The sequence below is a fragment of the Synechococcus sp. MU1611 genome (assembly GCF_020514255.1).
Taxonomy (GTDB): Bacteria; Cyanobacteriota; Cyanobacteriia; order PCC-6307; family Cyanobiaceae; genus Parasynechococcus.
In genome coordinates this window covers 1-46,113 of the sequence record NZ_VTLC01000008.1, presented here as the reverse complement: position 1 = coordinate 46,113, position 46,113 = coordinate 1, and the positions used below count along the sequence as shown (strand labels likewise).

At 56.5% G+C, this 46,113-nt stretch carries 43 protein-coding genes and 2 pseudogenes; 15 read left to right on the top strand and 30 right to left on the bottom strand.

Features of this window, described 5'->3' with window-relative positions; translation table 11 throughout:
- Positions 1–156 precede the first annotated feature (156 nt).
- Together FZZ92_RS12715 and FZZ92_RS12710 are read left to right on the top strand one after the other, a co-directional pair.
- A complete protein-coding gene (locus FZZ92_RS12715) occupies positions 157–1,089 on the top strand; it encodes a YihY/virulence factor BrkB family protein (protein WP_226398664.1) in 933 nt (310 codons plus the stop codon).
- 53 nt (positions 1,090–1,142) lie between these two features.
- A complete protein-coding gene (locus tag FZZ92_RS12710) occupies positions 1,143–1,493 on the top strand; it encodes a hypothetical protein (protein WP_166017687.1) in 351 nt (116 codons plus the stop codon).
- On the opposite strand, the gene FZZ92_RS12705 is transcribed toward FZZ92_RS12710, so the two are convergent.
- The 8 genes from FZZ92_RS12705 to FZZ92_RS12670 all read right to left on the bottom strand — a co-directional run bounded on the left by FZZ92_RS12705 (position 1,469) and on the right by FZZ92_RS12670 (position 7,176).
- The gene (locus tag FZZ92_RS12705) at positions 1,469–1,822 is read right to left on the bottom strand and encodes a DUF2834 domain-containing protein (RefSeq protein ID WP_226398660.1); all 354 of its coding nucleotides are present in this window, start codon (positions 1,820–1,822) and stop codon (positions 1,469–1,471) included. The genes FZZ92_RS12710 and FZZ92_RS12705 overlap by 25 nt on opposite strands.
- Positions 1,815–2,084 carry an exodeoxyribonuclease VII small subunit gene (xseB, locus tag FZZ92_RS12700; protein WP_115022588.1) on the bottom strand — a complete coding sequence of 90 codons (270 nt, stop codon included), beginning with the start codon at positions 2,082–2,084 and terminating at the stop codon, positions 1,815–1,817. The genes FZZ92_RS12705 and xseB overlap by 8 nt, the downstream gene beginning before the upstream one ends.
- Positions 2,084–3,247, bottom strand: a complete 1,164-nt coding sequence (gene xseA, locus FZZ92_RS12695; protein ID WP_226423361.1) for an exodeoxyribonuclease VII large subunit — start codon at positions 3,245–3,247, stop codon at positions 2,084–2,086. Before xseA ends, xseB begins: the two co-directional genes overlap by 1 nt.
- On the bottom strand, positions 3,237–3,449 hold the full coding sequence (locus FZZ92_RS12690) for a hypothetical protein (protein WP_226423359.1): 213 nt from the start codon (positions 3,447–3,449) through the stop codon (positions 3,237–3,239). Before FZZ92_RS12690 ends, xseA begins: the two co-directional genes overlap by 11 nt.
- Before the next feature lie 75 nt (positions 3,450–3,524).
- Entirely contained in the window at positions 3,525–3,665 is a 141-nt protein-coding gene (locus FZZ92_RS12685; RefSeq protein ID WP_115022585.1) for a chlorophyll a/b-binding protein, read from the bottom strand.
- 96 nt (positions 3,666–3,761) lie between these two features.
- Complete coding sequence (gene hrpB / locus FZZ92_RS12680) at positions 3,762–6,266, bottom strand: ATP-dependent helicase HrpB (protein ID WP_226423358.1); 2,505 nt, start codon at positions 6,264–6,266, stop codon at positions 3,762–3,764.
- Positions 6,267–6,486: 220 nt separating this feature from the next.
- Entirely contained in the window at positions 6,487–6,870 is a 384-nt protein-coding gene (locus FZZ92_RS12675; protein WP_115022581.1) for a hypothetical protein, read from the bottom strand.
- Positions 6,871–6,903: 33 nt separating this feature from the next.
- Positions 6,904–7,176 (bottom strand): DUF2973 domain-containing protein, encoded by a 273-nt coding sequence (locus FZZ92_RS12670; protein WP_115022579.1) that lies wholly within the window; start codon positions 7,174–7,176, stop codon positions 6,904–6,906.
- Positions 7,177–7,316: 140 nt separating this feature from the next.
- On the opposite strand from FZZ92_RS12670, the gene FZZ92_RS12665 reads away from it, so the two are divergent.
- A complete protein-coding gene (locus FZZ92_RS12665) occupies positions 7,317–8,450 on the top strand; it encodes a trypsin-like peptidase domain-containing protein (protein WP_226423356.1) in 1,134 nt (377 codons plus the stop codon).
- Between the two features lie 24 nt (positions 8,451–8,474).
- On the opposite strand, the gene FZZ92_RS12660 is transcribed toward FZZ92_RS12665, so the two are convergent.
- Both FZZ92_RS12660 and FZZ92_RS12655 read right to left on the bottom strand, forming a co-directional pair.
- Positions 8,475–8,657 carry a hypothetical protein gene (locus FZZ92_RS12660; RefSeq protein ID WP_370630820.1) on the bottom strand — a complete coding sequence of 61 codons (183 nt, stop codon included), beginning with the start codon at positions 8,655–8,657 and terminating at the stop codon, positions 8,475–8,477.
- Between the two features lie 119 nt (positions 8,658–8,776).
- Positions 8,777–10,501 carry an ABC-F family ATP-binding cassette domain-containing protein gene (locus tag FZZ92_RS12655; RefSeq protein ID WP_350223180.1) on the bottom strand — a complete coding sequence of 575 codons (1,725 nt, stop codon included), beginning with the start codon at positions 10,499–10,501 and terminating at the stop codon, positions 8,777–8,779.
- Positions 10,502–10,571: 70 nt separating this feature from the next.
- Here FZZ92_RS12655 and FZZ92_RS12650 point away from each other — a divergent pair, with 70 nt between their 5' ends.
- Positions 10,572–10,748 carry a hypothetical protein gene (locus FZZ92_RS12650; protein WP_226398652.1) on the top strand — a complete coding sequence of 59 codons (177 nt, stop codon included), beginning with the start codon at positions 10,572–10,574 and terminating at the stop codon, positions 10,746–10,748.
- Here the strand turns inward: FZZ92_RS12650 and FZZ92_RS12645 are convergent.
- Positions 10,726–10,956 (bottom strand): hypothetical protein, encoded by a 231-nt coding sequence (locus FZZ92_RS12645; protein WP_226398651.1) that lies wholly within the window; start codon positions 10,954–10,956, stop codon positions 10,726–10,728. The two genes, FZZ92_RS12650 and FZZ92_RS12645, sit on opposite strands and share 23 nt — an antisense overlap.
- Before the next feature lie 47 nt (positions 10,957–11,003).
- Complete coding sequence (locus FZZ92_RS12640) at positions 11,004–11,303, bottom strand: hypothetical protein (protein ID WP_226423355.1); 300 nt, start codon at positions 11,301–11,303, stop codon at positions 11,004–11,006.
- Positions 11,304–11,408: 105 nt separating this feature from the next.
- Between FZZ92_RS12640 and FZZ92_RS12635 the strand changes: the two genes are divergently transcribed.
- A complete protein-coding gene (locus tag FZZ92_RS12635) occupies positions 11,409–11,702 on the top strand; it encodes a hypothetical protein (protein ID WP_115022570.1) in 294 nt (97 codons plus the stop codon).
- Positions 11,703–11,718: 16 nt separating this feature from the next.
- Here FZZ92_RS12635 and FZZ92_RS12630 read toward each other — a convergent pair whose 3' ends face one another.
- From FZZ92_RS12630 to FZZ92_RS12605, 6 genes are read right to left on the bottom strand one after another with little or no spacing between them, the layout of a single operon-like run.
- Complete coding sequence (locus FZZ92_RS12630) at positions 11,719–12,858, bottom strand: anhydro-N-acetylmuramic acid kinase (RefSeq protein WP_226398650.1); 1,140 nt, start codon at positions 12,856–12,858, stop codon at positions 11,719–11,721.
- A gap of 4 nt (positions 12,859–12,862) precedes the next feature.
- A complete protein-coding gene (locus FZZ92_RS12625; protein WP_115022567.1) occupies positions 12,863–13,567 on the bottom strand; it encodes a TrkA family potassium uptake protein in 705 nt (234 codons plus the stop codon).
- A gap of 24 nt (positions 13,568–13,591) precedes the next feature.
- Entirely contained in the window at positions 13,592–15,007 is a 1,416-nt protein-coding gene (locus tag FZZ92_RS12620) for a potassium transporter TrkG (protein WP_226423353.1), read from the bottom strand.
- 29 nt (positions 15,008–15,036) lie between these two features.
- Positions 15,037–16,854 (bottom strand): SLC13 family permease, encoded by a 1,818-nt coding sequence (locus FZZ92_RS12615; RefSeq protein ID WP_226423352.1) that lies wholly within the window; start codon positions 16,852–16,854, stop codon positions 15,037–15,039.
- Positions 16,842–18,518, bottom strand: coding sequence for a GTPase HflX (gene hflX / locus FZZ92_RS12610; RefSeq protein ID WP_226423350.1), 1,677 nt, complete (start codon positions 18,516–18,518; stop codon positions 16,842–16,844). Before hflX ends, FZZ92_RS12615 begins: the two co-directional genes overlap by 13 nt.
- Positions 18,515–19,660 carry an NAD(P)/FAD-dependent oxidoreductase gene (locus FZZ92_RS12605; RefSeq protein WP_226398648.1) on the bottom strand — a complete coding sequence of 382 codons (1,146 nt, stop codon included), beginning with the start codon at positions 19,658–19,660 and terminating at the stop codon, positions 18,515–18,517. Before FZZ92_RS12605 ends, hflX begins: the two co-directional genes overlap by 4 nt.
- A 67-nt stretch (positions 19,661–19,727) precedes the next feature.
- On the opposite strand from FZZ92_RS12605, the gene FZZ92_RS12600 reads away from it, so the two are divergent.
- Positions 19,728–20,495, top strand: coding sequence for a phosphoadenylyl-sulfate reductase (locus FZZ92_RS12600; protein WP_115022657.1), 768 nt, complete (start codon positions 19,728–19,730; stop codon positions 20,493–20,495).
- Positions 20,496–21,221, top strand: a complete 726-nt coding sequence (locus FZZ92_RS12595) for a type III pantothenate kinase (protein ID WP_226423349.1) — start codon at positions 20,496–20,498, stop codon at positions 21,219–21,221.
- Here the strand turns inward: FZZ92_RS12595 and bcp are convergent.
- On the bottom strand, positions 21,199–21,666 hold the full coding sequence (gene bcp, locus FZZ92_RS12590) for a thioredoxin-dependent thiol peroxidase (RefSeq protein WP_226398646.1): 468 nt from the start codon (positions 21,664–21,666) through the stop codon (positions 21,199–21,201). The two genes, FZZ92_RS12595 and bcp, sit on opposite strands and share 23 nt — an antisense overlap.
- 108 nt (positions 21,667–21,774) lie before the next feature.
- On the opposite strand from bcp, the gene FZZ92_RS12585 reads away from it, so the two are divergent.
- Positions 21,775–22,272: a thymidylate synthase gene (locus tag FZZ92_RS12585; protein WP_226423348.1), complete on the top strand. Its 498-nt coding sequence runs from the start codon at positions 21,775–21,777 to the stop codon at positions 22,270–22,272.
- A 186-nt stretch (positions 22,273–22,458) separates the two neighbouring features.
- Positions 22,459–23,100 (top strand): alpha/beta hydrolase, encoded by a 642-nt coding sequence (locus FZZ92_RS12580; protein ID WP_226398644.1) that lies wholly within the window; start codon positions 22,459–22,461, stop codon positions 23,098–23,100.
- A gap of 48 nt (positions 23,101–23,148) precedes the next feature.
- Here FZZ92_RS12580 and FZZ92_RS12575 read toward each other — a convergent pair whose 3' ends face one another.
- On the bottom strand, positions 23,149–25,314 hold the full coding sequence (locus tag FZZ92_RS12575) for an AAA family ATPase (RefSeq protein ID WP_166017710.1): 2,166 nt from the start codon (positions 25,312–25,314) through the stop codon (positions 23,149–23,151).
- A 156-nt stretch (positions 25,315–25,470) separates the two neighbouring features.
- Between FZZ92_RS12575 and FZZ92_RS12570 the strand changes: the two genes are divergently transcribed.
- From FZZ92_RS12570 to FZZ92_RS12560, 3 genes are read left to right on the top strand one after another with little or no spacing between them, the layout of a single operon-like run.
- On the top strand, positions 25,471–26,544 hold the full coding sequence (locus FZZ92_RS12570; RefSeq protein WP_166017711.1) for an efflux RND transporter periplasmic adaptor subunit: 1,074 nt from the start codon (positions 25,471–25,473) through the stop codon (positions 26,542–26,544).
- Between the two features lie 9 nt (positions 26,545–26,553).
- On the top strand, positions 26,554–29,985 hold the full coding sequence (locus FZZ92_RS12565) for an efflux RND transporter permease subunit (RefSeq protein WP_226398642.1): 3,432 nt from the start codon (positions 26,554–26,556) through the stop codon (positions 29,983–29,985).
- A complete protein-coding gene (locus FZZ92_RS12560) occupies positions 29,985–30,278 on the top strand; it encodes a hypothetical protein (protein WP_226398641.1) in 294 nt (97 codons plus the stop codon). Before FZZ92_RS12565 ends, FZZ92_RS12560 begins: the two co-directional genes overlap by 1 nt.
- A 93-nt stretch (positions 30,279–30,371) precedes the next feature.
- Here FZZ92_RS12560 and FZZ92_RS12555 read toward each other — a convergent pair whose 3' ends face one another.
- Positions 30,372–32,030, bottom strand: coding sequence for an alpha-D-glucose phosphate-specific phosphoglucomutase (locus FZZ92_RS12555; protein ID WP_226398640.1), 1,659 nt, complete (start codon positions 32,028–32,030; stop codon positions 30,372–30,374).
- Here FZZ92_RS12555 and FZZ92_RS12550 point away from each other — a divergent pair.
- Entirely contained in the window at positions 32,023–32,493 is a 471-nt protein-coding gene (locus FZZ92_RS12550; protein ID WP_226423347.1) for a hypothetical protein, read from the top strand. The genes FZZ92_RS12555 and FZZ92_RS12550 overlap by 8 nt on opposite strands.
- Positions 32,494–32,763: 270 nt before the next feature.
- On the opposite strand, the gene FZZ92_RS12545 is transcribed toward FZZ92_RS12550, so the two are convergent.
- From FZZ92_RS12545 to FZZ92_RS12515, 7 genes and pseudogenes are all read right to left on the bottom strand, one after another.
- Entirely contained in the window at positions 32,764–33,135 is a 372-nt protein-coding gene (locus tag FZZ92_RS12545; RefSeq protein WP_226398637.1) for a hypothetical protein, read from the bottom strand.
- 225 nt (positions 33,136–33,360) lie between these two features.
- Complete coding sequence (locus FZZ92_RS12540; RefSeq protein WP_226423345.1) at positions 33,361–35,397, bottom strand: class I SAM-dependent methyltransferase; 2,037 nt, start codon at positions 35,395–35,397, stop codon at positions 33,361–33,363.
- Positions 35,398–35,443: 46 nt separating this feature from the next.
- Positions 35,444–35,728, bottom strand: a pseudogene (locus FZZ92_RS12535) (phospholipase D-like domain-containing protein); the annotation flags it as partial.
- Between the two features lie 837 nt (positions 35,729–36,565).
- Positions 36,566–37,015 (bottom strand): hypothetical protein, encoded by a 450-nt coding sequence (locus FZZ92_RS12530; protein WP_226423344.1) that lies wholly within the window; start codon positions 37,013–37,015, stop codon positions 36,566–36,568.
- Between the two features lie 196 nt (positions 37,016–37,211).
- Positions 37,212–38,255, bottom strand: a complete 1,044-nt coding sequence (locus tag FZZ92_RS12525) for a phosphotransferase (protein ID WP_226423343.1) — start codon at positions 38,253–38,255, stop codon at positions 37,212–37,214.
- Positions 38,256–39,047, bottom strand: a complete 792-nt coding sequence (locus FZZ92_RS12520; protein WP_226423342.1) for an SDR family oxidoreductase — start codon at positions 39,045–39,047, stop codon at positions 38,256–38,258.
- 389 nt (positions 39,048–39,436) lie between these two features.
- Positions 39,437–39,724: pseudogene (locus tag FZZ92_RS12515) on the bottom strand (phospholipase D-like domain-containing protein); the annotation flags it as partial.
- Positions 39,725–39,918: 194 nt separating this feature from the next.
- Between FZZ92_RS12515 and FZZ92_RS12510 the strand changes: the two are divergent.
- Both FZZ92_RS12510 and FZZ92_RS12505 read left to right on the top strand, forming a co-directional pair.
- Entirely contained in the window at positions 39,919–40,983 is a 1,065-nt protein-coding gene (locus FZZ92_RS12510; RefSeq protein WP_226423341.1) for a site-specific integrase, read from the top strand.
- Positions 40,984–41,520: 537 nt separating this feature from the next.
- Positions 41,521–41,973 (top strand): hypothetical protein, encoded by a 453-nt coding sequence (locus FZZ92_RS12505; RefSeq protein ID WP_226423340.1) that lies wholly within the window; start codon positions 41,521–41,523, stop codon positions 41,971–41,973.
- A gap of 1,302 nt (positions 41,974–43,275) precedes the next feature.
- Here the strand turns inward: FZZ92_RS12505 and FZZ92_RS12500 are convergent.
- Both FZZ92_RS12500 and FZZ92_RS12495 read right to left on the bottom strand, forming a co-directional pair.
- Positions 43,276–44,520 (bottom strand): class I SAM-dependent methyltransferase, encoded by a 1,245-nt coding sequence (locus FZZ92_RS12500; protein ID WP_226423339.1) that lies wholly within the window; start codon positions 44,518–44,520, stop codon positions 43,276–43,278.
- A gap of 23 nt (positions 44,521–44,543) precedes the next feature.
- Positions 44,544–46,113, bottom strand: a 1,570-nt coding sequence (locus FZZ92_RS12495) for a tetratricopeptide repeat protein (protein WP_226423338.1), incomplete at its 5' end; no start/stop codon positions are given.

Here is a 46,113-nt window from a genome sequence, read left to right as displayed (position 1 = left end):
CCCTGAGAAAATAGCTCGATGCCAGGTAAAACATTCTCTTAATAGGTTGATGATTGGCTGATTGTTGTAGCAATCACCATCACCAACCATGAAAAAGCCACCTCATTCGAGGTGGCTTTTTTGTTGTATGGTTTTAGAAGTCTTCTGAGCGAATCTGTGTCAAGACGTTCGCTTGTTCGACAGTTAGGTGGGCGGATATGGAATGCCTGTCAGCGCTGGAATAACGCTGAATGTGTGGATCTGAGTGCTGCTTTTGCTTATTTTGTCCTTCAGTCTTTTTTCCCGCTGCTGCTCATCGCTTTGTCTGTGGCGGCCAGGGTGTTTGGTGAAACAGATAGTTTGGATAATGTTTTGGCGTCGGTTACCCAGGTCCTCCCTCCTTCCGCAACCAACCTGGTGGATTCCACCCTGCGTGGGTTGGTGAATCAGGGATTTGGTGCAGGAATTCTTGGCGTAATTGTCTTGCTTCTAACTGCAAGTAATGCCTACTTAACATTGCAGCGTGGAGCTGATCGTCTTTGGTCAGACATTCTCCCGGACCCGGCGATTGACTTGCCTTGGTGGCAACAAGTGGTGCAGTTCTGTAAAACGCGTGTTGAAGCTTTTTTGACTGTCTTTGCTATATCGATTCTGATCGTCTTTCAGCAGTTGGTTCTCAGTATCAGACAGCTTCCGGAAGACATCCTTGGCGTTCTGGATGGTTTTATTCCTGGGTTGATGGCTCTTGTGCAATCCAGTCCCATTCTTCCCCTTGGGCGAATTCTCGTTCCAGCATTGATCTTGTCTTTGATGGCCCTGCTGCTTCAGATGGCCTTGCCCAGCCGGCGAGTTCCTAGAGCGCCTTTGATTCCTGGCTCATTGTTGATTGGTTTTGGATTGGCTTTGCTCAACAAAATTCTGAGCTTAAGTATCGTTTCTCTTGGTAATCGCTATCAGGCTTATGGGGTGATCGGGGGTGTTCTGGTGTTAACGCTTTGGGTTTGGTTGGTGGGTGTGATTCTTTATTTTGGTCAGTGTTTGAGTGTGGAATTAGCCGCAGTTCGTCTGGCCAAACCTCGGCTCGGGGAACCGAACAACCTGGCGCCTTGAACTTCGATAAGTCTCTGCGAAGCTGATCCAACGGACCATTTCCGTTGAGGCAAATGAATCGACCGCCAGCAGTGTTGTGGATTGCAGTTGTCTTGCTGTTGCTGGTGCCAACAGCGGCTGGTCGTCTGTTGCTCGATCTCGCAGGCGGTCTGCTGCTCACGCTCTTGGCGCTTCCCTTGATCCTGTCCGGTCTGGGGTGGATTGGCTGGAAGCTGTTGCAGTCGAGAATGATCACCTGCACTGCTTGTGGGGCTACTGGTCTGAAGGGCGCTGGCGTTTGCTCGTTTTGCGGGACGCCTTACCCCACCGCTGCAGACAACACTGGAGTTTCAGCTGCTCAGTCCACACCCGCGAGAGATCTCACGATTGATGTGATCGCTCAGGACGTGGATTCCGATTCCTGACCCTGCAGCTGCCGTTCCCGAAGAAACAGAAAGAACGGTGCCGCACAGGCAAAGGCCACTCCAAAGCTCAGAGGAATGGCCAGCCACCAGCCTTTGATCTTCTGGCGTGGACCCTCTACGCAGATCCACAGGGTGACCGCACTGGCCCCCACCAGTAGGTCAGCGCTCAATGAGCGTGAGGCCGCTGTGCTGTTCGCATCGGCGATGAACCGAGCCAAATCGAAGGCCTGACCGCCACCTTCAGCAATGAACTCCAGATTGGCTTTCCACGGCAGGATGGCTCCCAAAATTGCAAGGAGGAGATAGATCCAGGGCAGTGCCTTACGCATTGTTCGTGGGTTCAAGGGTTGTGGGGTCGAGTTCGACAATCGACTGTTCGACGCTGTCGAGCAGGGTCTGGCAACGGCTGAGGTAAATCTCACCGTGGAGAACCCGTTGCTGCAATTCCGCCAGGGGCACACTGTCGTTCTGCAGCTCAGCGAGCAGCAGATCAAGGGCCTGCATGGCTTCTTCGTAGTTGAGGCCAGCGGCATCGCTGCGCCAGCCTTCCATGCGATCGCGTAACTCTTTGCTGGGTTGGCGCTTGCTCATCAGGAGGTGGTTTTTGGGGAACTGCGTTGGATCTGATCGACCCGGGCGTCAAGCTTTCCGTCGCTCATCCGAATGCTGAGCTGATCTCCGATCTTGACGGATTGAAGGTCCGGGATGGCATCGCCGGAAGCATTGCTGACCAGGGCGAGGCCCCGTTTCAGCCAGCGTTCTGGAGACAGCGCTTTTAGCAACAGTTGTTTCTGCGCCAGCTCCTGGCGATGGCGCCTGATCCGCTCGAGAGGAGATTGTTGCCGTAACACAAAGGCCCGATCCTGGAGCCTTTGACGTTCGCGAAGGATTCGCCCCAGCAATGCGTCCCTCAATCGGCTTTGGCGTTGTACAAGCCCCTGGCGTGCAGCATCGCGGTCGGGCAGGAGCGCCACGATTGCCGCCGTGGGGGTGGCTGCGCGATGGTCTGCAACCAGATCTGCGACGGTCAGATCGTCTTCGTGGCCGAGTCCCGTCACCACAGGTACGGGGTAGCGCGCCAGCATGCGGCAGAGCGCTTCGTCATCGAATACCGCCAGGTCCTCCCGGCTTCCGCCGCCGCGCGCCAGCACCAGGGCTTGAATCCCTAGATCAACCGATCGTTCGGCCAGACCTTCCAGCGTGCGGACAATCTTGGAGGCCACTGCTCCCTGCACTGGAATCGGCACCACGATGAGTTGCGTCAGCGGCCAGCGTTCAGCGGCGGTGCGCAGCATGTCAGCCAGGGCGGAACTGGGCACACTTGTGAGCACCGCAATGGTTGAAGGTTGGCTCGGTAGCCGTCGCTGACGGCTGGGGTCAATCACTCCCTGCTCTTCCAGCAGCTGACGCACCCGTTCAAAGTCCCTCAGCACGGTGCTCAGGCTTGGGCGGATGTCCAGCGCCTGAACGGTGAGGCTGGCCCTCGCTGCCCAGAAATTCAGCTTGCCCACCACAGTGACGCCGTCACCGTCCTCGGGTTGGTAGCTCAGCTGGGCCAGTTTCGAAGCCCACACCACGCCCGAAATGCTGGCGGCGCCGTCGGTGAGGGTCAGCCAGAGGTGGCCTTTCTTGAGTTGAGGCCGCGAGACTGTTGCCTCTAACAAAAAACGCGGCGCAAAGCCGCGTTCAAGCAGGCTTCCGATGGCTGTGTTCAGTTCAGCAACGGAGTAAGTCGGAAGGCGATCAACGCTCAAGGCGGCTGTAGGCGTAACCCCAGTAGATGCAGACAATGGCCGAAATGCTGGTGACAAGAACGCCCCAGTGCTGGTGAATCTGAGTGGCGCCGATCGTGCAGATCACCAAGGCGCTGCTGAGCAGCCTTGATCCATCGCGTCTGTTCTGTACGTAGAGCGGTGCCAACGACTGACTCAGTGGAATGCACCCACTTTGATGCATCAGCGCTGGCCGATACCGAGGCAACAAAAAACCCCCCGGTGAGCCGAGGGGTTTTCTAGTTCCGCGGTGCGGAAATCAGCCGAGGCCGATCTGGGACAGGATGCCCTGGCCGGTCAGGAGCTCGGTGCCGAGACCGATCACGATGCCCATCATGGCCAGACGACCGTTCCAGGTTTCAGCGAAGTTGACGAAGCCGAAGCGTGCGTTGTCAGACATGAGGAAGAACCGATTTGGTTTGGTAACAATGTAACAAAGGTTGGAGTTTTGTTGCGAGTGCTAACGGCTACACGAAGGGGGATCCATTTCCATTGTTTACGCCTGCCCTCCACTTGACCTGCGTTTCGTGCGTGCGGTCGGCAGTGCCTGGCGGGGGTCGTCGGGCCAGGGGTGCTTGGGGTAGCGCCCTCGCATCTCGCGGCGCACGTCCTGATAGCTGCCTTGCCAGAAGCCTTTGAGATCCCGGGTGCGTTGCAGGGGACGTCCTGCCGGTGAGAGCAGTTCCAGGGTGACGGGGATACGACCATCCAGCACGTGGGGCCCGTCGTCACATCCGAACATCTCCTGCAATTTCACGGCAAGGATGACCTCGTCCCCTGTGTAAAGCAGTGTGGCCTGCCGGCCGGCTGGGATCGGGACGCGACGCGGCAAAAGCGCATCCAGCTGTTGTCTGAGGCTCCAGTCCAGATAGCCCCAGAGCGCTTCTTCCAGTGCTGCTGTGCTGATGTCGCCCCAACCCAGGCAGCCCTCCAGGGTTGGACCAAGCCAGATGTCAGCCTGCTCCAGCAGCGTCGTGAGATCCCTGGCCGGCCATGGGCTGCCCACCTGCTGATGCATCCATTCCAGCCGTTGGCGCAGCTGGTGGGTGCTGTCGGTCCAGGGCAGTGCGTCAAGGCTGGAGTTCTTCTGCAGCTGTTCGATGAGCAGGCTCCGGCATAGCGGCGCTGCTGGCGAAGGCTGTGGCGTGCGGCGCACCACCAATTCACCCAGTTTCAGCAGTCGTTCGGCGCGGATCCTCTGGCGTTCAGGATCCCAGCTGACGAAGTCCTGCCAATGGCCGTCTTGCTCAGCGATGGTCAGCAGGGTGCTCTGGCTCAGGGCCACTGCCATCTGGATGCGGGTGTCTCTGTCGCCCACGTCGACCCTGGCGACAGCCAGGGCCGGGCTCCCCTGAAGCGGATCCCAGGGAAGCAGCACGGCGCCGCGTCCCTGGCGCAACTGATAGCGACCGGTCTGGTCCGGTCGCTCTTGCGCTAGCCATTCCGGAAAGGCCGCCAGGATCAGATCGCCGGCGCTGACGGACGATCCCTGGTTCTGGGGTGAAGGGCCAAGTCGCTTCAGTTGGCGGTGGAGCTGCTGGCTGAGCGTTCGCAGTGATGGATGGCGCTGGATGCTGTTGAGCCGGGCCTCGAGATCGCTACCGATTTGGCGGCGATCGAAGGGATCCCTTTCGCTGAGGATTGCTGCCAAATCACACCCCAGCTGGGGGGCGCCCTGCTCATGGGCCTCCAGCAGCAGCATGCCGAGACGGGGGTGAACGCCCAGGCCGCCGATCAACCGTCCCCGCCTGCTGATGCGGCCGTCTTGCTCCAGCAGGCCGAGCTGTTGCAGGCCGTGCTGTCCCTTCTGCATGGCGGCTGCAGGTGGTGGGTCCAGCCATGGCAGTTCTTCGCCCAGTCCAGCGCCCCACTGGGCCAGTTCCATCAATACGGGCTGGGGATCCGCCAGCAGTAGTTCGGGGGGGTGGAAGCGTGGTCGTCGCTGTTGCTCCGCGGGTGACCAGAGGCGGATGCAGCTGCCTGGGCATTGGCGGCCGGCTCGGCCCCTGCGCTGCTCCGCACTGGCCAGGCTGGAGGCTGTCGTCTCCAGGCCTTCCATTTGGGTGTTGGGGTCGTAGCGCAGTTGACGGCTGAGGCCGCTGTCAATCACCAGCCGCACACCATCGATTGTGAGGGAGCTTTCGGCAATGGCACTGGCCAGGATGATGCTGCCGTCCTGGTTCGGATCGCAGCGCTGGAGGGCTGAACTCTGTTGTTGCAGTGGGAGTTGCCCATGCAGCACTTGAATGCGCCAGTTCTGCAGAGCCGCTGCTTCGGTCAGGGTCTGCCTGCAGCGTTCAATCTCCGCCAGTCCAGGCAGGAAGACCAGTACACCGCTTCCCTGAGGTTGCTCGAGGGCATGGTGCTCAATGGCGCGTAACACCTGTCGAGGCAGGGGTTCGTCCGGTCGTGGCGCTTGGTGATGGGTCTCCACCGGGTAACAGCGGCCTGGGCTTTCCAGCACTGTCGCTTCGGGCAGGCGTTCTCTCAGGTCGGACAGATCCAGCGTGGCGGACATCAACATCAACGCCAGGTCTGGATTCAGCAGCGGACGCGCTTCTCGCAGCAGCGCGAGGGCCAGATCCGCATCACGCCCCCTCTCATGAAATTCATCGAAAATTACGCAGCCCACCCCATCCAGTGAGGGGTCGCTCTGCAGGCGCCGCAGGAAGAGGCCGTCGGTGATCACCTCCACCTGGGTGCGGCTGGATCGTTTCTGTTCCCCGCGTACGGCATAGCCGATGCGGCCACCCACGTCTTCTCCGAGGCTCGTGGCGAGGCGGGCGGCGGCGGCCTTGGTGGCCAGCCGCCGCGGCTCAATCATCCAGATTTTTTGCTTCCCTGCGAAGACCCCCGGTCCTTCCGTCAGGGCCCCGATCAGCGCTAAGGGAACCCGTGTGGTCTTACCTGCCCCGGGTGGCGCCTGCAGCAGAACTGTTTGTCCCGGGCGAACTTCAGAGCAGATCCGCGCCAGCAGGGCGTCGATCGGGAACTGGCTCAAACCGGTGCTGCCGCTCGATTCATGGGACGAGATTCATCAGGCCCAACAGAAGCAGGCTGCTGATGGCGCCAACAGCGGCCAGCAACCGCACAAGGGGCCCGATGGAAACAACGAGGGAGGCCATAAAGACTTTCTTAAAGGCCGAATTGATTCCGGTCTAGCCCCTTGGTTTTCGCCTCGCTGCATTCATTCGCACGCCTTTACACACGCTGTGCCTCGATCAACGCACGTGGCGTGTTCCATCAACGGGGTGGTACTCCTCGCCGGTGAGTTCTTCGAACACGATCGCCGGAAGGCCGGTCTCGAACATGGTTTGCAGCGCCTCCTTGAGATAAGGGTTCCAGCCACCGGTGCTCACCTGGCCGTGACGGACGGTCCAGTCCCAGGTGCCCTGAAGGTCGCGGGGGATCCTGCCTTCCCGGTCACGACGGGCCACCAGATCAAGAGATTCGACAAGTCCCACGGTGATGGGGTCCTTTCCGTAAGCGGGAGTCAGGCTCAATTCCAAGCGAACCGGATCTTCTTTCATCAGCCGAAGCCGAAACCGGGGGGGCAGCTTGATGCCCTTGATGACCGCGGCAACGATGCGTGTTCTCTGATCCACTCAGGCGACCCCTGTCGACTCCAAGCGCCCAATTTATTCAGTGCCGGGTCCAGCGGCCGTCGAGGTCTCGTCATCGTCACCGCCGAAGCGCACCGTCAGCAGGTCTTCTTCTGTAATGCGTCCCTCGCTGTCCAGCAGTTCCGGGTGGATGGTGACCTGGCCAGTGCGGTCGATGGGATCGCTGCTGGGGCCACTGCTGATCGGACCACTCGCAGCACGAAAACCCTTGCTCATAACGCGGAAGGCCTGCCAGAGCAGGGCCACAAACAACGCGCCGTAGAGCAGCGGAAACAGTGAACCGAGCATGACCCTCCACCCAACTGAATCTCTTCATTCTCACGCTATCGGGATCCCGGTTGCACGCGGTCACAGCTTTGACATCGCTGGTGGCTTTTTTTGCGTCTGCTCTGCGTAGCGTCCAGTCAGCTGATCGCCCTGCAGCTGTGATGACCTCTCAGTCCCGCTCGCTCGTCGCCTCCGCTCTGGCAGGAGGGTTGTTGTTGGCCGGTGTTGGATCGATCCCGTTCATCGTTGGCCCTCAGGAGGCTGAGGCGCGGCCAGCGATCCGTCGCGACTCGTTTGTGGCCGCCGCTGTCAAGCGCAGTGGTCCAGCAGTGGTCACTCTGGAGACAGCTCGGACCGTGAATCAGTCCGGTGCTGCGGGGGTGCCGCCAGCCCTGATGCGGGACCCCCTGTTTCGCCATTTCTTTGGCATTCCACGCTCCACAGCACCGCGGGCCAAAGTTCAGCGCGGCCAGGGGAGTGGGGTCATTTTCGATGCCAGGGGTCTGCTCCTGACCAATGCCCATGTTGTGGAGGGGGCGGATCAACTCACCGTGGGGCTTTCCGACGGGAGAAGGGTGCCTGCCCGGGTGGTGGGCAAAGACAGCCTTACGGATCTCGCGGTGGTGCGTCTGGAGGGGGCTGGACCCTGGCCAGTCGCTGATTTAGGCGATTCTGATCGGCTCAGCGTTGGCGACTGGGCGATTGCCGTTGGCAACCCCTTTGGCCTGGAGAGCACGGTGACATTAGGAATCATCAGCAACCTCAACCGCAACGTTGCTCAGCTTGGGATTTCGGGCAAGCGTCTGGATCTGATTCAGACCGACGCGGCGATTAATCCCGGTAATTCCGGCGGGCCGCTCCTCAATGCCGATGGGGAGGTGATCGGGATCAACACCCTGGTCCGATCAGGGCCAGGGGCGGGGCTTGGTTTTGCCATTCCCAGCAATCGCGCCCGTGCCATTGCGGAACAGCTGGTGACCCTGGGCAAGGCCCGTCATCCGGTGATCGGCATTCGTCTTTCTCCGGTGCCCCGGCCCACGCCGACATCCCAGGTGCCAGCAGGAGCGGTCATTCGCTCTGTCCAGCCTGGGGGGCCAGCGGACCGCGCCGGGCTCAAGGTGGATGACGTAATCACGAGTTTTGATGGCAAGACTGTTGCTGACCCTGCAGCCGTGGTCAGTGCCATCGATCGCCGCGGTGTGGGAGCCACGGTTGTGTTGGGGGTGCGTCGCGGTGAGGACCAGGTCATGATCGAAGTCAAGCCGGTCGATCTGTCGGCCTTGACCTCAAGCTGAAGTCTCGACGTCAGACGTCAGACGTCAGACGTCGTCGGAGTCCCTTAGTTGTTCCACGCATTGGGTGATGCATTCGCCGTCGTCGAGCGAACAGGTGGTGATGCACTGGAAATAGGTTTCCACTGCGTCCCAGGTCTGCTCGTGGGTTTCCGCGCCTTGGGCTGATGAACCGCCAACGGGTTCGGTGTTGCCTGGGCCGGAAACCATTCTCATCGGTGCTGGGGATCAGTTTTGTCAGCCTATGCAGACGAAAACACCAGGTAAAGAGAAATAAGTCTTCCTGCCTAAGGGTGTGTGAAGTTTTCGGTGGGGTGGCTCGATGCTCGTCAAGCCGCCTTTTTGCGCCGGGCATCTCGAGCTTTCTGCTTTTCCTTATTGGCTTTTCGCTTGGCCTCTCGCTCCATGGCCAGTTCTTTCTCCTTGGCTTCAGCCCTTTCCTCCTCTTTTTTCTCGAGGTAGTAGTTGTAATCCCCCCGGTACATCACCAGTTCACCCTCCCGCAGTTCGACGATCCTGTTGGCCACGCGGGAGATGAAATAGCGGTCGTGGGAGACCAGTAGCGCGGCTCCTTCGTAGGCCATTAAGGCGTCCTCGAGCATCTGCTTGGCCGGGATGTCGAGGTGATTGGTGGGCTCATCCAAGACCAGAAGATTGCAGGGGGTCAGTAGCATTAGCGCCAGTGCCAGACGGGCTTTCTCGCCTCCGCTGAGCTTCCCGACCTCTTTGAACACTGAGTCGTTGCTGAAGCAGAAACTGCCCAGCAGCGAACGAACCTGGGTCTGGGTCCAATCGGGGACCGCTTCGTACATCGTGTCAATCACGGTCTTGGAGAGATCCAGAGCTTCGGCTTGGTTCTGTTCGAAGTAGCCCGCAATGACGTTGTGCTCCCCCAGTCGGGCACTGCCTTCATCGGGAGGTTCCACCCCCATGACCAGGCGCAGCAGGGTGGACTTACCCGCACCGTTGGGACCCACGAAGGCGATGCGGTCGCCCCGCTCCACCTCCAGTTCAGCCCCCAGAAACAGAATCTTGTCTCCATAGCTGTGGGTGACGTTGTCGATCAGGGCAACCTGTGCGCCTGAGCGCGGAGCGGGCGGGAACTGGAAACTCGGCCCTGCCACAGATTCGATCGGTGCCTCCACCCGTTCCACCTTGTCCAGTTGCTTCTCACGGCTTTTGGCCTGGGTGCTGCGGGTAGCGCTGGCGCGAAAACGATCGATATAGGCCTGTTGGGTGGCGATGTCTTTCTGCTGGCGTTCGAAGGCCGCCTGCGTGGCCTCCCGTTCCATTTGTTTCTGCTCCAGGTGGGCGGTGTAGTTCCCCAGATAGCTGCGGGACACCCCCCTTTCGGTGGAGACAATTTGATTGCAGACCCGGTCGAGGAAGGTGCGGTCGTGGCTGATGACGACGAGGGCAGCGCTCTGCTCCAGCAGGTAGGTTTCCAGCCACTGGATGGTCTCGACATCCAGATGGTTGGTCGGTTCATCCAGCAGCAGCAGATCCGGCTCCTGAAGCAAAATTTTCCCCAGGGCGATCCGCATCTGCCAGCCCCCGGAATAGTCCTTCACCTGCAGCTCAGCGCCCTCGGGGGTGAAGCCGATCGTGGGCAGGAGCTTGTCGATCCGGGCGTCGAGTTCGTAGCCATGCAGTGCTTCGAAACGGCTCTGCAGCTGTCCCAGTTGTTGGATCAGCTGATCCAGATGATCGGGATCTTCAGCAGCGCGTTCCGACCCCATCGCCTCTTCCACCTGCTGTTGGCGGTTCATCACTTCGGCGGCTTCACCAAAGGCTTGGAACAGCTCCTGGCGCACTGTGCGCTCCAGATCCACATCGAATTCCTGCTGGAGATAGGCGATGCGGGGTTCTCCCTGACGCACCACCTGGCCGCTGGTCGGTTCCTCGTGTCCGGCGATCAGACGCATCTGGGTGGATTTGCCGGCGCCGTTCACCCCCACCAGTCCGATCCGGTCTCCGGGTTTCACCTCCCAGGTCACCGCGCGAAGCACTTCCCCAGTGGGATAGATCTTGCTGACGTTTTCGAGTCGCAGCACCGGCGGAAGGCGTCCTTCCCCCCATCATCCCTGTCGGCACACTGGGGAAGGTTTCCGGAGGGTGCTCGCCATGCTGAAACTGGAGCAGCTGGCCGCTCTTGTGGTGGCCGCAGGCCTGGCGATCGTGAGTTATGTGCTGTTCTTCAGTTGGGCCGGAGGTGGTGGCTACGAACGCCGGCAGCGCGTCGAGCCCCAGGCTTTATTGAAGTCCGTCTCGCCCAACTTCAAAGACCGCCCCTCGCTTTAACCACCCAGCGGTTGCTGTCTTCATCGTTCAGGCTTGCCAGATGCTCGCGCACCTCTTGGGCTGTGACTGGCAGGCCCAGTTCGTTGCCCAGATTGCAGATGCTGTCCATGGCGCCGTTGGGGTCCTGGAGGGCTTGGCGGAACAGCGCCTGCGTCTGATCAGGATTGCTGCTGATGCGGGCGTACAGCGATGCGGCGTTGGAAGACATCGCGGTTTAAGCAACTGTTCAAACGCTATTCAGGACCGAAGGCCTTGTCAGGCGGCCTGTTCGATGCCGTCATCGAGCTGCCCCAGGGCAGAAGCATCTTCCATGCTGCGGGCATCCATGCAGAGCACCTTGCGCAGTTGGGCGTAGTTAGCTGCCTGGGTGTTACGCCCTTCCTGGGAGGCACCGTATTCAGCCCGCTGCAGCACATGGTGCAGGTGGGTCAAAAGGTAGGTGCTGATCACCGCTGACACCAGGACATCGCTGTTTTCGGCGCTGCGACGGGGGCGTCGCGACCGACTGCGTGATCCGGCAGGGCTGCGACGGGAGCGGGATGCGGCTTGTGTCATGGGGTTCTCCGAGGAGGACCAGTGCCCCCACCATAGTCATGGATACTACCCTTGACCACCTCTGTACACTTTTCACTAACTGAGCCTCTTTCTGGGGATCCGGTCGTGCCCACCCGTCAGACCTCATCCAGTGGGAAGCCCAAGTCCCCAAGAATTCAGGTGGTTCTGCCTGAGGATCTTTGTGAGCGCTTGACCGCCATGGCCGAGCTGGAATCCCGCACGGTGAGCAACATGGCGCGGGTGCTGATCCAGCAGGGGGTGCAGCGCCACGAGAAGGCTCTGGAGGCGTCTGCTCCCGCCCCAACACGCGAGGAGCGCCTCCGGTCGGCACTGGAATCACAGCAGCCACGCCGTCTGCGGGGAGCACCCCGGCGCTTGCGCCTGCACCGGCCTGGCTAGGCCTAGGCCGCTCCGATCAAGCTGGAGGCACCAGTACGCCAAGCACGGTTTCGCGACTAGCCCCTGTGACGGCAGGCACGTTGCCGGGGTGGTTCTGCTGGTGCCACCAGGCCAGCAGCGCGAAGACCAGGGCCTCTCTCGCCTCTGCCGGTACCCCGAGAGTGCTGCTCTCATCCACCTGGGCACCACGGCAGCGCCGGCGCAACTCGTTGATCAACACCGGGTTTTGGCTTCCACCTCCAGCGGTGATCAGTTCGATCGGTGCGATGCCGCGTGTCTGGCGCAGATGCTCCAGATCCTGGGCGACGATGGCTGCGGAGAAGGCCGTCAGGGTCGCGATGGTGTCGGCCGCTGAGGCTCCATCGAGCTGATCCAGCCGTCGGTTGAGATCCTCTCGCCCGAAGCACTCCCGTCCGGTGGATTTCGGCGGTGCCATCTGGAAATAATCCTCCTGGAGCCAGCGCTGGATCCGGGCCTCATCCGCTTGGCCCTGCGCTGCCATCGCTCCTCCCTTGTCGAAGCTTTGGGCCCCAGCGGTGAAGTGGCGCATGCCGAGGTCGATCAGGCTGTTCGCTGGTCCGCAGTCCCATCCCAAGACCGAGGCATGGCGCTCCGCGCCACTGCATGGGGGGATCAGGGTGAGGTTGGCAATTCCGCCCAGGTTCAGCAGCGCCCGCCAGCCCTCGGTGCTCCCCAAAAGCGCCGCATCCGGCCGAGGAACGAGGGGTGCTCCTTGCCCACCGAGGGCCAGATCAGCGGCGCGGAAGTCATGGATCACAGGCCGCTGGAGCAGATGGGCCAGGAGCGGCGCCTGCAGCATCTGCCAGCTCGAACCCCGCCTACCCTGGGCCGGCGGACGATGCCAGACGGTCTGACCATGGCAGCCGATCACTTCGGCTTTCCCTTCGGGATCGCATGCCATGACTGCGTTTGCCTGCGCTTCTGTGATCGTTTCCGCCAGCTCCAGCCAGAGGGATGCGGGCATTGCTGCTCCCTGGCCGGCGGCCACCACCTGCTGCTGCAGCTGGGGCGGGTAGGGCTGATGGTGGTGGCGAATCAAGGACCACTGCGGACGTTGGGCAGGGCCGTCGAAGCGCGCCAGCACGGCATCGACACCATCGGCACTGGTCCCGCTCATCAGCCCGAGGCAGTGCATTGGCTCAGATTTTTGGCAGGCGTTGCAGGTCGTCCACCAGCCCCATTACCACCAGAAGGTGACCCTCCTCGAGCACATGGGATGCCGGTGGGTTCACCATCAAGCTGCTTTGCGGCCCGGCCGCCAGCACATTGACCCGGAAGTTCTTGCGCAGATTCAGATCTCGGAGCGACCGCCCCACAAACGGTTCTGGAACCTTGATCTCCTCGATGCAGTGCTGTTCATCCAGGGCCAAGCGCTCCATCAAGTTGGGGCGAACCAGTTCAAGACCCAGGCGTTCTCCCTGCATCCGCGAGGGGAAGATCACCCGGTCTGCCCCAACCCGTTTCAGCATTTTTTCGTGGAGGTCGCTCGTCGCCCTGGCGATCACCTGGCGCACCCGGCTTCCCTCACTGTCTTTGGCGATCAACGTCGCGGTGATGCTGGCTTCGATCGGTTCACTAATCGCCACCACCACAGTGCCCATCTCAAGCACGCCAGCTTCCCGCAGAGCTTCTTCGTCGGTGCAGTCGACAACGCGGGCTTCCACGCTGGGCTCCACCTGACGCAGTTCATCGACCGCCCGTTCCGAGCGGTCCACGGCCAGAACGTCGGCTCCGTTCTGGAGCAGTTCGCGGCAAACGGCGATGCCGAAACGGCCGACGCCGATGATCGCGAAGCCGAGGCGATCGCTGCCCTGGATCGGGCTCCACTGCCACCACTCCTTCATCGCTCTATCCCCCGCTGATAGTCCTCAGACATACAGATCCTCGCTGGGATAACCGATTCGATTCTGGCGATTCATCTGAATTTGTTCCTGGGTCATCGCTTCCCAGATCGCACTCAATAGAAGCAGGATTCCCAGTCGTCCTACAAACATTCCCACCATCAGAACAGCCTGGCCGAAACGGGGAAGTTCAACGGTTACCCCGAGATCCAGCCCCACCGTGGCAAAGGCGGAGACGCAGGTGAACAGCATTTCCATAAACGTGAACGAATCCTTGCCGTTCAAATTGCTGGCGATGCTGATCAGCAGAGCCATGGTCATCACGAACAGCAGTGAGCCCACCGTGATGCCCACGGCCCGCAACACGACCTTGTCGCTGATGGTTCGGTTGCGGATCACCACGGCCTCACGGCCTCGCAGGGTGGATCGCGTGGCCGCCATCAAGGCAGCCACGGTGGTGGTCTTGATTCCTCCACCGGTGCCGCCGGGACTGGCCCCAATGAACATCAGCACCATCAGCAATAGCAGGCTGGATTCGGTGACGTTCTCGAGTGAGAGCGGAACGGTGGTGAAGCCGGCCGTGCGAGCCGTTACGGATTCAAATAGAGCCGTCAGCCAACGCTCAGGCAAGGGCATGCCCGTGAAGATTTCGCCCTGGTTCAACCATTCCGTAAGGGCTAAACCGCCTGCCCCGAAGGCGATGAGCAGCATGGTGGTGCGGAGCACAAGGCGGGAGTGCAGGCTCAGTCGACGTCGTCCTCGCCGTCTTCGCAGGAGCTGTGTGCTCATATCGCTGGTCACCCGCCAACCCAGGCCACCGGTCACGATCAGCAGCATCACGACGGCATTCACCACACCATTGCTCCGGTAGCGCTCGAGGCTGTCGGACCAGAGCCCAAACCCGGCGTTGTTGTAGGCCGAAATGCTGTGGAACACGGCGGCCCAGAGACGTTCGCTGTTGTTGGGAATGTCATCGAAGCCGAAGTGGTACAGGATCACCGCGCCCATCAGGATCACCAGCGTCGCCGTCAGGGCAATGCCACGAAAGGTGCGTCCCACGCCTCCTACGCCGAATTCGTCGAGGGCCTGGCCCCGGTCCAGGCGACGACGCAATGCTGTTCCCTGCACCACAAATCCCTGCAGAAATGTGGTGATGGCCATCAGGCCAAGGCCCCCGGCCAGGATCATCAAGGCCAGTACCGCCTGGCCGAAGGTCGTCAGGTCCGTGCCGATGTCGATGATCGAGAGCCCCGTCACGGTGATGGCGGACGTGGCTGTGAACAGAGCTTCCCAAAGCCCCACGCTGCTCGAGGAGCACAGCGGAGTGGCCAGAAGCAGCGTGCCGATCAGTACCACCAGCAAACCGGTCACCACGGTGAACTGGGGAACCGTGAGCCGACGATGCCAGCCCTGGCTGCGTTCGATGGCTCTTCCGATCGGCACAGGCGTGTGCGAGATCTGACCAGTGTTGTTCAGGATCCGCCGTAATGCCAGAGGATCAAGGCCGGCACCAGAATGGTCATGATCACGGTTAGGCCAAGTCCGTACCGTGTGACATCAAGAAAGCGATAACGGCCCGGACCGAACACCATCAAATTGGTCTGATATCCAACGGGGGTAAGAAAGGACTGACTGGCTCCAAACAGCACCGTGATTAGCAGTGCAGTGGGAGAGAGCTGCAGGGAGGGAGCCAGTTGCACTGCTACGGGCGCCAATAGGGCCACCGAGGCGGCATTGCTCATCACCTGGGTTAAAAGTGTTGTGCCGATGAAGATCACCATCAGTGCGGAGTAGCTCGGCCAGCCCTCCAGCCCCTGCTGGAGCACCAGAGCCAGGGCGTCGGCCAGTCCCGTGTTCTGCATGGCAACACTGAAACTGGTGAGGGATCCCAGCAGCAGAATCACGTCCAGGCGGATCGAGCGCTGCAGTTCTCCGAGGCGCAGGCAGCCGGTGGCGACCACGCTCACCATGGCCAACAGCACAGCGGCCACCAGGGGGATCGGGGTCAGACTGGGCAGCAGCAGCATCGCGAGGGCAATGCTGACCGCCACGGGCTTGCGTCGAACTGTGGGGAGGTCGTCTTCCAGTCGATCCAGGACCAACAGGTCATTGCTGGCCTGCAGACCACGGATGGAGTCGATCGGTGCTTGCAGCAGCAGCACATCGCCTTCCCGCAGGATGACTTGCCCCAGGCGTTCTTGGACGGTCTCTTGGCCGCGGCGCAGGGCGAGAACAGTGGCGTTGTGGCGCTGCCGGAACCGCAGTTCCCGCAGACTGGCACCGGCCAGGGTGGAGCCAGCAGGCAATAAAACCTCCACGGTTTTCTGTCCACTGGCCTCTTCGGTGTTCAGGCTGAAACCAGCGTTCTGCCCCTGGGTTGTGAGCTGAACCGTGTGATCCTGCTGGAGCCGCAGCAGATCAAGGCGTGTGACCCGCAACAGCAGATGATCGCCGGCCTCAAGACGACGGTCCGCCAGGGGTGGCAGGAGTCGCTCTCCACCGCGCTGCAGTTCCAGCACGTCAACGTCGAAACGACGTTGCAATCGACTGTTCAGGAGAGAGCTGCCCACCAGCTCCGACTCGGGTGGGATGCGCACTTCCGTGCAGTAGCTGCTGGTCTTGGGGCTGCCCTCGAGGTCATCCGTGCTGGCACCTCGGTCCGGCAGCAGCACCCTTGGAGCCAACACCAGATAAATGGCCCCTGCCAGCCAGACCGGCAGGCTGATCAGGGTGAAGCTGAACAGATCAAGGGAGCCGTAGCCCAGTTGTTGGCTGATGTCGCTCACCAGCAGATTCACAGAGCTGCCCAGCAGGGTCAGGGTGCCCCCCAGAACCGTGGAAAACGACAACGGCAGTAGCACCCGGGATGGAGAAATACCGCGCCGCTGGCACCAGCCCTCGACCACGGGAAGCAGGGATGCCACCACTGGAGTATTGGGAACCACTCCCGAAACCGGGGCGATGACAAAGGCCATCAGGGCGATCAGGCGGCGTGAGGAACGGATCCGTTCTGATGCGATCAGGGCCCGCAGTCGATCCAGCGCACCACTTTTGAAGAGTGCTGCGGAGACAGGAAACAGTCCCAACAGGGTGATCAGTGCAGGACTGCCGAACCCCGCCAGGGCCTCCTGTGGGTTGAGCACCCCAGTCGCGATCAACAAGCTCAGGCTCAGCAATCCTGTGAGCTCCGGTGCAATTACCCCGGTGATGAACAACACCACCGCCAGACCCAGCACGGCCAGCGTGATCAACGCCTGAGGGTTCTGAAGAGCGTTGCTCAGCTCTGCCATGGCGGCGAGTCGCCGGTCGTCAATTGCGGGGATTCTGCCCTGGGATCAAAAAATTGCTCGCGCATCCACTGCTGCAGGCCTTGCAGCCCATCCCCCCGCACGGCTGAGAGGAACAGTGCATCGGGCTCCCGCTGATGAATCGCTTCGATGGCGGTTGCCTCGCAACGGTCGATCTGATTGGCGATCACCCTGCGCAGGGCGGTGCTGCCGAGGTCATCGAGCAAGCGATGCACGGTGTCCAGGTGGCCTTGCCAGTCGGGGTCAGCCAGGTCCAGCACTAGCAACAGCACATCCGCGTGCAGTGCCTCCTCCAGAGTTGCGCGGAAGGCTTCTACCAGTGGGGCAGGGAGATCGCGAATGAAGCCCACTGTGTCGGTGAGCAGCAGCCGTTGGGGGCGCGCCCCAGGGCAGGGGAGGTCGAGTTTGCGCGTGGTGGGGTCCAGCGTGGCGAACAATTTGTTCTCTGCCAGCACGCGATCGCTCGCCCGTTTGCCACATAAGGCATTGAGCAGGCTGGATTTGCCGGCGTTTGTGTAACCGACCAGGGCCACCCGCGGCAGACCACGCCGCTGATCTCGCAATCGGCTGCGGTGGGATTGGAGCTGGCGCTGATCCCGCAGCAGCCGTTCGATGCGTCGGCTGATGGCTCGACGGTCTTTTTCCAGTTGTGTTTCCCCTGGCCCGCGCGTGCCGATGCCGCCGCCCTGACGCGACAGGCTGCTGCCCCGTCCCAGTAGGCGTGGCAGCCGGTAGCGCAGTTGGGCTAGTTCCACCTGGAGGCGCCCTGCAGCACTGCCGGCCCGCTGGGCAAAGATGTCGAGGATCAGCTCACTGCGGTCAGAGACCGGGCAGCTCAGCAGTCGTTCCAGATTGCGTGCCTGCACTGGGGTCAGCTCCCGGTCTGTGATCACCAGTGAGGCTTGGCAACGACGGATCTCGAGGGCGGCTTCCTGAAGTTTCCCGGAGCCCCAGACCGTCTGGGGATTGGCTTGGCCCCGACGCTGGCTGGTCAGAGCCACGGGCTGGGCGCCGGCACTGCGCACCAGTCCCTCCAGTTCAGCTAATTCACGCTGGTCGCGCTGCCCATCTCCGCTGGTGAGCGTGAGCAGGAGCACCCGCTCCTCTCCGGTGGCGGCTCGGATGGTTGCGGCTTGGGGTTCGTCTGGTGTGAGGGAGCAAAGGTCACGCAGGTCGCCCTGTTCGAACTCTCTCCACCCATCGGGCTGCAGTGGATCAGGAATGAGTAGTTCTGCCGGGCGCCCGCCATCGGCCGAGGGGCACGGTGCAAAGCGCAGCCAGTGCCTCGGGGCGATGTCGAGAGCGACAACAGCGTCGCGGGGATCCTGGTGAAGCCCTTTGCGGGCGAAGGGGCAGCTGATCAGGCGCCAGCCACCGCTGCTCCGCCGCGGTGTTGCTGGCAGGTGCTGCAGCGGTGAATCGCTGCCGGTGAGGGGGCCCAACCAGAGCAGCCGGCAAAGGCCACGGCCGTCGAGCACCAGATGCAGCGGCATCTCGAGATCCAGAACGAGATCCGCCAGTCGTTCGAGGCTCAGCAGATCGGCTCCGCAGCCCTCGGGATGACGCCGATGACTAAGGCGCTCCAGCTGGCGTTGCTGGCTGGGGCGCAGACCGCGGCAGCGCCCTCCCAGGTGGGATTGCTTCAACGGCTCAGCAACCAGGCGCCGGCGGAGCGCAGTCCCAGGGACAGTCCCGGTAGGCGGGTCAGGTACGTGGCCCGTCGCAACTGAAATGCCAGTGGTCCGGCCAGGGTGAATCCCATGCCAGTCAGTGTGGCGTCGCCGACCCCGAGGCTGAGCATTTCGCCACGATCCTCAAACTGGAAGGGTTGCGGCTCTTCCCCCATCCGCAGGCTTGCGATGGCTGCGGCAGTGGCATCCCCCTGCTGCATGGCCACTTGGGCGCTGGCGGGCCATGGGCTGTCCGCCCGCGCTGAGAGATCCCCCAGGGCAAAAGTATTGGCGCTGCCCACCAAGCGCAGGTCATCGTCGACGGCCAGGCGTCCCCTCTCCAGCACTGGTGTAGGCGAGATGGCTGGGATGGAGGGTCTACTCCCTGCAGTCCAGATCAATCCCGCATGACGTAAAACCACGCCATCTGCCAGAACGGCACTATTGGCCTGCACTTCGCTCACGCTCGTGTTCAGCTGCACCACGACCCCTTTGCGTTCCAGCGCTGCCTGGGCTTTCTCCCGATTGAACGCCGTGCTGCTGGGCAGGATTTCATCGCCCATTTCCACCAAGCGAATGCTGGCGGCTCCTTCGATCAGATCCGCGAGCTTGCAAGCCAGTTCCACTCCGGTGGGTCCAGCTCCAACGATGATTAGCCCTGCGTCTCCATCACGCTGCTTGAGCTGAGTGTTGAGCCATTGCTTCAGCCGGCCTACATCGCTGAGATCACGGAAACCAGAGCTGTGCTCCTGCACGCCGGGGATGCCGAAATCATTGACTTTCGAGCCTGTCGCCAGCACCAGTTGGGCCCAGCCCAATCGGCCTCCCGAATCGAGTTCGATGGTTTGGCTGGTTTGATCGATGCCAACAACGGTGTCTTGGATCCAGCAGATGCTGTTATTCAGCAGCTGGTCATAACGGGGGGCAACCTCCCAGGTTTGAAGTTCATCGCTGAGTAGTTCGTACAGCAGCGGTTGAAACAGAAAATGATCCCGAGGTTCGATCAGAACGATGGGGCAGCCGGGCTGCCGACGCTGAAGTGCAAGAGCTGTGAAAAGTCCCCCGAATCCACCACCAACGATCACCACGGCATCCGACGTGGACGAGGGTGAACGCATGAAAGAAACCGCTGGTTTGAGAACGATAGGAAGCACAGCCGGTCCCACGACAGGGGAGGATGGCGTGATGACGGAGGCCCCCGACGCAATGGTGCCCATGGCGGTGCAAAACGACTTGCGCGATGGGCGCAAGCTGCTTGAGACCATGGAGCCGCAGGAGCGTCTGGCCTGGGGGCTGGATCAATTCGGCGACCGATTTGCTCTGACGACCAGTTTTGGTATTCAGTCGGCTGTGCTCCTGCACATGCTGAGCACACTTCCCGGAGGTGACGCTGTTCCGGTGATCTGGATTGATACCGGTTATTTGCCCCCGGAGACTTACTCCTATGCCCACCAACTCACCGATCAGCTCAAGATTCGTCTGGTAGTTCGTCAGAGCGAGATGTCCCCGGCTCGAATGGAGGCCCTGCATGGTCAGCTCTGGGAGTCTGGCCGTGTCGAAGACCTGGAGACCTATCACCGGATCCGCAAGGTTGAACCTCTGGAGCAAGCGCTTAATGACCTCCATACGCGCTGCTGGGCCAGCGGCGTGCGGCGTGGTCAGACCGATCACCGTCGCTCGATGACGGCCTTGGACCCGATTCGGGAGCGCTGGTCATTGAGACCACTTCTCGAGTGGACCCAGCGTGATGTCTATTACTACATGCAATCAAACAATCTCCCTCAGCATCCATTGTTCGAGCAGGGCTATTCCACAGTGGGGGACTGGCATTCCAGTGGCCCTGATGTAGGAGATCTGAGTGGCCGCGACACCCGCTTTGGGGGGCTAAAGCAAGAGTGTGGAATCCATCTGCCCCAGGACGCTGTTGAAGGGTTGATGGGTGAAGGCATCTGAGTGAAGGCGTTTGAACGGAGTAGCGGCCGCGCTCTGCTGATTGGCAACAGTCGCTGGCATTGGGCCCAGCGGACTGAACAGGGAGTTCGTATTGATCACGGTGATCCAGACCCTGGTCGAATCGGCACAGATCCTCCGATCTGGGCGGCGGTGGGGCCGGTGCCCGAGCAGCTCAGGCCTCACCAGGACCTGCGCATTCGTCTGGAGGATGTTCCATTGCCGAAGGCACCTCCTTGGTTGGGTGTGGATCGAGCGCTCGGGGCATGGATGGCCTGGCGACGTAGTCAGGAGCAACAGCTCGACTGTTCCAGGGGGCTGCTTTTGGTGGATGCAGGCACCGTGTTGAGCTTCACCAAGGTTGGTGCGGATGGCTGTTTTGGTGGAGGGCAGTTGCTACCGGGCTATCGCCTGCAGCTCAGGGCCATGGCGGAAGGAACTGTTGGCCTTCCAGCAACGCTGGAGAGTCCTCAAGAGGCCTTCCCAAAAGACATCTTTCCCCAAGAAACGGCGGCGGCCATGCAGCGGGGTGTGTTGCAAGGGTTGCTGGCCGCCATCGCACTTGCCCAGCAGCATTCGCAAGGGTTGCTTTGGATCTGCGGTGGTGACGCTGAGCTGATCAAGACGCACTGGGCCCATGCAACGGAATTGCTGCAGATGGAGACCGATCTTCAGCTGCAGGCTCTGTTGGATCTGGCCGCAGGCATCAGCTCAGTTCGAGATCGCTGATCAATGTGTCGGCCATGGTGGCCGCTTTGACCTTGAGATAAATCCGTTCGATTTTTCCGGCTTCATCAATCAAATAGGTGTGACGCATCATTCCCATGTATTCGCGCCCCATGAATTTTTTCAGTCCGTAGCTCTCATAGAGGCTGGCTACCGCACAGGGCTCCACATCGGTCAGCAGCGTGAAGGGGAGCTCGTATTTGTTGATAAATTTGCTGTGGGATGTGGCTCCGTCCTTGCTGATGCCCAGAACGGTGATGTTGTTGGCCTTCAGTTGATCCCAGCGATCGCGGAAGTTGCAGGCTTCCTTGGTGCACCCAGGGGTGTCATCTTTCGGATAGAAGTACAAGACAACCTTCTTCCCGCGCAGTGAAGCAAGGCTGACGGGTTCACCGTTCTGATCGGGAAGGCTGAAGTCGGGGGCGGCGTCGCCGATTTGCAGGCTCACAGACTGTGCTTTGGCAGTGGCGGCAGCGTACGGCGTTCAGGACAATCCCGGTTCCGGACAAGACTGTTTGTGCTGCCTACCTTGCAACCAACCTGCAGTTGTTGGGCCATGGTGTCGCGGACTCGGGTGGACCAAATTGGACGTTCCCTGGCTGCTTTAGGTCTGTTGGCCATGGGAGCCAGTGCGCTCGTCGCACCGCGTCATGGTCTCTCTTTGGATCAAGCCGCTCCACGGCTGTATGAGGCGAATTTGAGCCGGCAGCTGTTGCAGCGCGAAATCACCTTGCATCAACGCAGTGAAGCCGAAACGCTGCTGATGGATTTCACGCGTGCGCAGATGACGCGCCATTACTGGGGTGAATTCGCAGGCTCCCTGCAGGATCTCGGCCTGTCTGCCAGACCGCAGCTTGTGGCAAAGGTCGATCGCGATGCCGTTCGGACCCGGCTGTGGATTCAGCCTCATCACGGCACGGAGGCTTACCTCGCCGAAGTTGAGCGCTGGGGCGGTCGCCTTCGGATGCGTCACTGCCGCGGCGACCGGGATGGCGTGCGTCTGGTGCATGAAGACCGCTGCCCGGACGGATGGCAAAGGATTCACTTGAATTGACCCGAGATTTCTGCTTTCTTTTGGCGAGGAGAAGGTACAAATCGACCTGAAATATTGAGTCTCGCGAGTCTGTTCTCGCGAAATTCCTGTTATTCGTGTGGTGCTGGCCTTTTCAGAGGCTTGTTTTTGTTGGCGATTTTTCTTTTGGGAGCTATTTTTTTTATTGACGTGCTCTCTTTGTCGTCCGTGTTTTCTCGTCTCGCCGCTGGCCTTCTGGCCGGTGCCTCCCTCGCCGCTCTGGCAGTTCCTGCTGAAGCAGGAACCAAGCGTCCCGTCCGCTGGAACACCGGTGGTGCTGTGTGGACAACCACCTCTTCTGAGTTCAAGACCTTCCTGACCACCGGTGAAGTCACCGATCGTGCTCTGGATGCCGGCATCAACAACTCCGGTTGGACTGCCGAAGAAATCCAGGAAGGTATGACCAAGACCTACGCCGTTGACATCATCGGCGTGTCCCGCTTCCTGTACTCCGACGACGGCGTCAAGTTCCTGAAGGATCAGACCCGTTCCTACTTCCCTTACTGGAAGATGAAGTCCACCTCCGTGGTGGCCCTGCGTTCCGCGATCATCGCCGACTCCATCGACGGTGAAATCTCCTCCGCCAGCATCATGGCTGAGCTGCCCGTGGACTTCCGCCTGGCTGATACCTGCGGCACCTACGACGGCATCCAGAACGTCTGTGCCCCCGACAAGTGCGAAGGCGACGCCCAGTGCACCTCCCTGCTGTCCTGGTACGTCTTCCTGCCCGCTTGCGTGCAGGCCAACTCCGTGCTGCCCGAGCCCGCTGCTCGTTCCGCTTACGTCGCTCCTGCCCGTCCCCTCTGGTGATCAGGCCCTGAGCCCTGTGTCATCGCCCCGGCCTCGGCCGGGGTTTTTTTATGGCTTGATTTGGTTGCCTTTGATCAGTTGATGGCGCATGGGCAGCCGCAGGCCGCCGTCGCCCAGGCCATTCAACGTCCGGCGCAATTCCGCCAGCACCTCGGTTTTGATTTCTCCCATGGCCTGCCGGTAAGGCGACCCCTCGGCCAGCCATCGGTCGGCCAGCTCTTTTCCCCCCGGCAGGGTTAGGGGTTCCAGCCAATCGTCACAACTGAGCTGCCAGCCCGCGTTTGCCAAGAGCTCTTCAGGGCGCTGTTGGAGCTCGAGCCAGCGTTGTTCCTGGGCCACAACAGGGCCTAAGAGCTCCTCTGCGCCCCCGTTCTGCTGCAGAGCACCGGCGGGACCCAGTTCGGCGCGACTGAGCAGCAGCCGTAAGCCCGTCGTCGGGAGGGAATGCCGGTTGATCGCATCCAGTAGCGCCGTCCAGTTCTGCTTTTGCAGGTCTGCTGCGGCGAGCCGTCCTCCGATCCAGTCGAAGGCTTGGGTCGAAGACAGAGTGTCGAGGTTGTCGGTCAGCAGTTGGGGTCGATGCTCAGGTTCGAGCAGATCCAGCTGCGCTTCCAATCGGTTGCGATCCGCTTCGTTGTCGCAAAGCACGGTCACGCCACCTTCCGGGGTGGCCCGCAAGGGATCGATAGCCCAGATCAGCGAACGCATCCCCAAAAGCAGCACTCGATCCCTGCGGGTCCAGGGGATGTCTCGCCAGAGTCGCTCGCGCAGCCGCTGAAGGCGTTCCCCCTCTTGGCCGAGTTGGCGTTGCACCCAGCGGTCCACACCGGGACGGTCGGGTCCGCTGCTGAGCAGCAAGGGCTGGTCGGCCGCCAGTTCCGCGGCCGCGGCGAGTTGGGCTGCCCGGCGTTCTGCCATCCTTTCTCGCCGTTCCCCTTCCCATCCGAGTTGGCCGGGTTGCCAGAACACTTCCCCTTGCAGTGCAGAGGGGAGGTATTGCTGTTCCACCCAGTGTTCGGCATAGGCGTGGGGGTAGCGGTAGCCCGCGCCGTCGCCAAAGGCGGCTCCGTCTCGGTTGGCATCGCGCAAGTGCCCGGGCACGTCCTGCTGACGGGCGGCGCGGACCGTTTTCAGGGCATCAAAGAAGCCCAGAACGCTGTTGCTCTTTTCGGTACCCGCCAGGTAAAGGGCGGCCTGGGCTAGCGGATACAGCCCTTCCGGCAGTCCCACCCGTTCGAAGGCAGCGGCACAGGCTTCCACCACAACAATGGCCTGCGGGTCGGCTAGGCCGATGTCTTCCCCCGCCGCGATCAGCATCCGGCGGAAAATGAAGCGCGGGTTCTCGCCGGCCTCCACCATGCGCGCCAGCCAGAACATCGCCGCATCGGCATCTGAGCCCCGCAGCGATTTGATGAAGGCGCTGATGGTGTCGTAGTGGGCATCGCCGTGCTTGTCATAGAGGACCGCCCGCTGTTGGATCGATTCCTCGGCGATGGCCAGATTGATCTGAATCACCCCCTCGCCATCGGGCTCCGAACTTTCCACCGCCAGTTCAAGGGCATTGAGAAGGCTGCGGGCGTCACCACCCGCCACGTCCACGAGGTGGTCGGTGGCATCGCTGCTGATGACGATCGACCGGTCGCCGTAACCCCGTTCCCCATCAGCAAGGGCGCGTTGTAGCAGCCGCTGCAAATCCTTCGGCTCCAGTGGCAACAGACGAAACAGCCGGGAACGGCTGACCAGCGCTTTGTTGACTTCGAAATAGGGGTTCTCCGTGGTGGCACCGATCAGGGTGACGGTTCCGTTCTCCACCCATGGCAACAGCGCATCCTGCTGGGCACTGTTGAAGCGGTGCACCTCATCGATGAACAGGATCGTGCGCAATCCATGCCGTTCCAGCCGTTGGCGTGCAGCATCCACCTCGATCCGCAGGTCCTTTACGCCTGCGAGAACGGCATTGAGGCTGCTGAAGTGAGCGCGGGTGTGGTTGGCAATGATCCGCGCCAGGGTGGTTTTGCCGACCCCTGGCGGTCCATGCAGGATTAGGTTGCCAACCCGATCGGCCTTGATGGCGCGACGCAGTAGCCGTCCGTCCGCCAAGATCCCACTCTGGCCCTCAAATTCCTCCAGCGTGCGAGGGCGCATCCGGTCAGCCAGGGGGGCCAGCCGCCGCCGTTGCTGCTCACCGTGAAAAGCGAAGAGGTCCTGACCCAACGGACAATCGGCGTTGACCCAGTGTCCCTGACGTTCTCAATCGGCGCTGGAACTGGTCCGAATCGAACGTTTTTGGGCGTGTCGGTTCCCAGAGGTGCAAACCCTGTGCGGCCAGGCTCTCAGGAACGCTGCATAATCCGAGAAAGCCTTTTTGCCGTGCGTCATCCGCAGCGACTCCTGCTCACCCTCGCCGCCCTGATCACGGTCAGTTCCTGCAAGAGCGAAGCACCGAAGCCGCCGCCGCCGAAGGTGCAGGCCGTCTCGACCCAGATGGCTGAATTCACTGAGGGTGTCGACACCGTCAGCACGTTGGAAGCCAGCAATCTTGTCGAGCTCGCCGCCCAGTCGGGAGGTCGAATCCTTGAGTTGAAGATTCGCCAGGGTGATGAAGTCGAAGCCGGTGAATTGCTGGTGGTGCTTGATCAAGTCGAGAAAAAGGCCAAAGCCGAAACCGCTAGAGCCAACTACGAGCGCTACAAATATTTGACTGAGACAGGAGCTGCATCACAGAAGGAATTGGATCGTTATCGCACCCAGTACATCTCGGCGAAGGCCGAGCTTGATTACAACAACTTGACTTCTCCTTCTGCTGGCACGGTCGCTGATGTGAACGTGAAGGTTGGCGATGTGATTCAGCAAGGCCAGGTGTTCACCAGCCTGGTGCAAAACAACGAACTCGAAGCACGGGTCGAGGTGCCCGCAGTCTTCTCCTCTCGTCTGGCCCTTGGGCAGCCGGTGCTGCTCAGTGCGCCGGGTAGTTACGACCTGCTTGCCACCGGAGAGGTGGGCTCGATCGACCCCCGAGTCAATAAGCAGACCCAGGGATTGCTGGTGAAGGCGGTCTTCCCAAATGAGGATGGAAAACTGCGGGATGGTCAACGTCTTCGCACCCGGGTTCAGATCAAGGCTGAAGAAGAACTTGCCGTTCCTTTTGCAGCCGTTACCCAGACGTCAGGCCAGAGCTTCGTGTTCCGCCTCGGCACGTTTGAGGAGCTCAAGGAGAACCCCGGCAAGGCTGATATTGAAACCCTGGAGAAGGGAATCAAGGCCGGCAAGCTGCCCGCTGACGCCAAGTTCGCCCTGCAAACGCCGGTCACGGTGGGCGAATTGGAGAACCAGCTCTACCCGATCACCAAAGGCCTTGAAGCCAACCAGATGGTGGTCACCACCAATCTGCTCAACCTGAAACACGGCATGCCCGTGCAGGTGCAACCCGCCAAGGCGAACTGAGGTTGAACGATGTCTGCATCCAATAACTTCATTACCAGGCCTGTTCTCAGCACGGTCTGCAGCCTGTTGATCGTGATCGTCGGTTTGATCGCGATTCCGATCCTTCCGATCGAAAACCTTCCAGACATTGCTCCGCCAACGGTGAAGGTGCAGTCCACCTACGTGGGCGCAGATGCGGTTGCTGTTGAGCAGGGGGTGACCTCCGTTCTCGAGCAGCAGATCAATGGGGTGGAGAACATGGACTTCATCACCTCCAACAGCTCGTCGGATGGTGTGAGTTCGATCTCGGTGTCATTTGCAAGCGGCACCGACGGCAACATCAACCAGGTGAATGTTCAGAACCGCGTCTCCCTGGCGGAGCCGCAGTTGCCCGAGGAGGTGCGCAAGTCGGGTGTGACGGTCAACAAGGCCTCCAACTCGATTCTGCTCGTCTACAACTTCGTCAACGAAGACCCCTCCAAGACCGAATACTCGGTGGAGACGATCAGTGGATATCTCGATAAGAACCTCACCGACAACGTCAAGCGGGTGAAGGGCGTCGGCGACGTCACTTACTTCGGCAACAGAAAGATCGCCTTCCGGCTCTGGCTGGATCCGGAGAAACTGACGGCCAATAATCTCTCGGCCACAGATGTGGTCAATCAGCTGCGCAGTCAGAACCGTCTGGTGCCTGCTGGCCAGATTGGCGGTGCCCCTGCTCCTGAAGGTCAGGAGTTCACCTTCACCGTTCAGCTGCAGGGACGTCTGACCAGCACCCAGGAATTTGAGAACATCATTCTGAGAACCACCGATGCCGGTGGTCTGGTGCGGCTCAAGGATGTGGGCCGGGTGGAGCTCGGAGGTGAGACCTACGGCATCGATGCCATGGATCTCAACGGCACGCCTTCGGTGGGTATTGCCATCTACCAGCTCTCCGGCAGTAACGCCATTGAGGTCTCCAACGGCGTCAAGGACGTGCTCGGTGAGTTCGAGAAAACCCTGCCGGTCGGCCTCGGGGTGCAGAAGATCTACGACACCACCGACTTCATCAACCAGTCGATCAAAGGTGTGACCAACTCCCTGCGGGATGCGGTGATTCTGGTGGTGCTGATTCTGTTCCTGTTCCTTCAGAACTGGAAGGCCACGCTTGTTCCCGCCATTGCGATTCCAGTGGCGTTGATCGGCACCTTCGCTTTGGTGCTGGCCTTCGGTTTCTCGCTCAACCAGCTCACACTGTTTGGTTTGGTGCTGGCGACCGGCCTTGTGGTTGACGATGCCATCACGGTGGTGGAAGACACCTCAGCCAAGAAGGCTGAGGGCATGACCTCCGTGCAGGCCGCCATGGAAACCATGGATGAGCTGTTTGGGGCTGTGATCGCCACTTCCCTAGTGAAGATGGCGGTGTTCCTGCCGGTGCTGTTTTTCCCCGGTGCTACCGGCACGATCTACAAGCAGTTCGCCGCCACGATCCTCTTTTCGATCGGCATCTCCACCTTCAACGCGCTGACGTTCTCGCCGATGCTCTCGGCCCTGCTGCTGTCCCGCGAGACCAAGGAGCTCAGCCGCAATCAGTACGCCACGGCCGGGGTTGTCCTTGGTTTCATCTACGGCCTTCTCAGTGCTGGCAATGGAGCCGCCGCCGCCCTGATTCCCACGGTGATCGGTGCCGTGATCGGCTTCATCGCCGGCAAGATCACCGGTCTGCCCCTGCGTCTTCCCTTCACCGCTGGTGGAGCTGCAGTGGGCGTGATCACCACCGGAGTGATCTTCACCAATCCGATCCCTGTGGTGTTGTTCACCGCCATCGGTGGCGGTGTTGGCTACTTCGTTCCCCTGATCTTCATCAACTTCAATCGCCTCTACGGCGGCTTTGAGAAGCGCTACGCCACGATCCTCGATGGCGTGCTGAAGGCTCGTCCGATTGTGATGGCGGCTCTGGCTGCCGGCATCCTGCTCACCGGTTTTGCCTTCACCCGCATTCCTGGTGGTTTTGTGCCGATTGAAGACCAGGGTTACGCCATCGGTTTCGTGCAGGCTCCTGATGGGGTCTCCAACGCGAAAACCCTGGAGATCAACCGTGAGGTGGCCGAAGTGATGCGCTCGGAAGAAGACATCTCATCGGCTGCTCTCTTCAGTGGCGCCAGCCTCGATGGCAACGCCCCCAACAAGGGTCTGTTCTTCATTGGCATGAAGCATTGGGATGAACGTCCCGGTAATGACCACACCGTGGGTGCTGTGGTGAAGCGCCTCAACGCCAAGTTGTACGGCGCTATTGATGGCGGTCGGGTGTTTGTGGTCGAACCCCCGTCGATTCCCGGCTACGGCACCGGTGGCGGCTTCGAGTTCCAGCTGCTTGACCAAAGCAGCGGTGTGTATTCGCTGAATGAATTTTTCGGGTCTGCCCAGCAGATCATTCAGACGGCGAACACCGATCCCGTCCTGAATCAGGTCTATTCGTTGTTCTCGCCGCAGGCTCCGCAATACAAGATCGATGTTGACCGGGAGCAGATGGCCTCCCTCGGTGTCGACTTCGGTTCAGCCATGTCGGCCTTCAGTGTCAACTTCGGTGGTGCCTACGTGAACGACACCTTCCAGGAAGGCAAGGTGCGGCGGGTTTATGTGCAGGCGGATGAGGTGAGCCGGGCCACCCCACAGCGGCTGTCAGCCATCTACGTCGCCAATGCCCAGGGTGAACAGATTCCACTCTCGGAATTCTTCACGGTGAAGCAGACGGTGGGCCCGAGCGTCATTCCTCACTTCAACCTCTACCGCTCGATCAAGATTGACGGCACCCCCAAGGAGGGCAATAGCTCGGGTCAGGCGATCGGGGCGATGAAGCAGATCTTCAACACGGGTAGTTACCAAGGCCTCGGCTTCGACTGGACCGGAATCTCCCGAGAGGAAGTGAAGGCCGGATCCCTGGCCGTTGTGATCTTCGCCCTGGGCATCCTGGCTGTGTTCCTTGTGCTCTCCGCCCAGTACGAGAGCTACACCGATCCGATCATCATCTTGCTGACGGTGCCCACGGCCCTGCTGGGAGCGCTTGTGTTCCTAGGGGCGGCCGGTCAGGTGCTCAACATCTATGCCCAGGTGGGACTGGTGATGTTGATTGGTCTTGCAGGCGGCAACGCGATTCTGATTGTCGACTTGGCTAACCAGAAGATGGGAGAAGGAGCCTCCGCCCTGGAAGCTGCCACGTTCTCGGCCAAGTCGCGCTTGCGGCCCATTCTGATGACGGCGATCTCCTCCCTCACCGGTTTCTTGCCGTTGATGTTGGCCAGTGGTGCTGGTGCCCAGAGTCAGTCGTCCCTGGGTTTGGTGGTGTTCGGGGGTCTGCTGGTGGCCACCTTCCTCTCAACCCTGGTGGTTCCTGTCTTCTACGTGGTGATGAAGACCTTGTTGGGACAAGACGAAGCCAAGCCTCCTGAGGATGGCGCTACTCCCACCCCGCAACCAAGTTGATGTCTGAGCCGAAGCTTGAGGTGAATCAGCGCAAGTCCTTCAGTGGCATGCGTGTTTTGATTGCTGTGGCCATTGGCGCTGGCCTTGGTTTGGCTGTTGCCTATTTCCTCAAGGTGTTGATCGACAACAGCCCGGCCGAGATCGATGTTGGCCGCTTGCGTCTCTTCTATTTGATGGTGATCACCTCAGGAGGCTTGGGTGGGTTTGCGATTGAGACGATGCGTCAGCTGCAGGAAGATGCCACCGATCCGGCCTACCGGCATTACAACTCCCATCGTGGTCGTCGTCGCTGAGGAATCAATAAGAGCCAGCAAAAAAGCCACCCAGCGGGTGGCTTTTTGGTTGAGCCGCTTCAGGTGATCGCAAGCTTCAAGTGGTTAACTGCCTCATGTGATCACCGTGGGGGCATCCATCCCCGTGCGTTGCTTGATCTCCGCCAGGTTGTTGATCGCACTGATCATGTCGGCGAGGGCGACCTGGGGGTTCTGGTTGAGGTCTCCACTGCTGGGCACATAGCTCTCCAGGTAGATCCTGATCGTGGCTCCTTTGGTGCCTGTGCCCGACAAACGAACCACCACCCGGCTGCCGTCGTCCAACAGGATGCGCAGGCCCTGACCCGTGGTCACGGAACCATCAACGGGGTCGGTGTAGCTGAAGTTGTCCGCTTCGCTGATGACGCGTCCGGCAAAGGATTGGCCGATCAGGCTCGGCAACATGGCCTCCAGGCGGTCGTAGAGACCGTGGGCGGCGTCGCTGGCGACGGCTTCGTAGTCGTGACGCGAGTAGTAGTGGCGCCCGAAGCGATTCCAGTGTTCCGCCATGATCTCGGCGACGCTGCAGCGGCGTTCGGCCAGGATCTGCAGCCAGAAGAGCACGGCCCAGAGCCCGTCTTTTTCGCGAACGTGGTTACTGCCAGTGCCGAAGCTCTCTTCACCACAAAGGGTGATCTTTCCGGCGTCCAGAAGGTTGCCGAAGAATTTCCAGCCGGTGGGGGTTTCGAAGCAGTCAATGCCCAGCTCTTTGGCCACCACGTCCACCGCAGCGCTTGTTGGCATGGAGCGGGCCACACCGGCCAGGCCGTTGGCATATGCCGGAGCTGATGTGGCGTTGGCCGTGAGTACGGCGAGACTGTCGCTGGGGTTCACAAAGCAGCGCTGGCCCAGGATCATGTTGCGATCGCCATCGCCGTCGCAGGCGGCGCCGAAGCGGTAGTCGTCACTTTCGAGCAGCAGTTCAGCCAGCTCGTGGGCGTAGGTGAGGTTGGGGTCGGGGTGACCGTTGCCGAAGTCTTCCAGGGGTGTGCCGTTGCGCACGCTCCCCGCCGGTGCACCCAGAAGCCCTTCGAACAAGCGGGTGGCATAGGGCCCGGTGACGGCATGCATGGCGTCAAAGGCCAGCGGGAAGTCGCTGCGGATCAGATCGCGGATTTGATCGAAGTTGAACAGCTCCTGCATCAGCGTGACGAAATCTTCGACGCCGTCGATCACCTCCACCTGCATGGCACCGATGCTGTGCAGACCGGGTGCATCCAGGGGGATCGCTGAGGCCTCAACGATCGAGTAATGCTCCAGGGTCTTGGTGCATTCATAGACGGCATCGGTGAAGGAGGCGGGGGTGGGTCCACCGTTGGATCCATTGACCTTCACTCCGAAATCGCCGTCTGGACCGCCGGGGTTGTGGCTTGCGGAAAGGATGATGCCGCCGATGGCTTGGCGCTGCCGGATCAGGTTGGAAGCGGCAGGCGTGGAAAGGATGCCGCTGGTGGTGACGATCACCTTGCTCAGACCATGGGCGGCGCCCATCCGCAGGATCACATCAATGGCCCGGCGGTTGCCGTAACGCCCATCGCCTCCCAGCACCAGGGTCCCTCCTTGCACGGCCGCCAGAGTGCGGAACGACGCCTCGATGAAGCTCTCTAGGTAATGAGGCTCCTCGAACTGGCGGCTGCTCTTACGCAGGCCCGAGGTTCCTGGCTTCTGGTCGGTGAAGGGGACATCCAGGCGCACCTGGTGTTGGGTCGGTTCCGCAGGGGCCGAGGTGGTCATCACGTCGGATGGGGGGCTTTATGCGGAACCTAAACATGGAAATCCAGTTGCGATGCCATGGGCGCGACCAGTTGATATCGCTACCCTTTGCCACGCACCAATGCCGACGACCATGCATCGCCTTCTGCTGCTGTTGATCGTCAGCACCGCGTGCGTGTCCCCTTCTGTGGGTGCATCGCAAAGTTGGAAGCGGGCCCAGCCTTTGCCTGAGGCGTCTCAAGAGGCGGTCACGGCAGCTAATGCTGTAATCAACCAGTCAGGTTCGGAAGAATGCCTGCGCGGCAAGCTTTCCAACGCCATCGTGCGGTTGTCCAACAGTTGTGATGTCTCAGGCCACTCCTCTAAGGCGTGTGAGTTGGCCTCCGAACTGGCCGGTCAGGAAAGTGAACTCAGCATGGGGGAGATGCTCGCTACATCCGAGACGTTGCTTGATTTGCTCGACGATTCGGCGATATACGACTGATTGCCTCTGTTTCCTCGATGGACGTCACCCATCCCGGTTCCAAGCCTCTCGAAGCTGATCAACAAAGTCTTCTGGAGTCGTTCCGCAAAAAGGTGGACTCCCGAATCTCCAGTCAAGGTTTCACTGCTGCCGACTTGCAGATGTTTGTTGACGAGATCAAGAAGCACCCCCACGTGAGTGTGGCGCTCCTAGATGCCATTCGAAGAGAAGTGCCCACGTAAATGCAAGGTCAGCGGTTCAGCTTTGACTTTGATTAAGCCTTAGAGAGGCTTAGGCCTGACGTGCTTTGGGCTTTTCCTTTTTCTTGACCGGTTCGGCACAGACCTTTGGGATGCGCCGTGCCGTGTTGGTGATGGCGTCTTTGCGTCGGAAGTCATTGCTGCTGGCGACCTTGGCTTCGCCCATCAACGTCCACAGCACGTCTTTGCAAAGCCCAGGCAGCCTTTGACTATCCATTAGAGGATCAGCCAGCTGCCGAACGCGCGTGCAGGTTTCTGTTGAGTTGTCGCGGGAACAGGCGTAGGCAGCATGTTCGATACCTCTCAACTGGTCCTTGCTGGGCCATGGCTCATAGGGCTCTGCCGCAATTGCGGGGCTGGCCATGGCGAGGAGCAGCAGGATGCGTGTGATTTTCGAAGTCATGTGATCATTCTGGCGTGCTTTTGCGCAGTTGAAGCCAAGATTTATTGACAATAGGGCAACAGAGTATTTGGTCATGTCTTGATTTTGTAAGCCTTCGCTGACTCCACTTTTGTTGGGGGGAGATCAATTTGCTTTGCTCGTGGATGATGATAAAATCTCTTTTGTTGATTACTTGTTTGGATATTTCTTGGTGGGCTTGATGTGATCATCTCCGTCAAAAGATGTCTAGAGAGGCTTGTATGCCCAGAACTGATACATGCTTTGAAATGTTGATGGATTGTTTATCTCGAATTCAGCCCAGTTGCTGAGTGAGGTGCCATTGGAGTCTTCGGGGAAGCAGTGCTGGTAAGCGGCCTTGATGGATTTCGGAAGCATGAATCCACAAAACACCAAGTGCTCGGCCTCTAAAAGTTTTTCCAGGGTCTTGGTGGTGAACTGATGCTCCTGAACGTGAAAGCAAAGGTCGCGGCACTCGGAGAGCGAATAGAAGTCACTCGCAAGTTCTGATAGATCTTTGAGATCATGATGTTTGCCGTCAAAAAATTGTTTGCGAAAATCTCTGATGCCTTCTGGTGTGCTTTGAATGCCCAGATTTTCGATCAGCTTTCGTGCTGCAGAGACTTTCTGTCTGGCAAGTTTGCTGTAAAGGCCAAGCTTGAAATAGCCTCCCGGCTTGAGTTTGCTGTTCAGTGAGGCCAGGCCCTCGCTGGGGTTTTGCATGTGATGCAGCACGCCGCTGCACTCAATCACGTCATAGATGTCCTTAAGCTGATTGGCATTCAGGATGTCCAGTTGCTGGAGCCGAACATTACCCATGTTGCTCTCCTGAACTTTTCTTGCTGCGTAGGCCAGGCTGTTGGCGCTGATATCAATTGCCGTGATTTGCGCATTTTTATAGCGACTGGCGTTAATGATTTGGTTTCCCGTTCCGCATCCGGCGATCAGAATTTTTGGGCTGGAGTTGGGTATTGAGAGCTCATTGCAGAAGGAGGGATTTTCAATGGTTGTCTCTAAGGAGATGAACTCAGCTGTTGGTTTTGCAAAAAGGGGGTGAGTATGGTCTGCGTGTTTGTATCGAGGGTAGGGATTTTCTTCGTACATCTGTTGTACGTCGAGTGATACCTCATTGGTTATTTTCCTGCTATGGCCGAGGCGGGATTTGATGTCCTGCTCTGTTTCGAACTCATGGAATTGGGTATTGATGAAGGCTTTACTCTCATTGCTGTTGATGGGATATGAGTTGATTGCTTCTTTGGTAGTGATGCCATGGATGGGTCGATAGCAGCCAATCATGGGCAAGGATTGATTGAAGGCCTTTTTGCTTTCCTTTGTGTTTTCAATCAGATTATCGATCCATTGTTGTTCCTCATCTGATTGCCAATAGACGTATTCGTTGAGGAAGCATTGCGTCGCTAGTGCCTCCAGGAGGGGGGTGAGGTCTGGTGATATAGAACTATGGTTTTTGACGTGCACTAGGAATTCCTTTCTTAGGCGCGTGAGAAATTCCTCTGTCTCCTTGTGGGTTGGGATCAGTAAGGTCAGCGCTGTTCTGAACCTCCAGTCTGATGCGAGGCGATGAAAGGCCTGGTTTTGGTCTGAGATGATTGGGTTTGAACCTGCGGCCGCTTGGATGTCTTCGAGGTGGACTTGTATAAAGAGTTGGCTGATTTTGCGATGGGAAAAGTCATTGCACTTGAGAAGCTTTTCGTAGGCTTGGTTGGCGGAGTCTCTGTTGAATACGTTGACCTTGATGTCGCTGGCAAGGCTTTTCAGGTTCTGCAGAGCTTCGATGTTGCCTTCATCGCATTCAATGGCCTTGATGGTGGCTGTTAGCGCTTCGTCTGTTTCTCCGAGATCTCTGTAAATACTGCCAAGATTCATCTGGACAGTTGATGACTCGTGATCAAGATCGAGTGATTTTAGTGTGAATTGCAGTGCTTGATCAAGATTTCCGGTGTCCCGGTATAGATTTCCGATGTTGCTGTAAATCTGGGGGTCTTCAGGCTCGAATTTCAGGGCTTGTTCATAGTGTTCTAGGGCTTCGTTAATTCGGCCGCTGTTCTTGCAAAGGATTCCAAGATTGCAAAAAACCGCAGGATCAGATGTTCCTGCGGTGACCATTTTTTTGTAAATCGCTTCGGCTTCTCTGAGCCGGCCTGTCTTGTGAGAATAAATGGCTTGGTTGAACCATTTCTGAAAGTTCAGTTGCGGCTTTTTTGTTGATTTTCCTGCTTTACCATCCGCTCCTCCAAAACCAGCCACTGCATTTTCTTGCTCTGGCTTGAGTTTAAGGCTAAGCCAGTACTCCTTATCGTCTCATTACTCCATCTCCGCATCGAATCTTTTGACGCTCAAGTTTGCGTTGGATGTGCGGTGTGATCCCCAGTTCAGCGCTCTCCCATAGTCGATCCATTTCTCGGGCGAAGTGTTTCGCGAGTTGCGGTGAGTGGATCATCAGCAGGGTTTCATCGTTGGTGTGAGCAGCCGAGGGCGACCAGTTGAAGGATCCTGTGACCACAGTTTTGTTATCGATCACGGCGAACTTGTGATGCAGCTTGTCGCCACGGGCGAGGCGAGGGGTGCCGATGCCTTGTGCTTGCAGTGGTTTTAAAGGAAGCGCTCAGGGATGCTCAGGTCTCCCATAGGTCCATAAGCCAGAACCCAAGCCAAAAGGGCAGTGGATCTCGCATTCAGACCCAATAGGGCTAAGAAGAGCTACTGGATTTGCTGATCTGGCTTGGCTTTTGAGGGGTGTCAGCCCTAAGCCCAAATTCCATGCAAGGGAGAGGGATGTTGAAGAAACCACCGAGGGTGAGGGACAACAACGGTGCTCTCCAAGTCATGTTGAGGCTCGACGGGCGCGACTATTTCATCAATCGCCTCGGACGCTTTGATGATCCAGTTGCCCAAGCCAGGGGGCAAGCCATCTGCGCTGAAATCTGGCGGGATGCCCAGCAGGGTGATTTGGACCTGTCCCTTAATCGATACCGCCCATTGGTGGAGGGTCGAGACCAGGACTTGCTCGATGCCCTCAGGTCACTGGCAGAAGAGAAGAGGCAAGCAATGGTGACATATGCCCATCGGATGGTGAAGCGGTTTGGCTTGCCGATCAGGACAAGGGCAGAGGTTGATCGCTTCCTTGCATGGATGAAGGCAGAGGGTTTCTTATGGCTATTTCTGACTGAAAACTCTTATACATAGTGGTGAAGGTATAGGAAATTCAGATAAAGGATTCCTCTGAGTATGGATCAATTGGATCTTGTCTTATGAGCTTTGATTCCGCACTGCTTCCGCTTTAAGTGCGCTTGAGTCCTGTTTGGAGTACTTCTTGTCCAAAAGTAATGGATTTCAAAGTTGAAAACATGTAAATAGATTTAAATGCTTTTGAGAAGTCAATGGCATTTGTCGCTTGAGGCTCACTCTCTTGAATTTAGTTTGATCTGTAATCATCCAAGCCAATAAATCCAACTTCCATGCAATTGACAGCAAGGAGTTCTATATATCTTGCTAGATGAGGAACTTTTGACCTTGCGAGAGGCAAGACGAATTCTTCTATTTCTTCAATATACCTCCTTCGAATGTGGTCATCCCTGTTAAGGCATAACATGAACATGTTGTCCAACTTGTCAAATACTTTTACTCTTCCCACAAAATCAGGTGAATTGAATATAAGGTCATAGTAAGACTTTAAGTACGCGTTATCATTTGCTCTATTTCTGTCAATGGTCAGTATCTCAATTGCTTGACTAATCTCAGTAATTCCTGATGCTTTAAAGGTATTGTACGAATCGATTGACACTTCTTTCAAGTTGTGGAGCAAGCTGGTTGCAACAACTGGTATTGTTGGATTTTGAAGTTCGTCAAGGGCTAACTTCGCCACCCTAAGAGGATGTGATAAATATTGATCTTTGCTTAGGCCAGGGTGATTGTAGTTGGTGTTACAGGCAAAATCATAATATGTCTGGATGTGACCGTTCAAATGCTTATGCTTACTCAACGCAATTAAAAAGTCTGAGTGACAATTGCCTCCAGAGAATTTAAGTTGGCTAAATCTATGAAGCCTTTCTTCAGTAATATTATTCATGGGCGATGTCCAGAAAATGCAATACCTCTAAGATACCAAGAAGCTGAATGTCTAGTACACTTATCCAAGGAGATTTCTCTCCCTCCAATATTGGCTCTAAGATAATAGTCGCCCTAGTCAATACTTCAATCAAGGCACCCTTTAAAAGCAGCCTTGCATCGTAATTTATTTTCATGTGTTCAATAAACTTGAAAATGCTGAAATTCCTTGCAATAGTATGGTCATAAGCGATTGACTGCCTGTAGAGCTTATAGGCAGCAAATCCATACGCAATACAAGGTTGCCCCAGCTTAAAAGAATTAATATCTAATATGCTCATTAGTGTATCATTTTTATACAAAATATTATGGGGGTGAAGATCAATATGCACCAATTCTTCTTTGCCAAGATGCGAGCGATTAGTGTTGGAAAGATAGTCAAGAGCCCTGTAAAAACTAGTGATATTATTGCTTACCATTGATTCTTGGGTTCGATTCAAAAACCTTCTTTTTGAATTGGATTCAAGGAAATTCTGTAGAACTTTGTTTATACGAATTAGGTCAAACTCTCTTGAAGGTAAAAAGCCAAGCCGACTTTTTGATGCGCAATAACTATGTAGGCGATTGATTGCTGTAGCAACTTCTTCAAGTTGAGCCTTTGTGCCCTTGAAAAATTCCCCTTCAATATAATCTAATAAGCAATAGAGAGAACTTTTGTCATCGTGATAAAGCTTATTTGAATGGCACTTCCGAAAGAATGGAAATACTTCCAGCTCACGTCTAAGCTCATTTGAAAGATTACAATAAAAATCTAGCTCCACCTCACTTCGATCGTTTAGTTTTTTAATAACATATTTTTTGGATCCTACTGATACAAGATAGTTTGAGGAATTAATGCCTAAATCACCAAATGAATAGAGGCTGATTGCATCTAATCCTTGGAGAGAGATTTGGAACTGTTTGAGGATATTGACAAGAATAACTGTTTCTCCTTCATCTTTGATCTCGCGTAGGCGAATAGTAGAATCAGAAAAGCGATCTTTTGTAAATAATTTCATTTAAAAAGCGGATTTAGTGAGCCCGCCATCGATTGCCATGCATTCTCCAGTGATGTAGCTACTATTTGCAGATGCAAGAAAAAGTATTCCTTGAGCAAATTCTTCTGGAGAAGCAAATCGCTTAACAGGTATTGAAGCTGCAGCCTCAGATAACTTTTTAGTTAAATCTACCTCTTCATCTCTGGCAATTTTTGTGAATAATGAAGTAAGCCTATCTGTATTTACACCGCCAGTCGATACAGTGTTTACGGTAATACCATGAGGAGCTAGCACATATGAAATGCTTTTCATATAGCTAACCATTGCCGACCTCATTGTACATGAAAGAACCATTTCTGCGGATGGTTCTTTCATTAGTGTTGATCCGATCGTAATTATTCTGCCCCAATTATTTTTGATCATGTAAGGAGTAACTAGCTTGGATAGCCTAATGGAAGACATAAGTATATTTTTAAAGCATTTATCCCAATCTTCTTCAGAAGTGTCTAGGAAATTCTTTGGAGGAGGACCACCTGTGTTGTTTATTAAAATATCAATTGTTCCCCACTTCTCGATTGTGGAATTCACTAAATTTTTGCATGTTGAATATTCTGATAGGTCGCCACATGTAAAAGCTGCCCTTGAGTTGTAAGAAATATTTAATTCCTTTGATGCCTTATTCGCTTCGAATTCATTTCGCGAATTTAGCATCACATATGCGCCCTCCTTGACAAGTTCTTTGGCAATTGCAAATCCAATGCCTTTGCTGGAACCGCATACAATTGCCACCTTGTTCTTGATTTTTAAATCCATAAAATTAATTTCATATATATTGAATAATTAGCAAGCCCCAAAGCCTTTCTGATATTGTTGTCATATTTATTAAAAAACTCTATATTTAGTGTCCGAGTCTAGTTTAGAAAGCCGCTGAGAAGCAAAAGTGCTTCAGCCTTGTTTGGTTCAAGGACAAAGTTGAATCTCTGTTCTCCAAATGAAGGTCTATTTAATTCCATCTGATGCATTGGCAGTTATCGCTAGCGCTCTTGATGCCAGTCGATGGAATCACTGCCCCAGCGCATTAGAAGCCTCATACGCATACGACGAATGGCGCGACAAAGTCCCCCCCCCCCCCCTCTCTCTCTCCCTCAAAAAAAATGGGGGAGGTGTTGATGGTCATATAGATCCTCTGGCTCTCAGCTTTCTCAGCCCCTCTCCACCCCATCCCCGCAGCGAATCCGTTGACGCTCAAGTTTGTGTTGGATGTGCGGTGTAATCCCCAGTTCAGCCGTGTCCCAGAGGCGATCCATCTCACGGGTGAAGTGTTGGGCGAGTTGGGGTGAGTGGATCACCAGCAGGGTTTCGTCGTTCTGATGAGCAGCCGACGGTGACCAATTGAAGGATCCCGTGATGACTTTGCCCTGGTCGATTACGGCGAACTTGTGATGGAGCTTGTCGCTACGCGCAACACGGGGGGTGCCGATTCCTTGTACTTGCAGTGGTTATGAAGCAACCGCTCAGGGAACCTCAGGGCTCTCATGGATCCATAAGCCAGAACCAAAGCCAGGAGGGCACTGGATCTCGCATTGAGACGCCCTACGGCTAAGAAGAGCTACTGGATTTGTTGATCTGGCTTGGCTTTTCAGGAGTGTCAGCCCTAAGCCCAAATCCCATGCCAGGGAGAGCGATGTTGAAGAAGCCACCCAGGGTGAGGGACAACAACGGTGCTCTCCAAGTCAGGTTGAGGCTGGATGGGCGGGATCATTTCATCAATCGCCTTGGTCGCTTTGACGATCCAGTTGCCCAAGCCAAGGGACAAGCCATCTGCGCTGAGATCTGGCGGGATGCCCAGCAGGGGGATTTGGACCTGTCCCTGAATCGATACCGCCCATTGGTGGAGGGTCGAGACCAGGATTTGCTCGATGCCCTCAGGTCACTGGCAGAGGAGAAGAAGCAGGCACGGGTGATGCATGCCTATCGGGTGGTGAAGCGGTATGGCTTGCCGATCAGGACCAGAGCCGAGGTTGATCGCTTCTTGGTATGGATGAAGGCAGAGGGGTTGGCGGCATCCACCCAGTCCACGCTCCTCAGCACGATTCGATCTGTGCAACCAGGCAATAAGGCATTGCGGTTGGTCCAGGTGAAGGTGCCAGCAAGGTCAGTGGAAGAGGAAGTACTTAGTCGGGAGGAGATCAAGAAGGTGCTGGACGATCTCAGATGCAATGAGCAGTGGTTTTACCCCTGCTTTGCCTTGTGGTTGAGCACAGGGCTCAGGAATGCAGAAGTGATTGGATTGACCTGGGACGGCGTGCGCCTGGATGAAGGGGAGCTGCTGATCAGTAAGACGTTGAGGCGTGATGGCACTGCCACGCATCAAAGGCTCTGGTCAGGTACCAAGACAGGCAAGGCGCGGGTGGTGCCGTTGAGTCAGCAGGTCGTTGAGGTGCTCAGTCAGCACAAGAAGACCATGCAGTGTTTGGGACTGAATACGAAGGATGGCTTGGTGTTTGTGACGCCAAGGACCCATGGACATCTGTATGACTCAGGGTTGGAGAAGGTCTGGAAGCGGTCTCAGCGACGTGTGGGACTAGTGCCAAGGCGTCTGTATGCCCAAAGGCATTCGTTTCTGAGTCATGCCCTAGCACTTGGGAATAGTCCCGCTGATTTGGCAGCAGTGGCAGGACATCGCACTGAGGAGCTGCTCAGGACCTATGCCAAGCCCACAGGGCGCGTGAAGGTGCCGACATGGTGAGGCAGAGCAAAGATCAGTGGCTTGAGGAAAGGAGTGAGAAATTCAGATGTCCTCATTGCGGAGACGTCATTGCTTGCTCCAAGGAGGGTGTCCTTGGTTTGTACTCAGCCAAGATCTTTAGAAGGCATCAGCAGGCGTGTGAGCGAGAAAAGATGAGCTTCTACAGGTTCGATCAGTCCTCCTCCTTGAGGGGGGCTTCTGCTGGCTTATAAGGCAGGGCGTGTGCCAATTTTTGTGGCTATATCAGGGGTTTTGACTTTCCTGTTTTGGTACGTCGGATCCGTTGGCAGCACTGGCTTCTATGAGCTGATTTATTGTCTAAATATGAGGTAAAGATAAAGTGCATACTCCAGGCGATTTTGGCTTCTGTGCACCATATAATATGTGTATCGAAACGAGGGCAGGACGCCTCCTCTGCGATGCGAAAATAAAATACTCGCCACTGCGTATTTGCTCTGGCAAAGACGATAAACCGTCTTTAAACCCTAGCGGTGAGAAACACCGAGAAAAACCACATCCAATCGCGTACTTTTATTCATGCCTGCGAAGTCCAAGTTTGAAACTTTCTATGTCCAGTCAATGGCTGCTGAATACGACAGCGGCTATATCTTTCTCCCTGAGCATCAATATGTTGATCCGATTGTTTTGAATGAGCTTCTTGAAGCGAATAATTCTTTCCCTTGCAATACCACTGGCGAGATGGAGGTGTGGACAACCAACCCCGACCTTCAAGCTCGAAGCAAGTGGGAGTGCATTAACTATGTCTCTGAAGACGACTTGAAGGAATGGGAGTGTGACTCCCTCTTTGATTCATTGATCAAAGGTGACTATGAAATGGGTTCTCACTGGAATCCTTCTTTTCTGAGTGTCACTTGGAGTGATGGCGATCAGGAAGCTGTGGAGGAAGCCATCTCCAACCATCTGGAGGCTGCCCCCACTCAGGCTGATCTTGACGAGTACAAGCGACTGAAGGCAAAGCTCGGTCTTTGATCTGAAGTCTCATGCACTCCCCAGAGCAAATGCTGCAGGGTCTCTCAGTGTCCTTGCAGCACCGGGGATGGAGAAAGACTGCCAGTGGGGTGTATCGCTTTCGATGCCCCTACTGCCAACACGACAGTCATGCTCCTGGTTACGTCCACAAGGGGTATCTCCATCCTGAGAAAGGATCTCCTGGTCGATGGAGGTTCAAGTGCCATCGCTGCGGCATGGCAACGACCTTGCTGGACTTCGTGAGGGAGCACGCAGCTCACTTGCTGCTGCCTTCACCAGAGGTCTTAGAGGTGCCCTTACCAGAGGCTGTTGATGCTTGTGGTGATGAGGAGAGGGTTACTCGCCTTCCACCTCAGAAGGGCATCTCTGATGCTCTCTGGAGGTCAAGGCATCTACCGAGACATCTCTACAGGGGTAATCGCAGGACTATCAGTGATGAGCATCAAGTACTTGATGAATAAGCGCCAGTAGTCCTTATTCCCTTGGAATAAACCTCAGTTGAATATGACAGCAGGCTACGCATAGCTATTTCTGACTGAAAACTCTTATACATAGTGGTGAAGGTATAGGAAATTCAGATTCAATACTCCTTTGAGTATGAGTCGATTGGATCATGACTATTGAGCTTTGATACCGCATCGATTCCGCATTAAGTGCGCTTGAGCTCTCTTTGGAGTACTTCTCGATTCAAAAGTGATTGGTTTTAAGGTTGAAAACATATAAATAGATTCAAATGCTTTCTAGAAGTCAAGTGCGCTTGTTGCCTGAGGCTTCATCCCCTTGAGTTTAGTCTATTCCATTGGCAACTGGCATCACTATATTTTCTATTCAATAACTATGTATATCACTAAGACCCCTTCTACGAATGTCTCCTTCAATCGACGAGAAGTAAATGCTTTTCGTCAGATGGAGGAAGCCTTGATGCGTAAGACCAGACTAACAAGGTCTGGTTGCTACAAGGTGGCAATGGAAGATTTTTACTTCAAGCACTTCCCAAGGCGTTGAATATCAAGTTAGACAAGAAGAGTGAGGCTCTTCTCAAGGAGATGCTGAGAAAGAACTCTCGTTATGGCTCAGTAGATCTCATACTCAAAGAGGCAGTAGGGGGTTTCTATGCTTCAGAGAGGAAGAGGGGATTTCGTTGAGTCATCAATAAGTATAAAGACTGCTTTAAGTTTAAAGTCATTGTCTGCGCATGTTTCATCGATCAACTCATCCATCGATGATTGGCAGAGTCTGTCGATGTATTGATCCTCTGTTTCGTCAGTGCCCCAGTCGCCATCATCCTTTGTATTTTGCTGTTTATTGCTCAGTTGGACTGTTTAATTTGGTTTTGTTGTATGGATGCTCTTCTGTCGTGAAGTCAATTAGTCTACCTTTGTGCTCAATAAGCACTTGCTTGAAAGTAAGCCCCATTGAAGTAGCTTCAATGAGGATGTCTTGAGTCCGCCATTGTGTCGGCACAATAAGAATATCAATGGGGTGATTTAAGAGAAAAGTCGGGCATTTTATTTCTTGTCCGATGCCAGGTACATAAGTTCCCCACTTACGTTCATCTGAATCGACAACTAAGGGTATGTCTTCACCAGATATTTTGTAGTGGTGCATGAAAGCAGCACATTTACCCGTCCCACCCCAGATTGCTAATGTTTTGCCAGAATCTACAAGCCCCTTGAGATCCTTTCTGATCTGCTGAATTGAGTCGGAGATACTAGAGAAATATGCATCAGCATTCTGATTAGTGATCTGTTGCTCATCCGATGGAGTCAGCTCGACAAGCCCGCAAATGACTTCTCCATCATAGGAATGGTGAATATCGACGATCTTTCCAGCCGTCTTCAGCATTTTAGTGAATGAAGCACTCGTGAACTGTGATGGATGTTCATAATAGAAATCAGCCAAGCGACCTGTATCAAAAACCCGATCGATGCATGGGACTTCGCAGTAGAGATATGTTGGTTGTTCATAGCTAGAAGCACCCCATGCCAATGAGTGCAGAAATGATGACGGAGCAGTGAGATGCTCAATCACATGCCTCATAACAATCAGATCTGGTTTGTACTTCGGTGTATCCTCGAGAGGCATATACAAAGATCTGCTGAATATAATTGCTGATTGATTCGGATCAACATCTCCACTTGGATCAAACCCATGAAATTGCCCCTTCCCGACATAGTGCTCTGCCATGTTGATCAGGAAGCTACCGTCACCACATCCAATGTCCACAACTGTGGGATTCTCAGTAATACGGTCTGAAAGCCAGTCTTGGAGATAATCTATATGTTTTTTCCATTGCGATCCATTGTTGTACATCTTGTTGGGCTTATTCCCGTATGGTACATGCTCCCAGTCAAACAAATGATTCCACACGTGAGAGCAGTTAAGGCACTGAATATATTCTTGTTTAAATGACTGCACTTTTTTGGCTTCTTCCTCAGATTCTGCCCACGCAATTGTTGCTAGAGGCTTCACTCCAGCGTCAAAGATCATCTTTGCAATCGTGTACCCGCATGCAGGGCACTGCTTATCGAGGTATCGGCTGCTCACAGACTTGCTTTCTTAGAAGGGATTCAGCCTACAGGCAGAAGACCACCAGTTTTTCGATTGCAATCCACTGCTGCATGAATGAACGCGATAATTTCATCAGCTGCTTCTTGATCGTCAAACAAATACTTCTGCGCAGCAGATTTTATGTCCTGCTTAAGTGACTTCCTCAGCTCGGTATCCTTTGCCAGTCGAGCTGTAATCTTGATATATTCCTGCGAGTCTGCGGCAATAGGAGCATTATGCAGTTTCATCTGCTTGTAACCACCCGCTACGATTCGACCACGCATATAGTCCCCTGGCATTGTCACTAGAGGGGTGCCAACTGCCATCGACTCATAAAATGTATTGCCACTTCCGAAGTAGATCGGGTCTAGCAGAATATCCACGGTTTCTAGGAGGCAGAGATAGTCTTCTTGCGACATTCTTTGTAGGAAGATCGCATTTTTTAATGTCTTTGGTGCCTTGGCTGCCCATCGGCTCTTAAGGCGCTCGGTTTGTGGCTTGTTCTGCCCTTCGATCAGAACAAACTTGGCATTTGGAAGCTCAGAGATGATCTCTTCTAAGATCTCATCATAATCAGGGTGGAACTTGAAGAGGCTTTGAGGGATTCCAATTAAGACCTGACCCGATGGCAGCTGAAACTTCTCTCTTGAGCTGCTTACCATCTTGGTCTCAGGTGCCGCGTAGATGCACGGAAGTTTTGTGAGTTTGATGAGCTGCTCTGTGTACTTCGACTGCGCATTGGCTGGCTCAACCGACTCACATGACAAAAAGTAATCGATTGTCTCCAGCCCTGTCGTATTTGGATGTCCCCAGCTTGTCACTTGCACGGGTGCAAGTCGCAGCATGGCAAGCATGTACGTATAAGGCGACATTCCAATATCTGTATACAGTAGAACGTCTAGCCTTTCCTTTCTGATGATCTCAGAGGCTGCTTCTAGGGACTGCGGAAGCCTTATGGAAGTGTGTGCATTTGAGTCTATCTCCAGACTCTTGGCATCGGTCTTTGCATTTGCTCCTTTGAAGATCGAGATATGAAAACCATGCTCCTTCAAGACTCTAATTATTCCTGTATTCAGTTTCCCGATGGTGTGGTTGTGAAGGTAGTCAGAACAGATGCCTAGTCTGATTCCTTCCTTGCTGGCTACTACGCTCTCGTATGCATTGATATTCTTTGTAAGGGTTGCTTTCTGTACAGAGCAGAGAAATTTTCCTAAACTTTCGAGAATCTCTTTGTCGTCATCCCTATTGTGGTAGGCAATCCAAAATATACCAGTTGTAATAATTGTGTTTGACTTCTTCAGGTTTGAGGCGCTCTGTTTGAGCTCATTAATTCCATTCCTGTAAGCCTCCCGTTCGATATTAATCGCATGATTATTTTGATGGAGATCGCTGAAAAATAGCTTGGAAGATGCTGCGTACTCCAACTCTTTGGGCTCAAGTGTTTCTGCTTGCCTGTATGCAGTAAGAGCCTGATCAAGGTTGCCGAGGTCTTTGTAGATGCCGCCCAGGTTCATGTGGGCAGTGGGGTTATCAGGATTGAGCTCGAGTGATTTGAGAGTGGAGGCAAGAGCCTGATCAAGGTTGCCGAGA

What these genes read in the sequence shown, in the direction of transcription:
- FZZ92_RS12660 (WP_370630820.1), bottom strand. Translation starts at nt 8,657, where the DNA reads ATGGTTTCCGGCCCAGGCAACACCGAACCCGTTGGCGGTTCATCAGCC.
- FZZ92_RS12600 (WP_115022657.1), top strand. Translation starts at nt 19,728, where the DNA reads ATGACGGAGGCCCCCGACGCAATGGTGCCCATGGCGGTGCAAAACGAC.
- FZZ92_RS12565 (WP_226398642.1), top strand. Translation starts at nt 26,554, where the DNA reads ATGTCTGCATCCAATAACTTCATTACCAGGCCTGTTCTCAGCACGGTC.
- FZZ92_RS12510 (WP_226423341.1), top strand. Translation starts at nt 39,919, where the DNA reads ATGTTGAAGAAGCCACCCAGGGTGAGGGACAACAACGGTGCTCTCCAA.
- FZZ92_RS12685 (WP_115022585.1), bottom strand. Translation starts at nt 3,665, where the DNA reads ATGTCTGACAACGCACGCTTCGGCTTCGTCAACTTCGCTGAAACCTGG.
- FZZ92_RS12585 (WP_226423348.1), top strand. Translation starts at nt 21,775, where the DNA reads ATGGTGTCGCGGACTCGGGTGGACCAAATTGGACGTTCCCTGGCTGCT.
- FZZ92_RS12630 (WP_226398650.1), bottom strand. Translation starts at nt 12,858, where the DNA reads ATGCACTGCCTCGGGCTGATGAGCGGGACCAGTGCCGATGGTGTCGAT.
- FZZ92_RS12520 (WP_226423342.1), bottom strand. Translation starts at nt 39,047, where the DNA reads ATGGATTTAAAAATCAAGAACAAGGTGGCAATTGTATGCGGTTCCAGC.
- FZZ92_RS12525 (WP_226423343.1), bottom strand. Translation starts at nt 38,255, where the DNA reads ATGAAATTATTTACAAAAGATCGCTTTTCTGATTCTACTATTCGCCTA.
- FZZ92_RS12665 (WP_226423356.1), top strand. Translation starts at nt 7,317, where the DNA reads ATGACCTCTCAGTCCCGCTCGCTCGTCGCCTCCGCTCTGGCAGGAGGG.
- FZZ92_RS12640 (WP_226423355.1), bottom strand. Translation starts at nt 11,303, where the DNA reads ATGACACAAGCCGCATCCCGCTCCCGTCGCAGCCCTGCCGGATCACGC.
- FZZ92_RS12690 (WP_226423359.1), bottom strand. Translation starts at nt 3,449, where the DNA reads ATGCATCAAAGTGGGTGCATTCCACTGAGTCAGTCGTTGGCACCGCTC.
- FZZ92_RS12545 (WP_226398637.1), bottom strand. Translation starts at nt 33,135, where the DNA reads ATGACTTCGAAAATCACACGCATCCTGCTGCTCCTCGCCATGGCCAGC.
- FZZ92_RS12705 (WP_226398660.1), bottom strand. Translation starts at nt 1,822, where the DNA reads ATGCGTAAGGCACTGCCCTGGATCTATCTCCTCCTTGCAATTTTGGGA.
- FZZ92_RS12615 (WP_226423352.1), bottom strand. Translation starts at nt 16,854, where the DNA reads ATGGCAGAGCTGAGCAACGCTCTTCAGAACCCTCAGGCGTTGATCACG.
- xseB (WP_115022588.1), bottom strand. Translation starts at nt 2,084, where the DNA reads ATGAGCAAGCGCCAACCCAGCAAAGAGTTACGCGATCGCATGGAAGGC.
- FZZ92_RS12645 (WP_226398651.1), bottom strand. Translation starts at nt 10,956, where the DNA reads ATGTCTTCCAACGCCGCATCGCTGTACGCCCGCATCAGCAGCAATCCT.
- FZZ92_RS12710 (WP_166017687.1), top strand. Translation starts at nt 1,143, where the DNA reads ATGAATCGACCGCCAGCAGTGTTGTGGATTGCAGTTGTCTTGCTGTTG.
- FZZ92_RS12560 (WP_226398641.1), top strand. Translation starts at nt 29,985, where the DNA reads ATGTCTGAGCCGAAGCTTGAGGTGAATCAGCGCAAGTCCTTCAGTGGC.
- FZZ92_RS12625 (WP_115022567.1), bottom strand. Translation starts at nt 13,567, where the DNA reads ATGAAGGAGTGGTGGCAGTGGAGCCCGATCCAGGGCAGCGATCGCCTC.
- FZZ92_RS12605 (WP_226398648.1), bottom strand. Translation starts at nt 19,660, where the DNA reads ATGCGTTCACCCTCGTCCACGTCGGATGCCGTGGTGATCGTTGGTGGT.
- FZZ92_RS12505 (WP_226423340.1), top strand. Translation starts at nt 41,521, where the DNA reads ATGCCTGCGAAGTCCAAGTTTGAAACTTTCTATGTCCAGTCAATGGCT.
- FZZ92_RS12555 (WP_226398640.1), bottom strand. Translation starts at nt 32,030, where the DNA reads ATGACCACCTCGGCCCCTGCGGAACCGACCCAACACCAGGTGCGCCTG.
- FZZ92_RS12650 (WP_226398652.1), top strand. Translation starts at nt 10,572, where the DNA reads ATGCTGAAACTGGAGCAGCTGGCCGCTCTTGTGGTGGCCGCAGGCCTG.
- FZZ92_RS12670 (WP_115022579.1), bottom strand. Translation starts at nt 7,176, where the DNA reads ATGCTCGGTTCACTGTTTCCGCTGCTCTACGGCGCGTTGTTTGTGGCC.